This is a genomic window from Bordetella sputigena (assembly GCF_965137885.1).
Lineage (GTDB): Bacteria > Pseudomonadota > Gammaproteobacteria > Burkholderiales > Burkholderiaceae_B > Bordetella_C > Bordetella_C sputigena.
In genome coordinates this window covers 1-56,592 of the sequence record NZ_CBCSCA010000004.1, presented here as the reverse complement: position 1 = coordinate 56,592, position 56,592 = coordinate 1, and the positions used below count along the sequence as shown (strand labels likewise).

The window sequence follows — 56,592 nt, the reverse complement described above, 5'->3', positions numbered from 1 at the left end:
CCCTGGCCGACATTCAGGCCCGTCGCGATGGCGGGAAAAGCGGGCAGATAAAGGTCGATGGAAAACGGCCCGATCGCGGTCAGCGCACCCATCAGGAGAAGCCATCCGGGCAGGCCGCGCGTGGGCAGGAAAGAGGACATTTATTTACGTTTGCCTGAATGGCGGAGGCGTGGAAGGGGAATGCGTCCTCAAAATGTAACATGTGGAGCCGCGGTTCAAATCGGAAACAAATTCCGATAAAGTCCGCAGGTTATTTCTTACGAGGCTGACTGTCGTGAATCCTGTGTTGTCTGCGGTGGGACGCAAACTGGAGTCCGTTTCGATCCCGGTCCAACTGGAAATGCCGGACGGCGCCAAAGTCGGTGCGCCGAATCCCAAGGTCAAGTTCGTCGCGCGCAGCAAGGCCGCGCTGGCGCATCTGGCGGCGGGGGAGGTCGGCATCCTGGGCCAGGACTATGTGGAAGGGCTGGTGGACATACAGGGCAATATGCATGATGTGATGCGCGCGGCCGCCGAACTGCTGCCCAATTCGCCGGTGCAGGCCGAGCGCACCACCTGGCTGCAGGGCCTGATGCGCCGCATGGTTTCGGTGCAGCGGCATTCCGTCGAGCGCGACGCCAGGCAGATCGAATTCCATTACGACCTTTCCGACGATTTCTATGCGCTATGGCTGGATCCGCGCCGCGTGTATTCCTGCGCGTATTACCGCACGCCCGATATGACGCTGGCCCAGGCGCAGGAAGCCAAGCTGGACCATATCTGCCGCAAGCTGCGTTTGAACGCGGGCGAGCGTTTTCTGGATGTGGGCGCGGGCTGGGGCGGCCTGCTGTTGTGGGCGGCGGAAAACTACGGCGTCGACGCCACGGGTATTACCCTGTCGCGCAACCAGCACGCGCATGTGAATCGCCTGATCCAGGAAAAAGGCCTGCAGGGCCGTGTGCGCATGGAATTGCTGGATTACCGCAAACTGGACGAGAGCAAGCCTTACGACAAGATTTCGTCGGTGGGCATGTTCGAGCACGTGGGCCGCGCGCAGTTGCCCGACTACTTCGCCAAACTGCGCCGCCTGGTGCGGCCCGGCGGCCTGATCATGAATCACGGCATCACCGCGGGCGGTGTCCATAATGCCCAGCTGGGCAGCGGCATGGGCGACTTCATCGAAAAGTACATTTTCCCTGGCGGCGAACTGACGCACATCAGTAATGTGATGGCGGCAATGGCCGAAGGCGGTCTGGAGGCGACGGACGTCGAGAATCTGCGCCCACACTATGCGCGCACCTTGTGGGCCTGGAGCGACAGCCTGGAAGCGCAACTGGACGCCGCCGCCCGCATCCTGCCCGGCGAGCAGGGCGCGAAATCGCTGCGCGCCTATCGCTTGTACCTGGCGGGCTGCGCCATGGCCTTCGAGCACGGCTGGATCGCCCTGCATCAGGTATTGGGCCAAAGGCTGGCTACCGGTCGTGCCGATGAGCTCGATCATCCGGCCGATCTTGCCTATCCCTGGCGGCGTGATTACATGTACACGGGTACACCGGCCTGAGAGCGTCGCGCGCGCGGCCCGGCGCCATGCGGGCGACGGACGCCACGCTACGGGGCGCGCACAACCGTATACCATAGCGTAGTGCGTCCGTTGCGGCGTCCGCCGGGCCCGCGCCATCACGGAACGCCGCCCGCGGGGCGGCGTTTTCCTTCCCACAGCGACATCGCGGAATTCCCATGCCCATTCTTCATGTCCATGTTTTGTCCGGCTGGTCCGCCGGCCGGAAATCATCGTTGCTGAACGCGGCCACGCAGGCGGTCGTCGACAGCCTGGGCGCGCCGCTGCGCAGCGTGCGCATCATGCTGCATGAAGTCGCGCCCGAGCACATCATCGTCGGCGGCCAGATCGGCAAGCAGTCGGTGGTGTATCACGTGCATCTGATCAGCGGCCGCACGGAAGACCAGAAGAACGCGCTGTACCAGGCCCTGAACCGCGCCGCGTGCGAAGCGCTGGGCGTATCGGGCGACGATGTGCGCGTGCTGCTGGACGACATACCGAATACCGATATGGGCATGGCCAACGGGGTCAGTGCCAAGGCGGCAGGACGTTAAGGCGCGGACGCAACGGGTGCGCGGGCATCCGCTGCCCGCGCCCCGTATACCGCCGCATCGCGTGCCGCCGCATTGAATGCGGCGGCACGGAAGACCAGCGTTTACAGGAGAGCCATCATGAAAGAAGTCATCATTGCCGCCGGCGCGCGTACCGCGGTGGGAACCTTCGGCGGCGCGCTCAAGGATGTGCCGCCCATCGACCTGGCCAGCACGGTGATCCGCGAGGCCCTGGCCCGTGCCGGCGTCGACGGCGGGGAAGTCGGCCACGTCGCCGTGGGCCACGTCATCAATACCGAACCGCGCGATATGTACCTGTCGCGCGTCGCCGCCCTGAATGCCGGCATCGACAAGGGAACCCCGGCCTTCAACGTCAACCGCCTGTGCGGCTCGGGCCTGCAGGCCATCGTGTCGGCCGCGCAATCCGTGATGCTGGGCGATGCCGACATCGCCGTGGGCGCGGGCGCGGAAAACATGAGCCGCGGGCCGTATATTGCCCCGGCGCAACGCTGGGGCTCGCGCATGGGCGACGCCACGATGCTCGACATGATGGTGGGGGCGCTGACGGATCCCTTCCAGCGCATCCACATGGGCGTCACCGCGGAAAACGTGGCCGCCAAATATGAGATCAGCCGTGCCGACCAGGATGCCCTGGCGGTCGAATCGCACCGCCGCGCCGCCGCCGCCATCGACGCCGGCTACTTCAAGGACCAGATCGTCCCCGTCGTCATCAAGGGCCGCAAGGGCGATGTGACCTTCGACGTCGACGAGCATGTGCGGCGCGATGTCGCCGTCGACACGATGGGCAAGCTCAAGCCGGTATTCCAGAAGGAAAATGGCACGGTCACCGCCGGTAACGCCAGCGGTATCAACGATGGCGCGGGCGCCGTCGTCCTGATGAGCGCCGACGTTGCCGGCAAGCGCGGCGTGCAGCCTTTGGCCCGCCTGGTGGCTTACGGCCATGCGGGCGTCGATCCGGCGTACATGGGCATCGGCCCGGTGCCGGCCTCGCAGGCCGCCTTGAAGCGCGCTGGCCTGACGGTCGATCAGCTGGACGTGATCGAATCCAATGAAGCCTTCGCCGCGCAAGCCTGCGCCGTGACGCGCCAGCTGGGCCTGGATCCGGCCAAGGTGAACCCCAACGGCAGCGGTATCGCGCTGGGACATCCCATCGGCGCGACAGGCGCGATCATCACCATCAAGGCGCTGTACGAACTGCAGCGCGTACGCGGCCGCTATGCGCTGGTCACCATGTGCATCGGCGGCGGCCAGGGTATCGCCGCCATTTTCGAACGTATCTGAAGGACCCCATGCCGCCACGCCCCGCGCCGTCCGCCCTGGACATACCCACGCTTTCTGAGTCGGACGGCGTTCGTTATCTGCACTTCGACAGCCCCTGGATCCAGGGCGCGATGCGCATCGCGGATCCGGCCGAGCTGGTCCTGGAGTACACCGCCCAGATGATGGCCTGGCTGCTGTTCATGGAGCCGCCCAAGGACGGCGCCATAGGCTTGCTGGGCCTGGGCGCCGGCTCGCTGGCACGCTTTTGCGTGAAGCGCACCCGCGGCAGCGTGGTGGCGGTGGAGTGGAATCCGCGCGTCACGGCCATCTGCCACGCTTTCTTCCGCCTGCCGGGACCGCCGCGCCTGATCGTGGAGGAAGCGGATGCCGGCGCCTGGGTGGCCGAGCCCGGCCAGGCCGGACGTTGTCCGATCCTGATGGTCGACCTGTATGACGCGCAGGCGCGCGGCCCGGTGCGCGACTCCGTGCGCTTCTACCGCGATTGCCGCCGCGTGCTGGGCGACACCGGCGTGCTGGCCGTCAACCTGTTCGGCGAGCACGAAAGCTTTCCGCGCAATATCGAGAACCTGTTCACGGCTTTCGACGGCCGCCTGGCCCTATTGCCGGAGATAGATGCCGGAAATCGCATCGTGCTGGCTTTTTCGGGGCCCCCCATCGACATTCCCGTGGAAGCGCTGCTGGACCGCGCGGCCGTGGTCGAGGCCGCCTATGGGCTGCCGGCGCGGCGCTGGGCGCGCGCCCTGGCCGGCCAGGCCCGCGGGGGCAGATTGGTCTATTGACGGGGCGGGGCCCCTCATCCAACGTGGGGCTTGCGGACCGGTACCCCGCGGTGCAAGAATAAGCCAGCCATAATTATGAATTATGCGGGTCGTGCCCCCGAAGTGATGACCCCGGATCCGTGCCCCGGGGGCGATCCCGGGTCGTGATCCGGGCGCGATCCGCAGTGCCGCGCCAGCAGTGCCGTTTTCGCAGTGACGTCTCCCACGCAGGCCCCGGAATCGCCATGACCATCGATACCGCTCTCGGAACGCCTCAGCCTATCGTGCGCCAGGCCCTGTACCTGGAAGCCGCGGAACGGCTGCGTGAAATGATCCGTTCGCGCGCCCTGGCGGCCGGCGAGTGGGTCGACGAACTGCGCGTCGCGGCCCAGCTGGGCATATCGCGGACACCCTTGCGCGAGGCGCTCAAGCTGCTGGCCAGCGAAGGCCTGGTGCGGCTGGAGCCGCGCCGCGGCTGTTTCGTCAACGAGCTGTCCATGCGCGACCTGGACGACATCTTTCCCTTGATGGCGATGCTGGAAGGCCGCTGCGCCTACGAGGCCGCGCGCAAGGCCGGCCCGGAAGACGTCCACCGCCTCGCCGCCCTGCATGACACCCTGCGGGACCACGCCGCGGCTGGCCGTATCGACGCCTATTACGAAGCCAACTATGTCATCCACGAGGCCATCCAGGCCCTGGCGGACAATCGCTGGCTGTCCGACACCATCGGCAATCTGCGCAAGGTCCTGAGCCTGTCGCGCCATAAAAGCCTGACGCTGCCCGGCCGCATCGGCGAGTCCTGCGCCGAGCACATGGCCATTTTCGCGGCCATTCGAGACCGCGATCCGGAGCGTGCCGAAGCCGTGGCGCGCAAGCATCTGCTGCGCCAGCTCGATGCCTTGCACGCCCTGGAGCAGGGCGGCGGCGCGATCGCGGTCGCCAAGGCCGCGCGCAAGCCGGCGGCCGTGAAACCCCCGCGGCCTCGTTCCGCCAAATCGGCGCAATCCCGATCCGCCAAGGCGGCGGCCGATGCCGCCGCCCCCACCGTCAAGGAGCCTGTTCATGACCGTTCCCGAACCGCTCGTACCCGCGCGCGCGGCGCGCTCGCTGGCTAAAACCGTGGCCCATCGCGAGATCGCCGTCACGCGGTCTTCCTCCGATGCCGACGACGACAAGCCCACGACGGAAGCCGGCTTGATGGCGCGGCTGGGCAAGCTGTGGGAACGTGATCCCTTTCCCGATCAGGCGGCGCTGCGCCCCCTGTTCGGCCCGCGCCTGACGGACGTCGCCGCGAACCGGCTGGCGCATGCCTGGTGCCAGGCCTATACGTCCGCCGAAGGCAAGGCGCGCCGCGCCATGCTGGGCCTGCTGGCGGCCGCCGGCGCGGCGCAGGAGCAGCCCGACGAGGCCAATGGCCGCCTGTTCCGCCGCTTCAACAACCAGCCCGACGGTCTGCGTTTCCTGGTGGAACTGCGCGCCGATATGCTGCGGTGGCGCAAGCAGGTCGCGGGCCTGCAGGTCCTGGACAAGACGCTGGAAGGCCTGCTATCCGCCTGGTTCGACGTGGGGCTGCTGGAATTGCGGCGCCTGACCTGGGATACGCCTGCGTCCCTGCTGGAAAAACTGATCGTGTACGAGGCCGTGCACGAAATCCAGTCCTGGGACGACCTGAAGCATCGTGTGGCGGAAGACCGCCGCTGCTATGCCTTCTTCCATCCGCAAATGCCCGACGTGCCGCTGATTTTCGTGGAAGTCGCCTTCGCGCCGCAGATGGCCGACGACGTGCAGACGCTGCTGGATACGGCGCAGCCGCCGCAGAATCTGGACAAGGCGCGCTGGGCGATCTTCTATTCCATCTCGAATACCCAGCCCGGCCTGCGCGGTATCAGCTTCGGCAATTTCCTGCTCAAGCGCGTGATCGACCAGTTGCTCGCGGAACTGCCCAAGCTGAAGTCCTTCGCCACCTTGTCGCCGATACCGGGCTTCGCCGACTGGCTGGGCAAGCTGAACGCGGACGAAGTCGAAGACATCGTGCGCGACAAAACCCGCGAGCGCTCGCGGCGCGGCGTGCCCGACGGCGCACGCTGGCTGGCGCGCTTGCGCAAGGCGGCCACCGCGCGCGCCGGCAATGAGGTCGTGCGACGCGCAGGGATGAAGCTGGTCGCGGCGTATCTGCAATCCATGAAAGGTGGCGCGCCGCTGGATCCCGTCGCGCGTTTCCATCTGGGCAACGGCGCGCGCATCGAGCGCATCAACTGGGGCGCCGACCGTTCTCCCAAAGGCCTGGCGCAGTCGGCCGCGCTCATGGTCAACTATCTGTACGAACTGGACGAGCTCGACGGCAATCTGAGCCGGCTCAATGCCGGCAAGCCCGCCGTCAGCCGATCCATCACGCGCATGGGATAAGCGCCTTTTTCAAGAAGAAGACAAGGGAATATCCAGAAGATGGCGCTCGCCGATCCGCCGCCCGATCTGCCTTCTTCCGCCCCGCACGCCCCGGGACGGGTGCTGTGCCGCCGCGAGGGCGCCGTCGCGCGCGTCTGCCTGTCCCATCCGGGACGCATGAACGCCATGACGGTGGCGATGTGGCGGGAACTGGCGCGCCTGTTCGGCGAACTGTCGGCCGATCGCGCTCTGCGCTGCATCATCGTGCAAGGCGATGAAGGCCATTTCGCCGCGGGCGCGGACATCCGCGAATTCCCGCGCGAACGCGGCGATCTGGCCGGCGTGATGCGCTATCACCGCGACATACTCGCCCCGGCGCTGGCGGCGATCGCGGCCTGCCCGCATCCCGTTGTCGCGCGCATCGATGGCGTGTGCGTGGGTGGAGGCCTGGAAATCGCCTGCCTGTGCGATCTGCGCATCGGCGCGCGCACCGCGCGCCTGGGCGCGCCGATCAATCGCCTGGGGTTCCCGATGGCGCCGGACGAAATGCGCGGACTGCTGGACCTGGTGGGACGCGCCGCGACCTTGGAACTGCTGCTGGAAGGGCGCATCCTGGATGCGCAGGAAGCCTGCGCCAAGGGCCTGTTGACCCGCGTCGTTGCCGATGCCGACCTGGACGGCGAGGTGCGGCGCTGCGTCGATCGCATCCTGGCCGGCGCGCCGCTGGCCGCCCGCCTCAACAAAAGCATGACGGCGCGCCTGTCGCGCGATGAACCGCTCAGCGACGAAGAATACGAACGTTTTTTTTCTTATGCCGAAAGCCGCGACCATCGGGAAGGCGTGCGCGCTTTTCTGGCCGGCGAAACACCGACATTCACTGGAGAGGGGAAAGAGTGAGCAATGCCAATCTGTACGCGGTCCTCGAAACGGGTTTTCCGCAAGACCGCAGCAAGATCGCGATCGAGACGCCGACCCTGCGCTACACCTGGGACGACATCGACAGGGCCAGCGCCTGCCTGGCCAATCTGCTGAAGTCGCTGGACCTGCCCAAGGATGCCAGGGTGGCGGTACAGGTGGAAAAATCGCCCGAGGCCCTGCTGCTTTACCTGGCCACGCTGCGCGCCGGCCTGGTGTATCTGCCCTTGAATACCGCGTATCGCGAAGCCGAGATCGACTATTTCCTGGGTAATGCCGAGCCGTCCGTCGTGGTCTGCGCCAGCGCCAATCTGCCGTGGATACAGCGGTTGGCGGACAAGTCCGGCGTCGCGCATGTCTATACGCTGGACGACGATCGCACCGGCACGCTGCTGGAGGCGGCGGGCGGATTGCCCCAGACCTTCAAGACGGTGACGCGGGGAGCCGACGACCTGGCGGCCATCCTCTACACGTCCGGCACCACGGGTCGCAGCAAGGGCGCCATGCTGTCGCATGGCAACCTGGCGTCCAACGCGCGGGTGCTGCACACCTATTGGGGCTGGCGCGCGGACGATGTGCTGCTGCACATGCTGCCCATCTTCCACGTCCACGGCCTGTTCGTCGCATCCCACGGCGCGCTGCTGGCGGGCGCCCGCATGATCTGGCTGCCCAAGCTGGACGTCGAACAAGCGCTGCGCTATCTGCCCGAAAGTACCGTCATGATGGGCGTGCCCACGTATTACGTGCGGCTGCTGGCGGAGCCGCGCTTCAATCGCGAAGTGTGCGCGCGCATGCGCCTGTTCATTTCGGGTTCGGCGCCGTTGTTGACCGAAACCTTCAACGCCTTCCAGGAACGCACCGGCCATACCATCCTGGAACGCTACGGCATGAGCGAAACCGTCATGCTGACCTCCAATCCCTACGATGCGGTGGAAGGCGCCCGCATCGGCGGAACCGTGGGCAAGGCGCTGCCCGGCGTGGAAGTGCGCGTGGTGGATGACAACGGCAGGAAACTGCCGCCCGGCGAGATCGGCAATGTCCAGGTACGCGGGCCGAACGTGTTTTCCGGCTATTGGCGCATGCCGGAAAAAACCCGCGAGGAGTTCGCCGAAGAAGGCTGGTTCAAGACCGGCGACGTCGGCCGCTGGGGCGGCGAGGCGAACGGCCATCCCATCCCCGTCGATTACCTGAGCATCGTCGGCCGCAGCAAGGATCTGATCATTTCGGGCGGCTATAACGTCTATCCCAAGGAGATCGAGTCGGTCATCGACGACATGCCGGGGGTGGAGGAATCCGCGGTCATCGGCGTGCCGCATCCGGACTTCGGCGAAGCCGTCGTCGCGGTTGTCGTACCGCGTGCCGGCGCCGCTTTGGACCCCGCCGCGATCCAGAACGAGCTCAAGGGCCGCATCGCCAACTTCAAGGTGCCCAAGCGCGTCCATGTGGCGGAACAGCTGCCGCGCAACACCATGGGGAAGGTGCAGAAGAACGTTCTGCGCGAGACCTTCGGGCAGCTGTAGTTCGCGACGGTCGACCAGGGAGCCGGCAGGCAATGAAGTGACGCAGGGCCGAGCCGGCGATGAGGTCGCCGGCGTTCCACCATCGATAAGCCAGGAGGATGACAGCCACAACACCCGTAGCAACGCGCGTAAGGATTCATAAACAGCGGCGCCCGACGTTGGACATCAGTTGGCGCGCCGCATCGATCGATGGGCGCTAACCCATCCTACGCAGCACCCCGGAGGAGAACACCATGGCTTACCGTACCAGGTTCGCGGCGCTGGGCGCCGCATTGCTTGCGCTCACCCTGGCAAACCCGGCGTCGGCCGATTGGCCCGAACGTCCCGTCACCATCATCGTGCCGTTTCCCGCGGGCGGCGGCACCGATACCTTCGCCCGGCCCCTGGCCGAACAGTTGCGCACGCAGCTGGGCCAGACCGTCGTCATCGATAACAAGGGCGGGGCGGGCGGCACCGTGGGCGCCGCCGTCGCGGCCAAGGCGCGTCCCGATGGCTATACCTTCTTCATGGGCGGGGCGCATCACGCGGTGGCGCCGGCGCTGTACAAGCAGCTCAGCTACGACATACAGAAGGACTTCATCCCCGTGGCCCTGCTGGCGCAGCCGCCGCAGGTTGTCGTCATCAATGCGTCCAAGCTGCCCGTCAAGACCTTGCAGGAGTTCATCGCCTACGCCAAGCAGCGGCCCGGCCAGATCAACTACGGCACGGCGGGCAAGGGCAGTACGCATCATCTGGCGGGCGAGTTGTTCGCCATGCAGACCGGCATCAAGCTGGTCGACGTGCCGTACCAGGGCGCGGGACCGATGCTGTCGGCACTGATAGGCGGGCAGGTGGAGCTGGCATTCGACGGGCTGGGTTCGTCGTCGGGGCATATCCGTGCCGGCAGTATCAAGCCCCTGGCGGTGGCGGCGGCGAAACGGTCTCCGTCATTTTCGGACATTCCGACCGCGGCCGAGGCCGGCGTGATGAACTACGAGGTCTCCACCTGGTACGCGCTATGGGCGCCGGCCGGCACGCCGCGCGCGGCCGTCGAGCGCATGATCCGTGAGGTGACCATCGCCTTGAATACGCCCAAGCTCAAGGAGCAATGGGCGTCCAACGGGTCGGCGACGCCCGACCTGACGGGTCCTGCCTTCGGCAAGTTCGTCGATGCCGAAGTGGCGCGCTGGGGCAAGGTGGTGAAGGATTCCGGCGTCACGCTGGAATAGCGACGCCGGTCCCGGTGAAGCACCGGTGCCGGTGGCGGAGGCCTGGCGCGGGACGGCAACGCCGTCCCCGCCATGGCGGCCGTCACGCCATCACACCATCAGCGCCAGGCGCTGGCTTCGTCCAGGCTGCGCATGATCTCCGGCGGTAGCGTCAGATAAGCCGCCTTCACCAGATCGTCCAGCTGAGCCAGCGAGGTCGCGCTGGCGATGGGCGCGGTAATGCCGGGCTGTGCCATGGTCCAGGCCAGCGCCACCTGCGTCGCGGTGGCGCCGGTCGCTTCCGCGGCCTGGTCCAGCGCGGCCAGGATGCGGGTGCCGCGCTCGTTCAGATACGTCTCGACGATCTTCTTGCCGCGCACGCTTTTGCCGGCGTCGGCGGCCGTCCGGTACTTGCCGGACAGAAAGCCGCTGGCCAGCGCGTAGTAATTGATGGTCCCCAGCCCCTGTGCCGTTACCACCGCCTGCAGCCCGCTTTCATAAGGCTCGCGCGCGTACAGGTTGTATTCCGGCTGGATGGATTCATAGCGCGGCAGGCCGTTGCGTTCGCTGAACAGCAAGGCTTCGGACAGGCGCGCCGCCGTGTAATTGGACGCCCCGATGGCGCGGATCTTGCCCTGGTCGCGCAGTTTGCCGTAGGCGGCCAGGGTATCGGTCAGCGGCGTATCCGGGTCGTCGCGGTGGGATTGGTAGAGGTCGATGTAGTCCGTCTGCAGCCGCGCCAGCGAATCTTCCACGGCGCGCGCGATGTAGGCGGGCGACAGCCCCTGCGCCTTGGGGCCCATCTCCATGCCCACCTTGGTGGCGATGATCACTTTGTCCCGTTTGCCGGATTTGGCCAGCCACTTGCCGATGATGACTTCGGACTCTCCGCCCCGGTTGCCGGGCGCCCAGCGTGAATAGACATCCGCGGTGTCGATGAAATTCAAGCCGGCGTCGACCATGGCATCCAGGAGGGAGAATGCCTCCGCTTCGCCGACGGTCCAGCCGAAGACATTGCCGCCGAATGCCAGCGGCGGCACGGTAAGGCCGGAACGGCCCAGTTGACGTTGTTGCATGGTCAGGTCGCTCTCTCGAGGTTGTATTGCCTGTCAGACAAATGCCGGTCAGGACGTCAGAATTTTCTTCTTGTCGTTATGATTCTTTCGGCCAAGTATATCGGTCGAATGGCGGCGCGACGCACTTACCGGAAAGTTCAGGGATTTCCCCCGCGTGGCGGGCCACTACGCCAAGTTAGACTATGCACTTTCAGGGGACGGGCGGCACTTCGAAGCCCGCCACGGGCGGCCCGTCCCAGGCGCATTCCAAGGTCCAGGAGCCTGCTTATATGTCTAAGACTAAGTCCGCCGTATTCGCGATTGCCGCCGCTTTGGGGCTGGCCGCCGCGCTGCATTCCGGCGGAAACGCGCAATCCGCCCCGGCCGGGCAGAAATCGGTGGCCGTCATGGCCATCGTCGAGCATCCCGCGCTGGATGCCGTGCGCGATGGTGTCAAGGATGCGCTCAAGGCGAAAGGCTATGACGCCGGCAAGAACCTGAAATGGCAGTACCAGAGCGCGCAAGGCAACACCGGCACCGCCGCGCAGATCGCCCGCAAGTTCGTCGGCGACCGCCCCGATGCCATCGTCGCCATCGCGACGCCCGCCGCGCAGGCCGTGGTGGCCGCCACCAAGGACATCCCCGTCGTCTATGCCGCGGTGACCGACCCCGTGGGCGCGCAACTGGTGCCTTCGATGGGGCCGTCCGGCACCAACGTCACCGGGATTTCGGACGCGCTGGAACTGGACCGCCAGATCGACCTGATCCGCAAGATCGTGCCCAATGCCAAGCGCGTCGGCATGGTGTACAACCCCGGCGAGGCCAATTCCGTGGTCGTGGTCAAGCAGATGCAGGAACTGTTGCCCAAGATGGGCATGAGCCTGGTCGAAGCCGCCGCCCCGCGTACCGTCGACGTCGCCGCCGCCGCGCGCAGCCTGATCGGCAAGGTGGACGTCATCTATACCAGCACCGACAACAACGTCGTGTCGGCCTACGAGTCGCTGGTCAAGGTGGGCACCGACGCCAAGATCCCGCTGATCGCGGCGGACAACGACAGCGTCAAGCGCGGCGCGATCGCCGCGCAAGGGGTGGACTACTACCAGCTGGGACAGCAGGTCGGCGACGTCGTGGCGCGCATACTCAAGGGTGAAAAGCCGGGGGCGATTCCGTCCGCGACCGTCAACAAGGTGCAGCTGACGCTGAATCCCGCCGCGGCCCAGGCCCAGGGCGTGGCCCTGCCGGAAGCCCTGATCAAGTCGGCCGCAACGGTCATCAAGTAAGCCACGGCCGCGAAGATGTCTTTTTTCTCTTTGCTGGGCGCGCTGGAGGTCGGTCTGGTCTTCAGCCTGGTGGCCCTGGGCGTGTTGATTTCCTTTCGCCTGCTGCGTTTCCCCGACCTTACGGTCGACGGCAGTTTCCCCCTGGGCGCGGCGGTGGCCGCCACCATGATCTCGGCCGGCTTCAATCCCTTCGCCGCCACGGCTTGCGCGATCGTCGCGGGGGCCATGGCGGGCTGGGTGACGGGCTGGCTGAACGTCAAGCTGCGCATCATGGATCTGCTCGCCAGCATCCTGGTCATGATCGCGCTGTATTCGATCAACCTGCGCGTGATGGGGCGGCCCAATGTGCCGCTGATCACCGAACCCACGGTCTACACCCTGCTGCAGCCCAAGTGGCTCAGCGACTACATGGCGCGGCCGCTGATCCTGCTGGTCGTGGTGATCGTCTGCAAGCTGCTGCTGGACTGGTTCCTGTCCACGGAGCTGGGGCTGGCCCTGCGGGCGACCGGCGCCAACCCGCGCATGGCGCGCGCGCAGGGCGTCAACACCGGGCGGCTGGTCCTGGGCGGCATGGCGCTGTCCAACGCCCTGGTGGCGCTGGCCGGCGCCTTGTTCGCGCAGGCGCAGGGCGGCGCGGATATCTCGATGGGCCTGGGCACCATCGTCATCGGCCTGGCGGCCGTTATCGTCGGCGAAAGCCTGCTGCCGGCGCGGCGCATCGCCCTGGCCACGCTGGCGGTCATCCTGGGCGCCATCGTGTATCGCTTCTTCGTCACGCTGGCGCTGAACATCGACTTCATCGGCCTGCAGGCCCAGGACCTGAACCTGGTGACCGCCGTGCTGGTGACGATCGCGCTGGTGATTCCACGGCTGCGCCGGCGCCGGCGTGCGGGACAGGGGGCCTGACATGCTGACCGCCCACGATCTGCACATCACCTTCAATCCCGGCACGCCGATCGAAACCCGCGCGTTGCGCGGCCTGTCGCTGCATATCCCGACGGGCCAGTTCGTCACCGTCATCGGATCGAACGGCGCCGGCAAATCGACCTTCCTGAACGCCGTGTCGGGCGATCAGTCGGTGGATACCGGCCGCATCGAAATCGACGGCATGGACATGACCCGCCAGCCGTCCTGGAGCCGCGCCGAGTACGTCGCCCGCGTGTTCCAGGATCCCATGGCCGGTACTTGCGAGGACCTGACCATCGAGGAAAACATGGCGCTGGCGCAGGCCCGCGGCGCCCGCCGCGGCGTACGGCACGCCGTCAAGGCCGCCATGCGCGACGTTTTCCGCGAACGGCTGGCCACGCTGGGGCTGGGACTGGAAAACCGCCTGGGCGACCGCATCGGACTGCTGTCGGGCGGTCAGCGGCAGGCCGTCAGCCTGCTGATGGCGGCCCTGCGGCCTTCGCGCCTGCTGCTGCTGGACGAACACACCGCCGCGCTTGATCCGCGCACCGCCGATTTCGTGCTGGGCCTGACCGTGCGCATCGTCGCCGAAAGCCGGCTTACCACGCTGATGGTGACGCACAGCATGCGACAGGCGCTGGAAGTCGGGGATCGTACCGTCATGCTGCACCAGGGACAGGTGGTGCTCGACGTTTCCGGCGAGGAACGCAAGGGGCTGACCGTGCCGGACCTGCTGGCCATGTTCGAACGCGTGCGAGGCGAAAAGCTGGCTGACGACGCCCTGCTGCTCGGCTGATCCCATGAGCCGTTCCAGGCGCAATAAATGTGCATACGGCACCGTGGCGCTGGTGCTGCAGGGCGGCGGCGCGCTGGGCTCCTATCAGGCCGGCGTGTACGAGGGCATGCACGAGGACGGCCTGCGGCCCGATTGGGTGGCGGGCATCTCCATCGGCGCCATCAATGCCGCCATCATCGCCGGGTCGCCGGAAGGCGAACGCGTGGAGCGCCTGCGCGGCTTCTGGGAAACCATATGCCGCTCCTACGGCTATGAAGGCTTCCCATGGGGCGAATGGATGAACGGGCGGCTGGCGGCGGCCTCGGCCCTGCTGCATGGCCAGCCGGGCTTCTTCACGCCGCGCTTTCCGCCGCCGTTCTTCCAGCAAGGCATCGCGGCGACCAGCTATTACGACACGACGCCGCTGCTGGAGACGCTACGCACCTACGTCGATTTCGGTCTGCTGAACAGCGGTCCGGTGCGTGTCAGCTTCGGAGCGGTGAACGTGCGCACCGGTAATTTCTCCTATTTCGACAGCACGCAGTGCGAGCTCACGCCGCATCATGTCATGGCGTCGGGCGCCTTGCCGCCAGGTTTTCCGCCGGTGGAAATCGACGGCGAGTACTACTGGGACGGCGGCCTGGTATCGAACACCCCGCTGTATTACGTCCTGACGGGCAATCCCATGCGCGACACGCTGGTTTTCCAGGTCGATCTCTGGCCGGCGCGCGGCCCGCTGCCCGCCGATATGGACCAGGTCGAAGAACGCCGCAAGGACATCCAGTATTCCAGCCGCACCCGGCTGGTCACCGACACGCTGAAGTCGAACATCAAACTGCGCGAAGACTTGCAGCGCGTGCTGGCCCTGCTGCCGGCTGCCCGGCGCAATGCGCCCGACCTGGCCGAGATCCGCCGCGACGCGCAGATTCCGGCGATCAATGTGATCAACCTGATCTACGACAGGAAGAACTACGAGCGGCACTCCAAGGATTACGAATTCGGGACGGCGGCCATGCGCGATCACTGGGCCTCCGGCCTGGCGGATATCCGCTCGACGCTGGCGCTTCCCGGCGTGCTGGACCTGCCGCCGGAAGGCGATCATTTCGTCACGCATGACGTGCATCGTCCGTAAGTCCGCGCCGCACACTGCATGTCGCGCATTACCCGTCGGACCTTACCCTGGAGGATCCGTCCGAATTGGCATCCGATCTGGAAATGCAAGGAAATCAGAATGGTAGCTTTCGCTGCACATCGATCATCCTTCGCAATCTTGTGGAATGTCATGGAATCGTGCACCCCGACTGAAAATACGCCGCTTTCTCTGGCCCTTTGGGAGCCGGACGACGATACCCGCAATCGCACCGTCCATCTGCTCGCCCGGATGGGCTTTCACGTTCACGGCTGCCGCGACGCGGCCGGCCTGTTCCAGTGGCTGGATCTGCGCGATCCGGACCTGGTGCTGGTCGGGGCGAGCGCGCCGGTGGGCCAGGTGGTGGATGCCGTGCTGCCGCGCCTGAGCGCCCAGTACGGCGCGGGCATCCTGCTGCAGGCGCCGGACGCCGCGCAGCAGACGCGCTTGAACGCGCTACAGGCGGGCGCTCATTTGTGTCTGGATCGCCGCTACGAGGCGACCGAACTCGCCGCGCTGCTGCGGGCCCAGGCGCGGCGGGCCATTCGCGAGCGCAGGCGGTCCGTCGGTGCCGCGGGCGTTGCCGCCGCGCTGCCGCCGGCCGCGGCGATGTCCCCCGCGGCCGCCATCCCCGCCGCGCGGCCCGCGCCGACGCCGAACGCCGTGGGCCTGGTGGGTTCCGCCGACATCGCCGGCCTGCTCGGTTCCGCGCCCGGCGGCCGCACCGCGGGCTACGCGCTGCGCGGCATGGCCATGCAGAGTGGCGCGGCGGCCGCCGGCAGTGCGGCCGCGGCCGGGATCTCCCGCGCGATGGCGGCCCGCGAGCCCTGGCGGGTCTTGTACCAGGGCTGGGTGCTGGTCACGCCCGCCGGCAAGCGCATCCATTTGACGGGCACGGAGCGGGCCTGTTTCATATGCCTGCTCGATAATCCCAAGCGCGAGCTCTCGCGTTCCGCCATGAGCGAATTCATGACCGCCACCAATCTGCGTTCAGTCAATGTGGCGATCAGCCGCCTGCGCAAAAAAGTCCAGGAAAGCGGCGAAAGGCTGCCCTTGCATACCGTGCATGGGATGGGCTATGTGTTCGTCGGGGAATTGGCGACGCAGGAATAGCCGGGCGTGGCCGGCGGCGCCGCGCGATAATATTGAGCTGTTCCGTTCCGGCCGCCCTGCATCGATGGGTGGTGCGCCGGAACCCAGACGACACGCGACGCGATGATAGACCTAGGCGTAAATATCGACCACGTAGCTACCCTGCGCCAGCAGCGGCACACCGACTATCCCGACCCCGTCGAAGCGGCGCTGCGCGCCGAGGACGCCGGTGCTGACGTGATTACCCTGCATCTGCGGGAAGATAGACGGCATATCCAGGACGCCGACGTACGGCGCCTGCGGCCGTTGCTGCGCACCCGCATGAACCTGGAATGCGCGGTGACGCGGGAAATGCTGGACATCGCCTGCGACGTACGCCCGCAGGATGTCTGCCTGGTTCCTGAGAAGCGCGCCGAACTGACCACCGAAGGCGGCCTGGACGTGGCGGGTGGGCTGGCGGCCGTCACCGCCGCGGTATCGCAGCTGCACGAGGCCGGCATCCGGGTGTCGTTGTTCATCGATCCCGACGCCGGGCAGATCGCTGCCGCCGCGCGCAGCGGAGCCCGCGTGATCGAGCTGCACACCGGCGCGTACGCGGAAGCCGCCGGCGACGCCGCGCTGCCGGAACTGGAACGCATCCGGCGCGCCGTGGCCGAAGGGCTGCGCCACGGCCTGCAGGTCAACGCGGGTCATGGACTGCACTACGGCAACGTCCAGCCCATTGCCGCGCTGGCCGGCATCGCGGAATTGAACATCGGTCACGCCATCGTGGCGCGCGCGGTCTTCGACGGCTGGGAAAAAGCGGTACGCGATATGAAGGCCCTGATGGTACAGGCCCGCGTACAGGCTCGCGCCTGAGCGGCGGCGAGTCGACAGCGAACGTATCCGGATTCCCGCTGATGCAACCGGCATACCCTACATCCGTCCCTTCGGGCAACCCATCCGGCGCGGCGTCGGCCATCGCCGGCATCGGCCTGGACCTGATCCGCATCGACCGCATCGAACGGGCGCTGCAGCGCCACGGCGACCGTTTCGCCGAAAAGGTGCTGGGCGAACAGGAGCTGGCCAAATTCCATGCACGGCGCGCGCGCGATCCACGCCGCGGCGTGCGTTTTCTGGCCACCCGTTTCGCCGTCAAGGAAGCCTTTTCCAAGGCCATCGGCCTGGGCATGCGCATGCCCATGGCATGGCGGCGGGTGCAGACGCTGAACGCGCCCGGCGGACGTCCCGTTCTGGTACTGTCGCCTGAATTGCTGGCCTGGTACGAGCCCCGCTTCGGCGCGGCACACGTATCGCTGACCGACGAAACCGACATGGCGGCCGCTTATGTGGTCGTCGAGCGGCGGGCGGGGTGATGCATCGTCCCGTCCAGGCCGTCGAATGGCCGCGCGGATGACCCGCCGCGCCCGCGTCGAACGCGCGGCGCCCAAAGGACACACAGGGCGGCGTTTGCCCGGGCGTTTTGCCGGGGTGATCCGTCCCGGCGTTTGCCACCCAAGCCGGCGCGGCGCGCCGGATCCAGACTAGAGATCGACATGCCACGTGAAAAGAACAAATCCAGGAACAAATCGCTGCCGCCCGGCCCCGTCATGGTGGACGTCGCCGGCCCGGTGCTGACCAAGGAAGAAAAAAAGCGCCTGCGCCATCCCCTGGTGGGCGGCGTCATCCTGTTCGCGCGCAACTTCCAGGACAGGGAGACCCTGTGCGAGCTGACCGCCCGCATCCGCAAGGCCCGGGACGAACCGCTGCTGATCGCCGTCGACCATGAGGGCGGACGGGTGCAGCGTTTCCGTTCCGATGGCTTTACGCCTCTGCCGGCGATGCGCGGCCTGGGACGCGTATGGGATCGCGATCCCTTGCTGGCGATGCGCCTGGCCACGGAGACCGGCTACGTGCTGGCGGCTGAGCTGCGCGCCTGCGGCGTGGACCTGAGCTTTACACCGGTGCTGGACCTGGACTATGGCGTCAGCAAGGTCATCGGCGATCGCGCTTTCCATCGCGATTCGCGCGTGGTGGCCATGCTGGCGCGCGCGCTCATCCAGGGGCTGGCCCTGGCCGGAATGGCGGCCTGCGGCAAGCATTTTCCCGGGCATGGTTTCGTCAGCGCGGATTCGCACCACGAAATTCCCGTGGATCCGCGCAGCCTGGAGCGCGTGATGCGCGAAGACTCCGCGCCTTACGGCTGGCTGGGCGACCTGGTGCTGCCGTCCGTCATGCCGGCCCATGTCATCTATCCCAAGGTGGACGACAAGCCCGCCGGTTTTTCGCGGCGCTGGATCCAGGATATCCTGCGCGCCCGCATGGGCTACGATGGCGTGGTGTTCTCCGATGACCTGACCATGGAAGGGGCTTCGGTAGCCGGCGATATCCTGGCGCGGGCCAATGCCGCGCTGGGCGCGGGATGCGATATGGTGCTGGTGTGCAACAGGCCGGACCTGGCCGATGAATTGCTGGCGCGCCTGGACCACCGGTCCGAACCTGAATCCGTCGAACGCATCCGCCGCCTGATGCCGCGCTACCCGTCCGTGTCCTGGGATGATCTCCAGGCCGATCGCCGTTACCAGCATGCCCGAAGTCTTCAATCTCAAATCGTTTCTGGCTGACCTGCCGCATCTGCCGGGCGTGTACCGGCACATCGATGCGAACGGCGAAGTCATGTATGTGGGCAAGGCGCGCGACCTGAAGAAGCGCGTGTCTTCCTATTTCCAGAAAACGCTGACCAGTCCGCGCATCGCGCAGATGGTGGCCAAGGTCGCGCAGGTGGAGGTCACCGTCACGCGGTCCGAAGCCGAGGCCCTGATCCTGGAAAACAACCTGATCAAGAGCCTGCGGCCGCGCTACAACATCCTGTTCCGCGACGACAAGTCCTATCCCTACCTGCTCATTACCGCGCATGACTGGCCGCGCATCGCGTATTACCGCGGGTCGACCAACAAGCCCGGCCAGTTCTTCGGGCCGTTCCCCAATGCCTGGGCGGTGCGCGAGACCATCCAGATCCTGCAGAAGGTGTTCCGGCTGCGTACCTGCGAGGACACCGTCTTCGCCAACCGCTCGCGCCCCTGTCTGCTGCATCAGATCGGCCGCTGTTCGGCGCCCTGCGTGGGCGCCGTGCAGTCGCAGGACTATGCCAACGACGTGGCGCGCGCCGGGCGTTTCCTGAACGGCCAGGCCAAGGAGGTCATGCAGGATATCGAGGCCCGCATGCTGCGCGCGTCCGAGGCCCTGGAGTTCGAAACCGCCGCCGCGCTGCGCGACCAGATGGGCTCGCTGGCGCGGGTGCTGCACCAGCAGACCATGGAGGACATGGGCGGCGAGGATTGCGACATCATCGCCGTGGCCGTCGCCGGCGGCCGCGTTTGCGTGAACCTGGCCATGGTGCGCGGCGGCCGCCATCTGGGCGACAAGCCTTTCTTTCCCACGCATGCGGAAGGCGAATCGGCGCCCGACGTGCTGGAAGCCTTCGTCGGCCAACACTACACGGACAATCCGCTGCCGCCTATCCTGGTCTGTTCGCATCCCTTGCCGGACGATGAGCTGATCGGCCTGCTCGCGGAGCAGGCCAGGACGCGCAGCCGCGTGTTGACGCGGCCGCAGGGGGTGCGCCGTTCCTGGCTGGAGCAGGCCACCCGCAACGCCGAGATGGCCCTGGCGCGGGCCTTGACCGAGTCCGGCGCGCGCGCCGCGCGTACCTTGGCGTTGGCCGAAACCCTGGATCTGGATACCGATGAGGCGGCGCTGGATGGCCTGCGCATCGAGTGCTTCGACATCAGCCACACGGCGGGCGAGGCCACGCAGGCCTCCTGCGTGGTATTCGAACATCACGAGATGCAGCCATCGCTGTACCGGCGCTACAACATCGCCGGCATTACCCCGGGCGACGATTATGCGGCCATGCGCCAGGTATTGACGCGCCGCTTCGCCAAGGTCGCCGATGGCGAAGCGCCCCTGCCGGGATTGGTGCTCATCGACGGCGGCAAGGGCCAGGTCGAGGTCGCCCGCCAGGTTTTCGCCGAGCTGGGCCTGGACGTGCACGTGCTGGTCGGGGTCGCCAAGGGGGAGGGCCGCAAGGTAGGCCTGGAAACCCTGGTCTTCGCCGACGACCGCGCGCCGGTGGCCCTGGGGCCGGAGTCGGCGGCCTTGATGCTGATCGCGCAGATACGCGATGAAGCCCACCGCTTCGCCATCACCGGCATGCGGGCGCGGCGCGCCAAGACCCGCAACGTGTCGCGGCTGGAAGAAATCGAGGGCGTCGGCGCCCGGCGCCGCCAGCGCCTGCTGGCGCGGTTTGGCGGGTTTTCCGGAGTGTCCCGAGCCAGTATCGAGGATCTGGCGTCGGTGGACGGCATTTCCCAGGAGCTGGCGGAGCGTATCTACGACGCCCTGCATTAGCGGATGACAGCCGGGTTGCGCGGGGCTGTTGTAGCATACGCTTCATCATGCCTATTAACGTTCCCATAATCCTGACGTGGCTGCGTATCGCCATGATCCCGCTGGTCGTCGGGCTGTTCTACCTGCCTGCCAGCTGGCTGGCGGAATCCCACCGGGACATGTTCGCGGCCGCGGCATTCATCATCGCGGCGCTGACCGATTGGTTCGATGGCTGGCTGGCCCGCAAATGGAACCAGACCTCGGCCTTCGGCGCCTTCCTGGATCCCGTGGCCGATAAGCTGATGGTCAGCGCGGCGCTGATCGTGCTGCTGTACCTGGGACGGGTGGACGCCTACATATCGCTGATCATCATCGGCCGGGAAATCACCATTTCCGCCCTGCGCGAATGGATGGCGAAAATAGGCGCCAGCGCGAGCGTCGCGGTCCATCGCCTGGGCAAGTTCAAGACGGCGGCGCAGATGGTCGCGATTCCCTGCCTGCTGTACTACCAGCCCATACATGGCATTAGCACCCGGGTGCTGGGCAATATCCTGATCTTCATCGCCGCGATCCTGACGGTGTGGTCGATGCTGTACTACCTGCAGCGCGCCTGGCCGGCCATCCGCGAAAAAAGCCTATGACCATCCGATCCGTTTCCGCGATCCCGCTGTCCATGCCGTTCGACATCGGCGGGCCCAAGCCGATGCTGGCGGGCAAGCCGCGGGAAATGGAGATGCTGCTTATCCGCGTCGAAACGGACCAGGGCCTGGTGGGTTGGGGCGAGGCCTTCGGCTTCGCCGTCTGGCCGGCCACCAAGGCGGCCATCGAGGCGCTGGTCGCGCCCATGGCCGTGGGCCGCGACGAAGCCGATATTGCCGGCCTGATGAACGACCTGTCGCGCAAGTTCCACTTGCTGGGCCGCTCCGGCCCGGTCATGTATGCCTTGTCGGGCCTGGACATCGCTTTGTGGGATCTGGCCGGCAAGACCGCCAGCAAGCCGGTCGCCGAATTGCTGGGCGGACAGCGGCGCGCCAGCGTGCCGGCCTATGCCAGCCTGATGCGCTATACCGATCCCGACCTCGTGGCGCGCAATTCCGCCCGCGCGGTGGCGGAAGGCTATACCACCATCAAGCTGCATGAAATCGGTGTCGAACAGGTTCGCCGCGCGCGCGAAGCCATCGGCGCCGGCATCAGGCTGACGGTGGATACGAACTGTCCGTGGACCGCCGAGCAGGCGATCTCCATGGCGCGCCAGATGAAGGACCTGGACCTGCACTGGCTGGAAGAGCCCGTGTTCCCGCCGGAGGACCATGCGAGCCTGGCGCGCGTGCGCCGCGAGGCGCCCGTGCCGACCGCCGCCGGGGAAAACGCCGCGGGCTATCTGGAATTCAAGGCCATGTTCGAAGCCGGCGCGGTCGATTACGCCCAACCCAGCGCGACCAAGGTCGGCGGGATATCCGAACTGATGCGTATTGCCGCGCTGGCGCGGGAGTACGGCGTCAAGCTGGCGCCGCATTCCCCCTACGTCGGCCCCGGCCTGCTGGCCACCGTCCACGTACTGGCCGCCCTGGAAGAAGAAATCGAGCTGGAATACTGCTACTGCACCATAGACGTGAACCCGCTGGGCGATGCGGTACAGGCGTCGGACGCTCGGGTGGCGGTGCCCACGGGGCCCGGCCTGGGGCGCGATCCGGACATGGCGCTGGTGGAGAAGTGCGCCGTCCGCTGATGTCGCGCGGGCGCTTAGGCCCGTGATGTCGTCACGCGCATCGGCAAGCGGGCAACTGGCATTCGATGACGGCGGGGACGGTGCCTGCCGGCCGTGGCGCGTGCACTGTCCGCCAGCTGGACAGTGCGTCGCCTCGATCTTGCATGCAAGGCCGTAAGCGCCAACACTCGTCGACGACAAATCCAACAAGCCATCAGGAGACATCATGGCATTCACCACCTGGGCCAGGCGTTGCGCGCCGGCCGTCCTGTCCACCCTGGCATTGCTTGCCGTCCCCGTCGGCGCCGCGCTGGCGCAGGGCAGTTACGTGCGTCTGGTCGTGGCATTTCCGGCCGGCGGTCCTTCCGACCTGATGGCGCGGGTGATCAGCGAGCAGTTGGGCAAGGAGTTGAAGCAGAACGTCGTCGTGGAGAACCGTCCCGGCGGCAATGGCGCCGTGGCCGCGCAGTATGTGCTGCATGAGCCCGCGGATGGCAAAACCCTGTGGATCACCACCGCGGGCGCGATCACCATCAATCCCTCGCTGTATCCCAAGCTGGCCTATAACGTAAAGGATTTCGCGCCGGTGTCGCTGGTGGTCAACACGCCGGAAATGCTGGTCGTGAACCCCAAGAACCCGGCCAAGGACGCCAAGGAGTTCGTCGCCAATGCGCGCAAGGGCGGGCAAGTGAATTTCGCCTCGTCCGGCATCGGCAGCATGCCCCACATGGCCATCGCGCTGTTGACGGAAAAGACCAAGGTGCAGTTCCTGCACGTACCCGAAAAAGGCGCCGCGCCGGCGATCTCCGACCTGATGGGCGGCCATGTGGACGCATTCGTGGGCGATGTGCCGGGCATTCAGGCGCTGGTCAAGTCCGGGGGGCTGAAGGGCCTGGCGATCGCGTCACCCAAGCGCAGCCAGCTGTTCCCCAACATTCCGACATTCGAGGAGGAGGGGATACCGGGCATGGACCTGCTGAACAATTGGAGCGGCATCTATGTGTCCGCCAAGACGCCAGCGGCCACGATCGATCAGATCAACCAGGCGATCCGCCGGACGGTGGCGGACCCCACCGTGGCGGCCAAGCTGCGCGAGCTGGGCGTGGAACCCCAGGCCACCAGCCCCGCCGAACTGGCGGCGCTGGCCGAACGGGACAGCGTGCAATGGGCGCGCATCATCAAGGCCAACAATATCCAGCCGGAGTAAGCGGCCCTGGTCGGGATCCTATCGTGAAGCCGCATGGCGGGCGGCGCATGCGCGCACGCCATGCGGCTTCACGTATTTTGGTTCATGATCTCGCGCGCGATCTTGTTTCCCAGCTTCTGGCCCACATACGCGACCGGCGAGAGTGCCAGTTCCACGAACTCGTTCGTCAATGATTTGCTGCCTTCGAGGGCCGCCTTGAGGGCATAGGCGGCGGGCGGCGTGAAGGCGAGCTCCCTGACGGTATTGGCCGCGTACCGCGCGAACTTGGCTGACGCCTTGCAGGCGCCGCTGGGTGGGGCCGGATTCAGCTGCGCGGCATGGTGGATGACGATGTCCTTTGGCACGACATAATGCGCGAAGGCATCCCGGGCCACCCCGGCCGCATCCTGTTTTGCCTTGCACGCCAGGGGCAGCGGGCAATCCGACGAGGGGACAGCGGGCGGGAGACTTCCTATGGTCATCGTTCTGTTCCTATAAGCGGTATGTCGACAAGGATGCGGCATAAGCATCCCGGTCTGAGGAACCCGGGCGATGGAACCGATCCTGCCAATAGCGGTTCATTCGTCCTGGAATCACGACGGTGCGCGTTTTTCGGCCGGCTGCCAAGGAACCGCGCCAGTCTCAAGCCGGCAGGTCGCCGATGCGGGGATGGACAGCGCGACGGCGCCGAGATTCGCGGACGCATTCACCGCTTTTGGCCAAGATCAATTCCAGCGCCCGGTTCCTCAGCCCCCGATGCCTTTCCGAGGCATCTGTTTTGATCTATCACCTGTTGGGACTGAAATGGACATTATCAAATCCGCCGCTTTTGTCATCGGGTTCGGCGCCGTACCTGCGATGGTCGACGCCATCGGCGACGCGATGAGCGGCAAGCCGGAAAACAGCGCCGGGCGCTGCGGAAACGGCAATACGGCAGCCGATGCGTTCGCGAACTACAACGCCACGGAAGATGCCGGTTCGGCCAGCTTCGTCGACCAAGTGGCGAATGGCATGGGAATCGGCGCCAAGATGGTCGCCGACGTCTTCATCCCCGGGGCGACGCTCTTGGCCAAGGACGCCCGCACCGCCATTGACGCGCTCGTGCCAGGGGACAGCTCCACGGCAACCAAGGGGCTGGCCATCGCCGCCTTCGGGCCAGGCACGGCGAACCTGATTGCCCGCCTCGATGCCGTACGGGCCTGATACGGGCGGCCAGTAACGCCATTCTGGGGAAGCTGGCCGTCCTTGCGCACCGCCTTGCCACCTTATTTATTACTGCGTGGCGGTGCGCATATCCCCCGGGGGAGCAGGCCAGGGCGCGTATCGCTATCCTCGAATGCTATGCGCGCTGGTTGACCCGCTGCCTGACGTCCAGTATTTCCCGATACAGCTTGGCTTCCCGTGCCGATATCCAGTCAGCCAGTGGGTGGCCCCTGTCCGCACGCCGCGCCGGGCTCTGCTGCCGCGCGTCGACCTGCACGGGGTTCAGCCCCGTTGGCCGCCGGGGCCTTCCGGTGGATAACGCGACAGGGTCCGCCGCCGTATTGTTCGCAGGCTTGGTGCCGGGTGGCCCGGCAATGCCTTCCTTGATGCTCTGATAGAGGCATTTTGCCCTGTCGTATAGCCCGCTCATGGGCAAGGCCAGGTCGAGCGCGCGGTTCAGCGTGAAGTCGAATATCTGTTCCGCCGCGCCGAGCTTTTCCGAGGGTGGCGCCACCGGCGGGTTATAGCCGGCAAATGCCGCGGCGGCCGTGTTGTCCTTGGACTGTTCCATCGACCCGCCGGCATGCCGGCGCCCGCGGCCGTAAGCGTCCGCATTCGTCTCTGGCTGGTGTGCCGGGACAGTGAAGTCCATCGGCGCATAGGCCGCGGACGCGGTGTTTTCGATACTCATTGTGTAGTTCCTTTCAGCAAGCTTTGTAAGAAATGACGCCCTGGCGGGCGCCAGCTTGCTGGGGAACTTCGCCGTGCGAACCGATCCTGCTCGTCCCGGTTAATCGGTTCGCGACTGGCAATGGAACGGGGCGGGACAGCGCGCTATTGCCGGGCGCTGCGTACGCCAGTGGCGGGGCCGGCCCAGCCTGGCGTGGCGCGCCACGGGTTGATGTCCAGGCCGCCGCGGCGCGTATAGCGCGCATATACCGACAGTCGTGATGGGCGGCAGGCCGCCATCAGGTCGGTGAAGATGCGCTCCACGCAGTGTTCATGGAATTCCGCGTGCTGGCGAAAGGACACGATGTAGGCGAGCAGGGCGGCGCGGTCCAGCTTGGGACCCTGATAGCGGATCTGCACGCTACCCCAGTCAGGCTGGCTGGTGACGGGGCAGTTCGACTTCAGCAGGTCGGAAGTCAAGGTTTCTTCGACGACCGGCGCGCCAGATTCGCAGCGCAATAGATCCGGCGCCGGCGTATAGGCTTCGATGGCGATATCCAGGTCATCCAGCGTTTCGCCAGGCAGCTCGGTGATGCTTTCGTCGCGGAACTCGTGGGGCGCGATCAAGGCCAGGCGCACCGGGCCCCCGGCCGCGTTGCTTACATCGCGCTGGACGCGCTCCATGTACGCTTGCGCGTCGGGCAAGCGGGTCTGGTTCAGCGAATTCAGGTACAGCTTGAACGACTTCGATTCGATGATGCGCGGCGTATCGGCCGGCACAGTGAATCGGCCGATGGCGACCTGCGGCTTGCCCTTGGCGTTCAGCCACGACAGTTCATACGCATTCCATATGTCGGCGCCATGGAAAGGCAGCGGCGCGGCCACGCCGATCGCCGCGCGATTGGCGGAACGTTCGATGGGAAACAACAGGCTGGCGTCGTACTGGCTGGGGTAGGGCGTGTCGTGTCCCAGCGGGGCATGGTCTAGGTTCATGGAGGGGAAATGCGGCAAGGCGTCGAAACACGGCTATTTTAGGCCGGCGCGGCGCCAGGCGCCGCGCCCGCGCGCGACACATTCGCGGACCGGTATCAACGCCTGGCGTGCCCGCTGCCGTCTAGGCAGGCCGGGGGTCGGCCCCATCGGCTATCGCGCGTGCGTTGATGATCCGGTCCAGGACCCTGGTGTTGTCCCTGGGCGTGTCGTCCTTCCAGCTGAACAGCTCTTGCACCAACTGGTGATCGAGTCGCCACCGGGGGATCCCCGGATTCTCCGCCACGCGGTTATCCAGCATGAGCTGCCACCTTTGCGTGCCGCGCAGGCGTTTGATCGCCTGCGCGCGCAACGTGGAAAATTCGCCCGTGCGCTGGAGATCCTCGCCCAGTTTTACCAGGGCGGGGAGCCCCTCGAAACGCGCCATCTGCCAGATGTCCGGGCTGCGGATGAGCTGGATCCAGGCGGGGTCCACGCCGTCTTTTTCCCACTGCCTGGCGATTCTTTCCACCGCTGCCATGGCGTCGATCTCGGCGGGCCGGCCAGGGATTCGGCCAGCCTCCGGCGCCGGTTCGGGCGCTGCCGTCTCTGCCTGCATATGGCCGGCGAATACTTCGGCCGCCGCGTGGTCCGGCCGTGTTGCCGCTACCGGCTCGCGCGCCGGCGCGTCCGTCTTGCCAGGCGCGATGGCCCCCTGTTCTGGTGATTGGACAGGCTGGGGCGCGGAAAATAGCGTGGTGGGGCTGATGACGCTCATTGGCAGATCTCCTTGGGTGATAGTCCGAAGCAGGACGTCGCGATGCAAAGCGACGGTTCGTGTGGCGTCGCGAGCCCGTGAACGTTCCCCTGCCGTGCCGGTTAATGCGTCTGTGAATGGCCCACCCCCGGCTCGCGGGGACGATGCCGCCGCGGCCGGGATCGCGCCCTGGGCGAAAAGCGCGCCGACCGGCATCTCGCCGGCGGCGTCAATAGCGGCGTGCGACCCGGGCGCGAAGGGGCTGTTCAGCGCGGGCTCGTTCGCGATCGACGGCGTGTATCGGGTAAAGCCTTCCGCCGCTCCGGTCGCGCCATCCGGTCCCAGGCTCGGGAGGAATGGCTCAGGCGCGGGATCGAAAGCCGTGTCCAGGTCGTATGACGGCGCCGTCACGGGATGCGCGATCATTGTTTGGTTTCCTTGAAGTGATATGTCGGTAAAGTCGACGCTTGAGAAAAGCGACAGCTCCTGAGGGCGGCCGGACGGTAAACCGTTCCGCGTCGATTTGCCCGGATACTCGGGGGAAATTCCCTGTTTTGCGCCTGCTTTTGCGTATATCCGCGCGTTTGGCGCAATTCGGCCGACATGGCGTGGCGGCGATTCCGATGGCCGATGGGCCCGCGCATGAGCCGCCCCCGACCTTGCCGTCCCGACCGCGGCGCGCCGCGTTGTCACGCGGCGCGGGTAGAATCCCCGCATCGAATGTGGCGAGGAACGGCGTGGATCCGATCATTTCCGTCAGGGGCCTGTCCAAGACATACAAGTCCGGATTGCAAGCATTGAAGAATGTCGATCTGGATATCCGGCGTGGCGAGATCTTCGCGCTGCTGGGGCCGAACGGCGCGGGCAAGACGACGTTGATCAGCATCATCTGCGGCATCGTGAATCCCAGCCAGGGCACGGTCCTGGCGGATGGGCACGACATCGTCCGCGACTATCGGGCCGCGCGCGCCAGCATCGGCCTGGTGCCGCAGGAGCTGAACACCGATGCGTTCGAAAGCGTGTGGAGCACGGTCAGCTTCAGTCGTGGGCTGTTCGGCAAGCCGGCGAATCCGGCGCACATCGAACGCGTGCTGCGCGACCTGTCCCTGTGGGACAAGAAAGACACCCGCATCATGGCCCTGTCCGGCGGCATGAAGCGACGCGTCATGATCGCCAAGGCCTTGTCCCATGAGCCGCGTATCCTGTTTCTGGACGAGCCCACCGCGGGCGTCGACGTCGAATTGCGACGCGGTATGTGGGAAATGGTGCGGCGCCTGCGCGACCAGGGCGTCACCATCATCCTGACCACGCACTATATCGAGGAAGCCCAGGAAATGGCCGACCGCGTGGGCGTCATCCGCAGCGGGGAAATCATCCTGGTCGAAGAGAAAAACGCCTTGATGAAGAAGCTGGGCAAGCGCCAGCTGACCCTGACGCTGAAGGCCGCGCTGTCAGCGCTGCCGGCGGCGCTGGACGGCTACACGCTGGACCTGGCCGGCGAGGGCCATGAACTGGTCTATACCTACGACAACCAGGCCGGCGCCGCCGACATCGCGACGCTGCTGCGCAAGCTGGAAGAGGCGGGCATCGAATTCACCGACCTGCGCTCGTCGGAAAGCTCGCTGGAAGAAATCTTTGTCAGCCTGGTCCAGGCCCGATCATGAACATCTACGCCATACGCGCCATCTACCTTTTCGAAATGCACCGCATGTGGCGCACCATGATGCAAAGCGTGGCGTCGCCCGTCATTTCCACGTCGCTGTACTTCGTGGTCTTCGGGTCCGCCATCGGGTCGCACATGGTGAACATCGACGGCGTCAGCTACGGGGCCTTCATCGTGCCCGGCATGATCATGCTGGCCCTGCTGACGCAAAGCATCGCCAACGCATCGTTCGGCATCTACATGCCGCGCTTCACCGGCACGATCTACGAGATCCACTCGGCGCCGATCTCCTATGTGGAGATCGTCATCGGCTATGTCGGCGCCGCCGCCTCGAAGTCCATCATCCTGGGCACGATCATGCTGGTCACGGCACGCCTCTTCGTGCCCTTCAGCGTCGCGCATCCGCTGTGGATGGTCGGCTTCCTGGTGCTGACGTCGGTGACCTTCAGCCTGTTCGGCTTCATCATCGGCATCTGGGCCGACGGCTTTGAAAAGCTGCAGGTGATTCCCCTGATGGTGGTGACGCCGCTGACGTTCCTGGGCGGCAGCTTCTATTCCATCAATATGCTGCCGGACTTCTGGCGCGCGGTGACGCTGTTCAATCCGGTGGTTTATCTGGTCAGCGGTTTCCGCTGGAGCTTTTTCGGCGTGGCGGACGTGCACGTCGGCGTCAGCCTGGGCATGACCTTGGTGTTCCTGGTGGTCTGTATGGTCGCGGTGCGCTGGATCTTCAAGACGGGGTATCGGCTGAAAACCTGACGACGCCCTGGCGCGGCGGTTAAAAAAAGGCCCCGGAGCGATCCGGGGCCTTCTTGCATGGCGGTCGCGCAAGTCGCCTAAGCCGCGGGTACGGCTTCCTTCTCCAGCGCGACCTCCAGGGCGTCCTCGACGCGATCGAGGAGCACGAACCGCAGTTTGTCGCGGGCTTCCTTCGGCACGTCGTCCAGGTCCTTCTCGTTGCGGCGCGGCAGCATCACCGTGGTGATGCCGGCGCGCAGCGCGGCCAGGGTTTTTTCCTTTACCCCGCCGATCGGCAGCACCAGGCCGCGCAGGCTGACCTCGCCGGTCATGGCCACGTCGGAACGCACCGGCGTGCCCTTCAGCAGGGACGCCAAGGCCACGAACATGGCCACGCCCGCGCTGGGCCCGTCCTTGGGCGTGGCGCCAGCCGGCACGTGGACGTGGATGTCCACTTTGTCCAGCGGGTCGCCGCTCCAGGTCTTGGCCAGCGTCAGCGCGGCCTGGGCCGACTCCTTCATCACGTCGCCCAGCTGACCGGTCAGGATCAGCCTGCCGCCGCCCGGCACCTTGCTGGCTTCGATGAACAGAATGTCGCCGCCCACCGGCGTCCACGCCAGGCCGGTCGCCACGCCCGGCACGCTGGTACGCAGCGCCACTTCGTTTTCGAAGCGACGAGGTCCCAGCGGATCGCTCAGGTCGCCCGCATCGATGCGCACGCTTTGCTGGCGGCCTTCGGCGATCTGCATGGCGGCATGCCGCAACACGGAGCCGATCTCGCGCTCCAGGTTCCGCACGCCCGCCTCGCGGGTGTAGTCCTCGACGATGGCCTTCAGGGCGTCGTCGGTGATTTCCGCCTGCTCGGGCTTCAGGCCGTTCGCTTCGAGCTGGCGACGGACTAGGTAGCGGCGGGCGATCTGGATCTTTTCTTCTTCCGTATAACCGGGCAGCTGGATGATCTCCATCCGGTCGCGCAGCGGCCCGGGAATGGTGTCCAGGACGTTCGCCGTGCAGATGAACATGACGTGCGACAGATCGAAATCCACGCCCAGGTAGTTGTCGCGGAACTTGTGGTTCTGCTCCGGATCCAGGACCTCCAGCAGCGCGCTGCCGGGATCGCCATGGAAGCCGCCGGCGCCCAGCTTGTCGATCTCGTCCAGCATCAGCACGACGTTATTCGTGCCGGCCCGGCGCATCGCCTGGATGATATTGCCCGGCAGCGCGCCCAGATAGGTGCGCCGATGCCCGCGGATTTCCGCTTCGTCATGCACCCCGCCCAGCGCCACGCGCTGGAACGCGCGTCCCGTGGCACGTGCGATGGACTGCCCCAGCGACGTCTTGCCCACGCCCGGAGGGCCGGAGAAGCACAGCACCGGGCTCTTGCCCTGCGGATTCAGCTTGCGCACGGCCAGGTATTCCAGGATGCGCCGCTTGATCTTTTCCAGGCCGAAGTGGTCTTCGTCCAGGATGCGGCGGGCCTCGGCGATATCGATGGGCGGCTGCGGCTCCTGCTTCCACGGCAGTTCGGTCAGCCATTCCAGGTAGGTACGCAGCATGGCGTACTCGCCGCCGCCTTCGCTCATCCTTTGCAGGCGCTTGAGTTCCTTGCGCGCGTGGGCAAGGATGTCCTCGGGCATGCCGGCGTTGTCGATGGCGTTCTTGAGCTCTTCGACTTCCGCGGCCGTATCGTCGCCTTCGCCCAGTTCCTTCTGGATCTGGCGCAGCTGTTCGCGCAGCACGTGTTCGCGCTGGCGCTCATCGAACTGCGCGCGCGTCTTTTCGCCGATCTCGCGGCTGAGCTTCAGGACGTTGACGCGCGCCGACAGCAGCTCGATCACTTTGTCGAGCCGGCGGCCCAGGTCGAAGGTTTCCAGGATGTCCTGCTTTTCCTCGACCTTCACGTCGATCAGGTTGGCGACCATGTCGGCCAGCACCGCGGGCGAAGTCACGCCCTGGACCACGCCGGCGAGTTCGTCGGGTACGTGCGGCAGCAGGCCGATCGCGGTCACCGCCTGTTCCTTCAATTGCAGGAAGCGCGCTTCGATCTGCGGATCGGTGGTTTCGGACGGCTCGACCATGGCGACGCGCGCCACCATGTACGGCCAGCCTTCCAGGAATTCCAGCACGCGGAAGCGCGACTGGCCCTGCACGACGATGTGGTGGCTATCGTCCTGCCCGGTGATGTAGCGCACGATCGGCCCTTGCGTGCCGACCCAGTACAGGTCGGATGGGCCGACCTCGGTTTTGCTGGCGTCGCGCTGCAGCAGGAAGCCGACGGGCGTTTCGTTCTTGACGGCTTCCTGCGCCGCGGCGACCGAAGCGGGGCGGCGCACGGTCACCGGCGACAGCACGCCGGGAAACAGCACCGCGTCGCGCAGCGGGATCAGGATCATCGCATCCTGCGGCAGGGGTTTGGTGGTGCGCTGCTCCTGGACGCCGGCAGGCGCGCTGGAGCCGCCCGCGCTGACGCGGTCATCGTCGGTCCGCACTTGCATGGTGGGCCAAAGCTTCATGGCGTTTCCTTTCTTTTCCTGAACGTCAATACAAGGCAACCATCCGACATCTCGGGTGTATCGGGTTCGAGTGCGGCCAGCGGCAGGGCGATCCGGCGTTCGAATCGCCCATAGGGGATTTCGACGCGGTGGATATGCGCGGCCTGCGACGCCGGCAGGCGGCGCATGCCCGATACCGTCACGCCATCGGATTGATAGCGCACGGTAATCGCCGACGACGGCACACCGGGTAGCGCGATGTGCACGATGACGGCCTCGGCCGTCTCGATGACATCGATGGGGGGCTCCCAGACATGCGGGTCCGCCGTGCAGGCGCGAAAGAATTGCCGTTGCAGGCGCTCCGCCTGTTCCAGCATGGAGAGGGCGTCGCCCCACATCCAGGACGTCAAATCGCGTGATCTCATGGTTCTTGCCTACGAGGTATGCCGTGTAAATGGCGACGCCCGGCAACGTTTCAAGGGCGGCCACGCGGACGGAAAAGCAGGTCGCAGCATGTAGCGTTCCGCTGGACGGAGCTATGCCGCCGGGGACGCATCCGCGTCCCGGCTTTCAGCGCTCGGGAGGCAAAAACCAGGGGCGATCGGCTAGCCGGCGCCGCCGGTGCGGGGCCGGCGGCGCAGCGTGTAGAAAAGAATCACGCCGACTGGCGCCGCCAGGGCGGCCCAGGAGGCCCAGTGCCAGATATCAGAGCCCAGTAGCGCGGCCAGCAGGCCGAAGGCGGTCAGCGCCACCAGGATCAGGGGCGCGCGCCATACGAACCAGAATTTGTGCGAACCGGGCATGCTGGGATGTCCTTCTAGGCGGGATGGGCGTTGGAATGGCGTGATTTTATAATAAGAATCGTTCTTGTTATGTGCCTTGCCAGCCAGCCTTGCCAACTAGTCTTCCGGCCGGCGGCGCCAGAAGAACCAGGCCAGCGCCAGGACGGCCCCCGCGCCCAGCAGCACGGCCGCCGTCAGGTAGACCGGCCGCGCGCGCGGCGCCATGTCATGGTACAGGCGCGTCGCGGCGGCGGTGGCGTCGGGCGGCAGGGACAGCGGGTAGACGCCATAGGCGAAAGCCAGCACGGCGCTGCCCAGCAGCAGCAGGAAGAGGGCGCTCCATCCCAGTTGTGGAATGCGCGGCCCGCGCACCGGCGCGCTCGCCTTGGCGCGGGAAGAGGATGCCGCGCGCGTTTTGCGGGCCGGAGCCTCCGCGCTGCCTTTCGCGCGGCGTTCGGCCTTGGCCGCCGCCTTTTCCTTGGCCGCCTTTTCCCGGGCTTTTTCCTTGGCCGCGGCTTCGGCGGGATCGCGGGGCGGGCGGTTCATCCAGCCGCGCAGGCCCGCCAGGCACCCGAAACCCGCCAGCGCGCCGAAAATGGCCGCGGGCGAGAGCGTGTTGCCGCCCGCCAGCCAATGCGACGTGCCGCCCACCAGGGCCGACGCGCCCAGCACGTCGTAAAGGCGGTGACCCAGCCAGGCGATCGCGGCCAGCGCGCCGACCACGGTTGCGGCGACGCACGCCGCCCCGGCGATATTGCCCTTGTGTTCTTCTTCGAAGGCCACCACGGCGATGCCGACCAGCCGGATACAGAGCAGCGTGGCGGCGATAAGCACCGCCGCGACGATCCAGGACAGCGAGAAACCGTAGATGAAGCGAGCCAGAACCAGGGCCATGGAAAACAAAAGAGTAGTTAGCGCGCCGGCAGCGCGCGGGCCGGATCGACAGGCTTGCCGCTCTGGCGCAGTTCGAAATACAGCCCCACCTGTTTGCTATCGCTATCGCCCATTTCGGCGATCCGCTGGCCCTGCGTGACTTGTTGGCCCTGCTTGACCAGCAGTTTGCGGTTGTGCGCGTAGATAGTCAGGTATCCGGACGTATGGCGCAGGATGACGAGATTGCCGTAGCCGCGCAGCCCGTTGCTGGCATAGGCCACGGAGCCGGCCGCGGCCGCGACGACCGGCGTGCCCGCCGTGTTGACGATGCGCAGGCCTTGCGACGAAGAACCGTTGAACCGCTGGGCCAGCGTGCCCTGTGCGGGCCAGACCAGCGTGATGCCGCGCAGCGGCGTCGTGTCGGCGGGCTTGGCCGGCTCCGTCTTCGCCGGCTTCGCATTGCCGGAGGAGCCCGCCGAGGAAGAACGGGTACCGCTACGGGACGAAGCGTCCGTGCCGCCGGCGGGCGGCGCCACCCGCAGCACCTGCCCGACATCAAGGCGATTCGCGCTTTCCAGTTTGTTCCAGCGCATCAGATCGCCGATGCTCTGGTTGTTGTCACGCGCGATCTGCGTCAGCGTGTCGCCTGATTTGACGCGATAGTAGCCGGGGCCGACTGGCGTCGATGCGCAGGCGGCCAGCAACAGCGCCAGGACCGCGGCGCAAGCCAGGCGCCGCGCTCGGCCGGCGTAACCGATCCCGGCATGGCCGGGGAAAGACGGATGGGAGTGAAATGACGATAGGACGGGCACTGGCGAAACAGGTTTCCGGATCTTCTGCGATGGGCGCCACGATGGCGCCCCCGCGAAGGGTACCAAGAAACCGGCCAGTGCGCCCGGATCAGCCGATCTGCACCGGCACGAACAGCTTGCCGTCGCCGCGCTGGACCAGCAGGGCGGCGGTCTTGCCGGCCTTGGCGACGGCGCTGCGCACTTCGTTGACGCTGCGCGTCGGCACCCCGTTCACGGACAGGATGATGTCGCCGGCCTGGATGCCCGCCTTGGCGGCGGCGCCTTCGGCCTGTTCCACCAGCAGGCCCTGCGTGCCGGCCTGTTCCTGTTCGTCCGGCGTCAAGGGCCGCAGCGCCAGGCCGAGCTTGGCATGCTGCCCGCCTTGCGACGCATCGGACGCGACGGCGTCCGCCTTGCCGTAGGTGCCCAGCGTGGCCGTGACTTCGATGGGCTTGCCGTTGCGCCATACATCCAGCTTCACGCGCTGGCCGGGGTCCTGCAGCGTGATGACCGACGACAGATCGCCGGACGAGACGATCGGACGCCCGTCGATCGCGCGGATGACGTCGCCGGACTTCAAGCCCGCCTTGTCGGCCGCGCTGCCTTTTTCGACGCTGGCCACCAGCGCCCCGGTGGGGCTGTCCAGCTTGAAGGAGTTCGCCAGCTCCTGGTTGACCTCCTGCACGGTCACGCCCAGCATGGCGTGCCGCACCTTGCCGTGGGCCACGATCTCATCCTTGATCTTGGTGGCCACGTTGATGGGGATGGCGAACGACAAGCCCTGGAAGCCGCCGGTGCGCGTATAGATCTGCGAATTGATGCCGACCACTTCGCCGCGCGTATTGAACAGCGGACCGCCGGAGTTACCGGGGTTGACCGCGACGTCCGTCTGGATGAAAGGCACCGACGTATCGTCGGGCAGCGACCGGCCCTTGGCGCTGACGATGCCGGCGGTCGCGGTATTTTCCAGGCCGTAGGGCGAACCGATGGCCAATACCCAGTCGCCGACGTTCACGTCGTCGACGTTGCCCAGCTTCACCACGGGCAGATGGGAGGCATCGATCTTGATCACGGCCACATCGGTGACTGGATCGCTGCCCAGGACCTTGGCGCGGTATTCGCGGCGATCCGTCAGCTTGACGGTGACTTCGTTGGCATCCTGCACGACGTGGGCATTGGTCAGGATCAGACCGTCGGGGCTGATGATGAAGCCCGAGCCTTCGCCGCGGATCGGCACTTCGCGCGTGCCGCCGGGGCCCATCTGGCCGGGCATGCCGGGAAAGCCGGGCATGCCGCCGAAGAACTGGGCGAAGGGATCCTGCTGCAGGGCGACCTTCTTGGTGCCCGATACGCTGATGTTCACCACCGCGGGGCCATACTGGCGCGTGATCTGCGCGAAGTTCGGCAGCGACATGGTGCCGGCGGCCGGTTGCACCTGCTGGGTCAGCGCGGGCGGCGCGTTCTCCGCGTGGGATGCGGTGCCCATGATGCCGGCGGCCGCGGTGGCGCCGATGACGCCGGCCGCAACCAGCGACATCGTCAAACGGGTGGGGGAGAAGGTTTTGAATTTCATGTCGGGTCCTCGAGCGCTAGTCCTGTGGGCATTTGTTCCAGTCGCTCGTTTCAGCGAGCGCCTCCTGGAACACGGCGCTATCTTCGAACCCGATCCTTAGGCGAAACTTAAGCGGAAAAACCAAGCGGAAAAATCGAGCGGGAACCCTGGCCGGAATTCACGCGGGGGCGCCCGCCGGAAAACGCACCCGCACGCGCAGGCCGCCCAGGCGCGGCGCGTCTTCCAGGAAGACGGCGGCCTCATGGCGGCGCGCCACGGCTTCGACGATGGACAGTCCCAGGCCGCTGCCTACCGCGTCATGGTTCTGCGCCCGATAGAAGCGATCGAACACCCGCTCGCGTTCGGCCGGAGGAATGCCGGGGCCGCTGTCGTCGACGGTCAGCGTCACGGCGTCGCCATGGACGTCGACGCCGACGTCGATACGGCCTTCCGCCGGTGTGTATTTGATGGCGTTATCCAGCAGATTGCGCGCCAGCAGCGCCAGGGAATCGGGATCGCCGCGCACCCATGCCTGCGGCACGCCGTCCATGCCGATATCCATGGCCTTGGCATTGGCCTCCGGCAGAATGTCGGAGATGGATTGCCGCATAAGCTGCACGAGCTCCACGGGCCTGGCCGCGCTCTGCGTGGCCGCGGCATCATGGCGGGCCATCGATAGCAGTTGTTCGATCAGCCGCGATGCGCGGTCTATGCCCGTGGCGAGGCGGTCCACCGCAATGCGCCGAGCGGCTTCGTCGCCGGGGCGCTGCAAGGCCTGCAACTGCAGGCGCAGCGCGGCCAGCGGCGAGCGCAATTCATGGGCGGCGTCGCCGACGAAGCGCTTCTGCGTCGCGAAGGCCTGTCGCGTGCGCTCAAGCAGCAGGTTCAGTTCATGCACCAGCGGGCGGATCTCATCGGGCAGGCCGGCTTCGCCCACCGGCGATAGGGCTTCGGGCTGGCGCTTGGCCAGCTCGTCGCGCGTGCGTCGCACCGGCCGCAACGATGCGCCCACCACCCACCACACGACGATCATCAGCAGCGGCGCCGCGGCCGCGATGGGGCCGACGCTGCGCAAGGCCAGCGCACGCGCGGTCTTCTGCCGCACGTCCATGTCCTGTGCCACCTGCGTCACCTGGAATGGCGTGGCCATCGCATAGACGCGATAGGTCGACGCGCCCGCGCGCACGGTCGAAAAACCCAGCACCACCGGATCCGGCAGCAGTTTGCCGGACGCGGACTTGAACAGCCGCGCGCCATCGGCGGTCCAGATCTGGATGATCAGGTTGTCGGCGGGCGCCGGGCCGGCCGGCGCGGACGGCGTGGCGCTGAGCAGGCCGTCGCCCGCGGTCAGCGAGGCGGCGGTGCGCTGCAATTGCGCATCAAAGATTTCGTCGGTCTGCTGGAGAATGTTGCGGTAGGCCACGATGCCCTGCACCAGGGCGGCCAGCAGGATGGATGCGAACAGGAAAAAAATCAGGCGGCCCCTGAGCGAGGACCCGAGCGGAATTTTCATGTCTGGGGAGTGGACCCGTACGGGCGCCTCATGCTTGCGGGAGCAGCGACGGGATCAGCGCGATTCATGTTTTCGGAATGACGTAGCCAACGCCGCGCACGTTCTGGATGAAGCGCTGGCCGAGTTTCTTGCGCAGCCCGTGTATATAGACTTCGACGGCGTTGCTGCTGATTTCTTCCTGCCAGCTGTAGAGTTTTTCTTCCAGCTGCGCCCGCGACAATATCATGCCGGGACGGGCGATCAGCGGTTCCAGCACGGCCCATTCGCGCGCCGTCAGCGTGACGGGTTCGCCGTTGACGCGCGCGGAGCGATCCTGCGGATCGATGCTGACGCCGGCATGTTCGAAGACGGGCTCGGCGCGTCCGGCGCTGCGCCGTATCAGCGCACGCATGCGCGCCAGCAATTCTTCCATGTCGTAAGGCTTGATGACGTAGTCGTCCGCGCCCGCATCCAGGCCGGCGATGCGGTCGGCCACCGCATCGCGCGCGGTGGCGATCAACACCGGCGTGCGGTTGCGGCGCGTGCGCAGATCGCGCAACAGGTTCAGCCCATCCCCATCCGGCAGGCCAAGGTCCAGCAGCACCAGATCGTAGGGGCCGGTACGCAAGGCCAGGTCCGCGCCCTTGGCATTCTTTTCCCAGTCCACCGCATAGTTTTCCGCGCGCAGGCCGTCGAATACGCTTTCGCCGATCATCCGATCGTCTTCCACCAAAAGAATGCGCATGCGTTTCTCCTTCAGCGAGGCCGGTCCAGCATCACAAGCTTTGGCGTTGGAGCCTGACACCGATCTTAAGTTCCTGGCGCGCAAGTCGCGCCGTACAACAAGCGTGTATGCGGTCTGCTCTCGTTTTGTAACTTCCCGAAGCGGCTTCTGGTTACACCCCTGGGCTATAAGGTAACTGTCATACCCCGCCGCATGCGGGCGAGAGTAGAAAAACGTGCAAAGCCCATCCATACCCGTCACGAGCGAGAACGTCGGCAAGCATGCGTTGCTGTTCGACCTGGACGGAACGTTGGCGCCCATCGCGGCGACGCCGCAGCAGGCGCACGTTCCCACTGAAACATTGGACGTCCTGGCGCGCCTGGAAAAGCTGACCGGCGGCGCCATCGCGATTGTATCGGGCAGGCCGCTATCGCAGATAGACGCGCTGGTCCAGCCGCTGGTGCTGACCGGCGCCGGCCTGCACGGCGCGCAATGGCGCGGGCCCGACGGCACGCTGCATGAACTGCCGGTCGATACGGCGGCGGTCGCGCGCATGGTCGAAAGCCTGGCGCCGCTGGTCGATCGCTGGTCCGGCACGCAACTGGAGCACAAGGGCTTGTCCCTGGCCTTTCACTATCGTAATGCGCCTGACCGCGAACATGATGCGCGCATCGCCGCCGAATTGGCGATCCAGCCGCATGCCGATCGCTTCGTGCTGCAGCCCGGCAAGATGGTGGTCGAGATCAAGCCGCGGCAAGCGAGCAAGGCGGCGGCCATCAACCGCCTGATGGGTATGCCACCCTTTGCGGGGCGCATACCCTTATTCGCTGGCGACGACCTGACAGATGAGGCCGGTTTCCAGGCGGTGAGGGCCCTGGGGGGCGTCACCATCAAGATCGGGGAAGGGGACAGCGTCGCCGACTGGCGCTTTCCCACGCCCGCCGCGCTGGCGGCCTGGCTCGCCTTGCTTTGAGCTCCCCGCAAACACTAGAAGAAGGAGGTCGGCCATGAGCAGGCTAGTCGTTGTATCGAATCGGGTCGCGCCCATCGCGGAAGGAAAACCCACCGCCGGCGGGCTGGCGGTGGGCGTCTTCGATGCCCTGAAGCAGACTGGCGGCATATGGTTCGGATGGAATGGCGATATCGCCGATGGGTCCACGCCGCCGGATACCGTACACAAGGACACGCGCGACAACATCACCTATGCCACCGTCGCCCTGTCGCGCACCGATTACGACCAGTACTACCGGGGTTTTTCCAACGGCATGCTATGGCCGGTATTTCACTACCGGCCAGATCTGGCCCGCTACGATCGCCGTGAATATGCCGGCTATTGCCGTGTCAATCGATGGCTGGTGGAACGGCTCAAGCCCTTGCTCGAGCCCGACGACATCCTGTGGGTGCACGACTACCATCTGCTGCCTTTCGCGCGCGCCTGCCGCCAGGCCGGCATACGCAACCGCATCGGTTTCTTCCTGCATATTCCGTTTCCCGCCGAACCCGTCATGGCGACGGTGCCGCCGCACCGCGAATTGATGGAAGCGATGTGCGCCTACGATCTGGTGGGCTTCCAGACCGATTCGGACCGTCGCGCTTTCGTCGATTATGTCTGCCGCCGCCTGGGGGCGGCGCGCCGCGGCGACCGCTATGTCGAAATCGGCGGACACCGCATCGGCGCCGGGGTGTACCCGATCGGCATCTATCCCGATGAAATCCAGGAGCTATCGCTCAAGCACAACCGTTCGCGCCAGATCACCAATCTGAAGCAGGGCCTGCAGCAGCGCAGGCTGATGGTCAGCGTGGACAGGCTGGACTACAGCAAGGGAATGGTCGAGCGCTTCACGGCGTTCGAGCGGCTGCTGGAGATGACGCCGGCGCATCGCGGCCAGGTGACCTTCGTGCAGATCGCGCCGCCGTCGCGTTCCGACGTGGAGCAGTACCGCAGGATCCGGCGGCAGCTGGAAAGCGCCGCCGGCAGCATCAATGGGCGCTGGTCGGACCTGGCGTGGACGCCGCTGCGCTATATCAATAAATCCTACGATCGGGCGTTGCTGATGTCGCTGTTCCGCGCCTCGCAGGTCGGCTATGTGACGCCGCTGCGCGATGGGATGAACCTGGTGGCCAAGGAGTACGTCGCCGCCCAGTCGCCGGACGATCCCGGCGTGCTGGTGCTGTCGGAATTCGCCGGCGCGGCGGAAGAGCTGGGCGAGGGCGCGCTATTGGTCAATCCCTACGACGCGGACGGCATGGCGGAAACGCTGGATCGCGCCCTGACCATGGCCTTGCCGGAGCGCATGGCGCGCCACCGCAATATGCTGGCAAGGCTGACCGAGAACAATCTTTCGCGCTGGCGCGATCGCTTCCTGAACGATCTGCAGAGCGAGACGGTCACGCCCGAAGTCGTCGCCTGAATCAGCGGCGGTGCGCCGAAATGGTGTAGCGTTCGGTGCGGGCGCGCGCCATCGCCTTGCGGACCTCATCGACGGAATCGGCGAATTCGTCGATGAAGTTGAACACGCCTTCCACGGAATCGAATAGGAAATTGGCGGCCGGCACCGCCACGCGGCGCTGGGCGAAGCGAGCGGTCGCGCGGGCGCCGCGCTTGAGCGCGGCAGTGTCGGAAGGGGTGAGGGTGAGAAAGGAAAGGCGGCGCGAACCCATGGTGCTGCTCCTGTCGGGGATAAAAACGAGCTTCAGTGCAATCATGATAAACACCTATTTTGATGCGCCGCAACAAGCGTTTCGGCAGAAGCTCAATCCCGTTACGAATAAGCATATACGTGCCTTTTCATGGTGCGTATGCCCCGGGAAATCCTCCGTAATGGTGCGCCGCAATGTCGCATGAGCGCAACAACGCTGAAGGCTTCGGCGGCATCCGGGCGGAGGCGGCGGCCGCGGCGGACACGAGGCGGGGGCTTGCGCGGGATACGGATGAGCGCGACGAGTGGCTGGAGGCCGATGGTCGCGGCGGCTACGCCAGCGGCACGGTCGGCGGCCTGCGTACGCGCCGCTATCACGCGCTGCTCCTGTGCGCGACGCGTCCGCCCACCGGGCGCAAGGTACTGGTGAACGGCGTGGAGGCCTGGGTGCAGTGCGCCGGCGGCCGCCAGGCCCTGACCCGGCAGCGCTACGCGCCGGACCTCGTCGTGCCGGACGATGCCGCCGAGATGCTGTCCTTCGACCTGCATCCCTGGCCCACCTGGCGGCTGGGCCTGCGGGATGGACGGGTGGTGAGCTTTGCCTGTTTCGTCGACAAGGCGAGCGCCCGCACGGTGTTGCGTTGGGAGTTGGAGGGCGTGCCTGCCCGCGCGGCAGGCGCCGGGGCGCCGGCGCAAGCCGACGGCGCCCCGGCGGACGGCCACGCCCCGGGGGATGGCGGCGGCCCGCTTATGCTCAGGGTGCGGCCTTTGCTGTCCGGCCGCGACTACCACGCGCTGCACCGGGAAAATCCCGCCTTCGATTTCTCCGCCACGGTCGATGGCCAAGGCGTGCAATGGCAGCCGTATGGCGACGTGCCGGCGGTTGCCGCGCACACCAATGGCCGTTATGCCCATGAGCCGGATTGGTACCGCAACTTCTGCTACGTACGCGAACGCGAACGCGGCCTGGACGACATCGAGGACCTGGCCACGCCGGGCGTATTTTCCTTCGACCTGGACGCCGGACCGGCGGTCATCATCCTGTCCGCGGTCGGGCTGGCTACCCCCGGCGGCGTATCGCCTGGCGCCGCGCGGGCCGACGTACAAGGCGGCGATCCGGATGTCGGCACCGGCCGGGGCGCCGCGCGCCCGTCCATGGCCGCGCGGGCGGACGATGCGCCGTCAGCGGATCAAACGGGCGACGCCATCGTCATGGCCGCGCGCATGGCCGCGCGCGAGGCCGCGCGCCGCGCCGCATATCCCGACCGCCTGCAACGCGCCGCCGACGCCTATGTGGTTTCCCGCGCGCAAGGCCTGACGCTGGTCGCGGGCTACCCCTGGTTCACCGACTGGGGCCGCGATACCTTCATCGCCATGCGCGGCCTGCTGCTGGCCACGGGCCGCCTGGCCGAGGCCCGCGTCATCCTGCTGGAATGGACCCGCTATATTTCCCGCGGCATGCTGCCGAATACCTTTCCGGACGAAGGCAGCGAACCCGCCTACAACTCGGTGGATGCCTCGCTGTGGTTCGTCATCGCGGCGCATGACTACCTGCGGACCGACCATGCCGATGACGCGGCGCGCGCCAGTCTGCGCGCGGCCATCGATGCCATCGTGGCCGGCTATGCCGCCGGCACCCGCCACGGCATCGCGGCCGACGCCGACGGGTTGCTGCGCGCGGGTTGCCCCGGCCTGCAGTTGACCTGGATGGATGCCAAGGTCGGCGATTGGGTGGTGACCCCGCGCATCGGCAAGCCGGTGGAAGTCCAGGCGCTGTGGATCAACGCGCTGCGCATCGCTTCCGCCTGGAATCCCGGCTGCCGCGATCTGGAAAAGCAGGCCACGGCGTCGTTCCTGCGGCGCTTCCCCAAGCCGGATGGCAGCGGGCTCTACGATGTGGTGGATGACGGCCACGAAGCCGGCCGCCTGGATGGCAGCATACGGCCGAACCAGCTTTTCGCCGTCGGCGGCCTGCCCCATGCCGTGCTGGACGGACCGCTGGCGCGGGCCGTGGTGGCGCAGGTCGAAGGCAAACTGCTGACGCCCATGGGGCCGCGCACGCTGGCGCCGGACGACGCGGCCTATATCGGCCATTACCAGGGTGGTCCCAGGCAGCGGGATGCGGCCTACCACCAGGGCACGGCCTGGCCCTGGCTGATCGGCGCGTTCGTGCAGGCCTGGCTGCGCACCCGCGCCGCGGCGGGCAGCCTGGACCCGGCGGCGGTGGCGCAATTGCGCGCGCGCTGGCTGGCGCCCCTGTATCGCCATCTGGATGAAGGCGGATTGGACCATGTATCGGAGATCGCCGATGGCGATGCCCCGCACCGCTGCGCGGGCGCGCCTTTCCAGGCCTGGTCGCTGGGCGAGCTGCTCCGCGCGGAAAGCATGTTGCGCGATGCCGTGCCGGCCGTCGCGCGGACGCGGTAAATTCATCGTTTCGCCTGTTGCAAGGACGCGCCATGCCTACGCCGCGTGCCACCTCGTTGTTCCATACCATCGAAGGCCAGCGCCTGGCGCAGGCCGAGTCCGTTCCATGGCGGCGCTGGGGGCCCTATCTGAGCGAGCGGCAGTGGGGCACCGTGCGCGAGGACTACAGCGAATACGGCACCGCCTGGGATTACTTTCCGCACGACCACGCGCGCAGCCGCGCCTACCGCTGGGGCGAGGACGGCCTGGCCGGTTTTGGCGATGACCGGCTGCGCTGGTGCCTGGGACTGGCGTTATGGAACGGCCACGATCCCATCATCAAGGAACGCCTGTTCGGCTTGACGAACGCCGAAGGCAACCACGGCGAGGACGTCAAGGAACTGTATTTCTATCTGGACGCCACGCCCACGCATTCCTATATGCGCATGATGTATCGCTATCCCATGTCGGCGTTTCCCTATGCCGATCTGGTGGCCGAGAATGCGCGGCGCGGCACCGATCAGCCGGAGTACGAAATCCTGGATACCGGGGTGTTCGACGATCACCGCTATTTCGATGTGACGGTCGAGTACGCCAAGCATGCGCATGACGACATCGTCATGCGGATCACCGTGGAAAATCCCAGCGCCGAGCCGGCCACGCTGCACGTGCTGCCGCAGTTGTGGGCGCGCAATACGTGGTCGTGGGACGGCGTGTCGCCCAAGCCATCCCTGCAGTCCATTCGCGACAAGGATGGCGATGGCGAGACCGTCCTGGCGCGCCACGCGGCGTATGAGCCCATGGTGGCGACCGCGGCCGCGCCGGGACCGGTGCAATGGCTGTTCTGCGAAAACGAAACCAATGTCCGCAAGCTGTTCGGCAGCGAAGGCGCGGGCCCGTTCAAGGATGGCATCAACGACTACATCGTGCATGGCGACAAGGATGCCGTGCGCGCGGACGGCGGCACCAAGGTCGCCGCGCATTGGGTGGCGCATCTGCCGCCGGGCGCGCGCAGCGCCATGGTGTTCCGCCTGCGGCCGCAGGCCCGGCACGACGCGCAGGCGCTGGACGTCGACGCGCTGATCGCGCGGCGCCGCGCCGAGGCCGACGAGTTCTACGATTGCCTGCAGCAGGGGATCGCCGACGACGATGCGCGGCTGGTGCAGCGCCAGGCGTTGGCGGGACTGCTCTGGTCCAAGCAGTATTACGAATTCGACGTCACGCGCTGGCTGGATGGCGATGCCGCGCAGCCCAAGCCGCCCGCGCGCCGCCGCCGCGGCCGCAACGCCGATTGGCGGCATCTGTGCAATGGCGAAATCGTGTCCATGCCGGATAAATGGGAATATCCCTGGTACGCCTCCTGGGACCTGGCCTTCCAGGCCACGGCGCTGGCGCTGGTCGATCCCGTCTTCGCCAAGAACCAGCTGCTGCTGCTGGTCAAGGACCGCTACCAGCATCCCAACGGGCAACTGCCCGCTTACGAGTGGGCCTTCGGCGACGGCAATCCGCCCGTCCATGCCTGGGCCACCTGGCGCGTGTATGAAATCGATCGCGCCTGGCACGGCGAACCCGATCACGTGTTCCTCGAGCTGGTGTTCCACAAGCTGCTGCTGAACTTCGGCTGGTGGGTCAACCGCCGCGATGCCGATGGGCGCAACATCTTCCAGGGTGGTTTCCTGGGGCTGGACAATATCGGCATCTTCGACCGGTCACAGCCCCTGCCCACGGGCGGCCACATCGACCAGGCGGACGGCACGGCCTGGATGGCCGCCTATGCGCTGGACATGATGCGCATCGCGCTGGAGCTGGCGACCGTCAACAAGGCCTTTGTCGACATCGGCGTGAAGTTCTTCGAGCACTTCCTGTACATCGCCGAAGCGGTCAATAGCGGCGATGAATGCGAAACCGGCTTGTGGGACGAGCAGGACGAATTCTTCTACGATGCGCTGCATCTGCCCGACCAGGACAGCATGCCGATGCGCGTGCGTTCCATCGTCGGGCTGATCCCGCTGTTCGCCGTGCAGGTGCTGGAAGAGAACATGCATGGGCGGCTGCCCGGTTTCAAGGAGCGGCTGCGCTGGTTCCTGCGGCATCGCCCGGATCTGGCCAGGCTGGTGTCGCGATGGACCGAACCCGGCAAGGGAAATTCCGCGCTGCTATCCCTGCTGCGCGGACATCGCGTGAAGGCGCTGCTGCGGCGGGCGCTGGATGAAAGCGAGTTCCTCTCGGATTACGGGGTGCGCGGGCTTTCGCGGCATCATCGCGATACGCCGTACGAATTCAGGCATAACGGGCAGAGCTTCTGCATCCGCTATTTGCCTGGCGAGTCCGATTCACGGGTGTTCGGCGGCAACTCGAATTGGCGCGGGCCGATATGGCTGCCGGTGAACTACCTGCTGATCGAATCCCTGTATGAGTTCCATCGCTATTACGGCGACGATTTTCGCGTGGAATATCCTACCGGTTCCGGCCGCAAGTATTCGCTGCGCGAAATCGCCGACCAGCTGGCCAGCCGTATTACGCGGCTGTTCCTGAAGAATTCCGACGGTGAGCGGCCGTCCATGATGGGTTATCCGCTGTTGCAGGCCGACCCGGCATCACGCGACCTGGTGTTGTTCCACGAGTTCTTCCATGGCGATAACGGACGTGGCCTGGGAGCTTCGCACCAGACCGGATGGACGGCGCTGGTGGCATTGCTGCTGCAGCCGCGCGAAACCGCCGCCAGCGGCATCCTGCCCGCGGTGGAAAGCGCCGACGACGAAGCCCGGGCGGAAGCCGCCGAAGCGGTCGCGCGCGCCAGCGGGCAGGTGGTGAAGTAGGGTTCAGTCCGCGCCGGGCGGCAGCAATCCGCGCGCGTCCAGCAGCTCGTGCACTTGCGCCAGGCGCAGTTCGGGGTCCGTGGCCAGCAGCAGTTCCTGCCTGATCGCCGGCGGCAGGGGCAGGATCTCGCCCCAGCGGTCCGCCACCCAGCCGCATTCGTCCAGGCGGAAGGGCGGGGCGATGGGCATCAAGGCCGCCGGGGTGCCGCGGCGCTGCAGGTCGGCGATCAGTGCGCCCAGCGCGTTCGCGCAGGGCTGCAGTTCCCGCGGGATGGGGCGTGGCGGGTCGTCCGCAAGGATGTCGATCTCCCCGCTCCACAAGCCGAACCTGCCTTGCTCCGCCGACAACAGGCGGAAGCGGCTGGTGCCGGTGCAAACGATCTGCAGCAGGCCCGGCATAGGCGCGGAATGTTCGACGATGCGCGCCAGCGTGCCGGCGCCGGCCAGTACTTCCTTGCCCTCCGGCGTGCGGACCTCCCTGCCTTCCAGCAGCGGTACGACGCCGAAGCTTCCACCATCGGCGATGCACTTGCCTATCATGTCCAGGTAGCGGACCTCGAAGATGCGCAGGTGCGTGACCCCGTCGGGGAACAAGGCATTGCCCAGGGGGAATAAGGGAGTGGCGGCCATGCGGCATGATGGCACAATTGGCCCTTGCCCGTTACTCTCCGTACCCGCCCCATAGCCGCCGCCCCCATACCGCCCATACGGATGATCCCGCCCATATCGTTTTTGCCGGCGCGCCTTGCCCGGTTTGTTTCCGGGTTCCGCCTGCCCGCGATGCTGGCGCTTTTATTGCTGGTGGCCGCCCCTGGCGTCGCGGCGGCGCAGACCAGTCAAACGACGCAGGGGCAGGCCGCCGGCGCGGATGGCCAGGCGCGGACCTTGGCCGCCAAGGGGGCATCGCCGGCGCCCGACCTGCGCATCGGCTCCAAGCGTTTCACGGAGTCCTACATCCTTGCCGAGCTGCTGGCGCAACAGGTGACGGCCCGTACGGGGCAGACGCCGGCCGTGTCGCAGGGGCTGGGCAATACGGCCATCGTCTACCAGGCCCTGCAAAGCGGCAGCATCGGGCTGTACCCCGAATATACGGGGACCATCGCGATGGAAATCCTCAAGAGCGACAAGCCCTTGTCGCTGGAGGAGATCCGCGGCAGATTGGCGCCGCTGGGGCTGGGCGTGGATATTCCGTTCGGCTTCAACGACGGCTATGCGCTGGCGATGCGCGCGGCGGACGCCGACAGGCTGGGGATACGCTCGCTGAGCGACCTGGCGCGACATCCGGACCAGCGCCTGGGACTGTCGCAGGAATTCATCGGCCGTGTCGACGGCTGGCGTGGCCTGGCGCAACGCTATGGCCTGCGGCAGTCGCCCACCGGCTTGGACCATGGCCTGGCCTATGACGCGATCCAGAAGAAACAAGTGGATGTCATCGACATCTACACCACGGATGCCAAGATCGACGCGCTGGGCTTGCGCGTGCTGGATGACGATCTCAAATATTTCCCGCGCTATGACGCCGTGGTGCTCTACCGCTTGGACGTGCCGCGGCGCTATCCGGCGGCCTGGGCCGCCATGCGCGAACTGGCCGGAACCATCGATGAACACACGATGATCGCCATGAATGCGCGTGCCGAACTGGACGGCGTGCCGTTTGCCGTCATCGCGCGCGATCGCCTGGCGGCGGGCGGCGGCGCGGGCGTCGCGCTCCCGGCGGGACAGGGGGATGAACCTTATGGTTTCTGGCGCAAGCTGCTGGGCCCCGATCTCGGCCGCCTGGCCGCGCAACACCTTATGCTGGTCCTTCTGTCGGTCGCCATCGCGGTGCTGGTCGCCGTGCCGGCCGGGGTCTTCGTCTACCCACGCTATCGCTTGCGCGCGCTGGTGCTGGGCATGACGGGGCTGCTGCAAACCATTCCATCGCTGGCCATGCTGGCCATCCTGATCACGGTGACCGGCCGTATCGGCGCGGTGCCGGCGCTGGCGGCGTTGACGCTGTATGCCTTGCTGCCGGTCATGCGCAATACGGTGGCCGGGCTGGACGAGATTTCTTCCGGTATGCGCTTGGCCGCGACGGCGCTGGGCATGACGCCGCGCCAGCGCATCACGCTGATCGAGTTGCCGCTGGCCCGGCCCACTATCCTGGCCGGCGTGCGTACGGCCACGTCGATCTCCATCGGTACGGCGACGATCGCGGCCTTTATCGGCGCGGGCGGTTTCGGTGAACGCATCGTCACCGGCTTGGCCTTGAACGACAGCCAGTTGCTGCTGGCGGGCGCCTTGCCCGCCGCCGCGATGGCGTTGGCCAGCGAACTGGCATTCGAGCTGGTGGACCGCCGCCTGCGCCGGCAAACCGGTAGATACACGACCGCCTGACTGAAGCAAGGCGTGTGTCCCGGCCGGACGCCGTGCGCACGGTGCCTGGCCCGCGCCGGTGCGCCGCGGTACGCGGCGCGGCGCCATGCGCGCTTATTCGGCCTTGGTGCCCATCTGCTTGACCAGGGCGCTCCACTTCGCCTGTTCCTTGCGCGTGAATTCGCCGAAGGCCTGCGCGCTGCCCCCGACCGGATCGGCGCCCTCCGCCGTCATTTTGTCCTTCAGGCCGGGCAGGGCCGCGTTGACGGCCTTGTTCAAGGTCGCCACGACCTCGGGCGGCGTGCCCTTGGGCGCGAACATACCGAACCAGGAGCCGGCCTCGAAACCCGGAAAGCCGTTTTCGGCAATGGTCGGTATGTCGGGCATGGAAGCCGACCGGCGGATGCTGCTGACGGCGATCGGCCGCAACTTGCCCGCCTTGATCTGGCCGATCACCGACGGGATGGTGGCGAACATGAATTGCACGCGGCCGCTCAACAAATCGTTCAGCGCGTCGGCGCCCTTGTAGGGTATGTGCGTCGCCTGCACCCCGATTTTCTGCATGAGCATGTAGCTGGCCAGGTGGGAGGAGGTGCCGATGCCGGTGGAGCTGTAGTTCAGCTTGCCGGAATGCTGCCTGGCGTAGGCGACGAATTCGGCGACGGTGTGCACGGGGACGTCGGGCGGCACGACCAGTACGTTGGGCACGTCGGCGAATTGCACGACAGGCACCAGGTCGGTCAAGGGATCGTAATCCAGCTTGTTCAAACTGGAGTTCACCGCGATGGGGCCGACCGACGCGGCCAGCAGCGTATAGCCATCCGGCGCCGCGCGCGCGACGTACTCGCTGCCGATATTGCCGCCCGCGCCGGGACGCGCTTCGACGATGAAGGTCTGCTTGAGCGATTCGCTGATCTTGTTGCCGATGGCGCGCGTCAGGATGTCGGTGGTGCCGCCCGCCGTAAAGGGCACCACGATCTTGACCGGCCGGTCGGGGTAATCGGCGTGCGCGGCCGGCGCCGCGATACATGCGCCGGCGATCGTGGCGGCCGCGAACGCGCGCGCGAGGGTCTTTATGGACATGGTTGCTCCTCCTTATATGTTTTTTGCGGGATCGCCGGACGCCAAGCCGTCCGCGACATCCGCATCTTCTCATAGGTATTCGGATCGACATGCCGGGAAACCGGCCACGGCCCGCCGCGGTTGTCGTACCCGACCGCGTAGGGGACATCCTTTTTTCCTGGCATAGTGTGAGAATGTCCGGCGGCCGCCGGGACACGCCGCGACAACTGCTAAAGTTGGGCACTGTCTTTGCTGCATATGCCTCTTTTCGCCGGCACCCCGGTGCCGCGCCTCCCCAAGCTCCGGATGGAATCAGTGGATACGAACGACGACGCCCACCTCGTGGAAAAACCCCTGAAGCAGGAATCCTTGTTCGAAGGCAGTTTCCTGCGCGCGCGCCGCGATACGGTGCTGCTGCCCAATGGCCATAGCTCGACGCGCGAGTACATCGTGCATCCCGGCGCCGTGGTGGTGGTGCCGATGCTGGACGATGGACGCGTATTGACGGTGCGCCAGTACCGTTATCCGGTGGGCCGCGTCATGATCGAGTTTCCCGCCGGCAAACTGGATCCGGGCGAAGATCCGCTGGAATGCGGGCGCCGCGAATTGCTGGAAGAAACCGGCTACAGCGGCGGCGAATGGTCGACCGCCGGCGCCATGCACGTGGCCATCGCCTATTCCACCGAGATCATCCATATCTTCTTCGCGCGCGGTTTGCGGGCCGGACAGGCGCAGACCGACGCCGACGAATTCGTCGATATCCACCCGATGGCGGTCGATGAACTGTTCGCGGCCTGCCGCAACGGCGAGATCACCGATTCCAAGACGCTCACCTGCGCCCTGTGGCTGCAGAACGTGCTGAGCGGCGCATGGGAGCTGACATGGAAACCCGCGAGCTGAACGACTCATACGGGCTGCAGCGTTTCGTCGCGGCGCAGGATCCGGTGTTCGACACCGTGTGCGAGGAGCTCGCGCAGGGACGCAAGCGCAGTCATTGGATGTGGTTCGTGTTTCCCCAGATCCGGGGCCTGGGCCGCAGCGAAATGGCGCAGCGCTACGGCATATCCTGCCTGGACGAAGCGCGCGCCTATGTGGCCCACCCAGTGCTGGGGCAACGGCTCAAGCATGCCTGCGAACTGGTGGCCCGCGCGCCGGAAGGCTCGGCGGCCGAGATCTTCGGCCCGCTGGACGCCGTCAAGTTTCGTTCTTCGCTGACGCTGTTCACCTGGGCCGCGCCGGAAGAACCGATTTTTCGCGCCTGCCTGGATCGCTTTTTCGGCGGCCAGGCCGATCCGCTGACGCTCTCCCGGCTCTGATAGCCTCCGATCGCCCCTGACCGCCCGCATAACGGCGGCACGCCACCTGCGTGCGCGCGCCGCCGTGGCTTCGGCGCCGATGTGGCACACTTGCCCGGCTTATCCGCGCGGGCCCGGCTTGCCGCCAGGCCCGCGCCACCGGATCCCACAATAATCACAGAGACGCATGCGCATGAAAAAGCTTGGTTTGACGCTCCCCTTGCTGATCGCGCTGGCGGGCGCCCCGGCGTTCGGCCAAACGGGCACGCACCCGGCAAGCAACCCGCCTTCGATGATGCGCGAGCAGGCGGCCCGCGAGGCCTTCATCGACAAGCTGATGAGCCGTATGACGGTGGATGAAAAGATCGGCCAGCTGCGCCTGATCAGCCTGCCGGCCGGTTCCAATCCGGACAAGCCGAAGTTCATGGCCGACATCACGGCCGGCAGGGCCGGCGCCGTCTTCAATACCGTGACGCCCAAGGACATCCGCGTGCTGCAGGACGCGGCCATGCAAAGCAGGCTGAAGATCCCGCTGTTCTTCGCCTACGATGTGATTCATGGCCAGCGCACGATATTCCCGATCGGGCTGGGCCTGGCGTCCACCTGGAACCTGGACGCCATCCGCCAGACCGGCCGTATTTCCGCCATCGAGGCCAGCGCCGACGGCCTGGACGTGACCTGGTCGCCCATGGTGGACATTTCGCGCGATCCACGCTGGGGCCGCAATTCCGAAGGCTTCGGCGAGGACACCTACCTGACCTCGCAAATCGGCGCGGCGCTGGTCAAGGCCTACCAGGGCGACGACCCCGCCGCGAAAGACAGCATCCTGGCGATGGTCAAGCATTTTGCCGCCTACGGCGCGGTGGAAGGCGGCCGCGACTACAACACCGTGGACATGAGTCCGCAGCGCCTGTTCCAGGAGTACCTGCCGCCGTACAAGGCGGCGCTGGACGCCGGCGCGGCCGGCGTGATGATCGCGCTGAACTCGCTGAACGGCGTGCCGGCCACCGGCGACAAATGGCTGCTGCAGGACGTGCTGCGCAAGCAGTGGGGCTTCAAGGGCATCACCATCAGCGATCACGGCGCGATCATGGAAATGATCAAGCATGGCGTGGCGGCCGATGGCCGCGACGCCGCCAGGCTGGCGATCACCGCGGGCGCCGACATGAGCATGAGCGACACCATGTACGGCGACAATCTCAAGCCGCTGCTGGACAGCGGACGCGTCAGCATGGCCGATCTGGATCGCGCGACGCGCGACGTGCTGCGCGTCAAATACGATCTGGGCCTGTTCCAGGATCCGTATCGCCGTATCGGGCGGCCGGAGAACGATCCGCCCGACGTCAATGCCGAAAGCCGCCTGCACCGCGACGCCGCGCGCCAGGTGGCGCGCGAAAGCCTGGTGCTGCTCAAGAACCAGGGTGGCGTGCTGCCCCTGCGCAAGCAGGGTACGATCGCCGTGGTGGGTCCGCTGGCCAAAAGCCAGCGCGACATGATGGGCAATTGGTCGGCCGCCGGCCGCCCGGAGCAAACGGTGTCGGCTTACCAGGGCATCGCCAACGCCGTCGGCGACCGGGCGAAGCTGCTGTATGCCAAGGGCGCCAACGTGATCGACGATCCGGAGATCGTCAAATACCTGAACCTGTACGAGCAGGACGTGGACGTCGATGCGCGCACGCCGGCGCAGCTGATAGACGAGGCCGTGGCCGCCGCCCGGCAGGCCGACGTGGTGGTGGCCGTGGTCGGCGAGTCGCAAGGCATGGCGCACGAAGCCTCCAGCCGCAGCGATATTGTTATCCCCGACAGCCAGGTACGTTTGCTGAAGGCCTTGAAGGCCAGCGGCAAGCCGCTGGTCATCGTTCTGATGAACGGGCGTCCCCTGGCGCTGACCTGGGAGAACGACAACGCCGACGCCATGCTCGAAACCTGGTTTGCCGGGACCGAAGGCGGCAATGCCGTCGCCGATGTGCTGTTCGGCGACTACAACCCGTCGGGCAAGCTGCCGATGACCTTTCCGCGCTCGGTGGGACAGATCCCGATCTACTACAGCCATCTGAACACCGGCCGTCCCTTCGACCCCGCGCATCCCGACAAGTACACGTCGCGCTATTTCGACGCGCCCAACGGCCCGCTGTTCCCGTTCGGCTACGGCTTGAGCTACACCAGCTTCGAGGTGTCGCCGGTGACGCTCTCCAGTACGCAAATGGCGCGCGGCGGGACGGTGCGGGCCAGCGTCAAGGTGACCAATACCGGCAGCCGCGACGGCGCGACGGTGGTGCAGCTGTATATCCAGGATCCGGTCGCGTCCATCAGTCGGCCGGTGAAGGAACTGAAGCACTTCCAGAAGGTCATGCTGAAGGCCGGCGAAACGCGCGAGGTATCGTTCACGATAGACGAGGACGATTTGAGTTTCTACAACGCGCAGCTGCACTACGGCGCGGAGCCGGGTGCGTTCAATGTCTATGTCGGGCTGGATTCGCAGGACGTGAGGGAGGCGGGCTTCACGCTGCAATAAGCGGGCGCCGCGCCCGCCGCAACGGCCCGTGGCAGTCCGCCTAGGGGAGCCGCGGACAGCTCGGCTGACAGCTCAGCGGATCAGGTTCAAGAACTCCGCCCGCGTGGCGGCGTTGTCGTGGAATTCGCCCAGCATGACGGATGTCACCATGGACGAATTCTGCTTTTCGACGCCGCGCATCATCATGCACATGTGCTGGGCTTCGATGACCACCGCCACGCCGGCGGCGCCGGTGACCTGCAGCACCGCTTCCGCGATCTGGCGGCTGAGGTTTTCCTGGATCTGCAGGCGCCGCGCATACATGTCGACAATGCGCGCGACCTTGGACAGGCCCAGCACCTTGCCGTTGGGCAGGTAGCCCACGTGAGCCTTGCCGATGAAGGGGAGCATGTGATGTTCGCACAGCGAGTACAACTCGATGTTCTTGACCAGCACGATTTCCTTCGTGTCGGAAGAGAACAGCGCGCCGTTGACCACCTCATCCAGGTCCTGGCCATAGCCGCGGCATAGATACTGCATGGCCTTGGCCGCGCGCAGCGGCGTGTCGCGCAGGCCCTCGCGGGAGGGATCCTCGCCGAGCTGTTGCAGGATGGCGGTGTAGTGTTCTTCGAGCGACATGGTGTGGAGGCCAGCGTTGGGCGTGTAGTGGGTGTATCGGCGACGTTGCAGCCGCTACGATACCAGCCGCGATGCGGGCCAGGTATCGTGCGCCGCGGTCCGGCGGTTCATTCTTCGGCTGGTTCTATCGGGCGGCCGGCGCCCGGCCCGGGGTGGCCGACGGGCCGGCGAGCGCCTTGCAGGCGGCGGCCTCCGGCCCGGCCTGGGCATCAGCCCCCAGCAGGGCGCGCGCGCCGCATTGCGAGCCGAACATGCCGCGCTGGTCATGGCCGATGCCGGCGACTTCATAAGCCTTGTGCACGTTCTGCTTCAGCGCCGGCAGCCAGGCTTCGTAGCGCAGATAGGCGCGGCCGCGCGCCAGGCGGGTGGCACCCTGGGCCTCCGCGCCGCAGCGCTTGTCCAGCAGCCGGTGTTCCGGGTTGTTGTCCGCGCCGCCCAGCAGATAGGTCACGCTGCGCTGGGCGTAGCGCGAGGGCAGCCGCTTGATGTCGGAAACGCGCAGATCCTGCGGCAAATGGTCCAGGCCATAGCGGAAGTCGTTGAAGTCCGGACACAGGCCGCGGTTGTAGGGTCCGAAGCCGCCATCCGCGCGGGGCCGGTCGGTCGTCAGATACAGATAGGAAGACGGGTTGGCGACGACGTAGCTCAGGGCGACGCCGCGCTTGCGGACGGTTTCGTCGATATTGTTCAGCACGGCGTAGCGCTGCAGCATCTGCGCCCCCGCCGAATGGCCCGCCAGCACGACGTCGCGCAGCGCGGGCAGCGCATGGCGGTCGGCCAGCCATTCGACCAGATCGTCCAGCACGTCGAAGGAGCCGATCGGCGCCGGGCGGCCATTGGCCTTGACGCTGTCGCCGCCGGCGATCCAGCGCTGTCGATGCCAGGCCGGCATGTGCTCGAAACCCCGGTCTATGGTGCCCACGAATTTCGGCGCGATCACCAGCGTGTCGTCCGCCGCGGCGGGGTTCGCCGCCAACAGGCCGGCGGCGGTCGCGTAGTAGTGGTCGGCGTCCCGCTTGATGCCGTGCAGGATGACGACGACGTGGGCGACGCGAGCCAGATTGCCGGCGGTCAGCGGGCGGCTGGCGTAGACGGGGAAGGGGTAGCGGTGCCCGCGCGCGCCCAGTTGCACCGTCTGCCACGCGGGCGCGCTGGCCGTGGGGGGCGCCTGATCCTGGGCCCGGGCGGACGCCATCGTGCACAGTGCAAGCAGAAAGCAAAATACCAGGCGCATGGGCAGTACCCGCGAATACGGTGGACGGGTCCCGCGGCGGCGCCGGCGAGAACGGCGCGGCCGCGGGAATATGCGGCGCATTGTAGGCGCGCGCGCGTGGCAAAACCCTGAACACGTGATCAGGGCGCCGCGGGCAGGCCGACAACCGTCATCCCGACCGGGTCATGCCGACCGGTCATCCTGGCCGGGTCGTCCTGACCGGGTCGTCCTGACCGGGGCATCCCGACACCGGATCATCCCGACGCGGGTGCGCCCCAATAGGCGGGATCGGCGTAGGCCTCCCGCAACATGGCCACGAAGGCGCGTACCCGGGCCGGCATGTGCTTGCGTTCGGGGAACATCGCATAAATGCCGTTGGCGGGGGCGCAGTAATCGTCAAGCACGGTCTTCAGCCGCCCGCTGGCCAGGTCCTGCTGCACCTCCCACATCGAGCGCCAGGCCAGGCCGCAGCCGGCCAGCGTCCATTGGTGCAGCACGCTGCCGTCGCTGCACTCCAGCCGCCCGCCGACGCGGAACGCGGTCACCTGGCCGTTGACGCGGAACAGCCAGCCGCGCGACTGATTGCCCTGGTTACCGAACGACAGGCAGTGGTGGGCGGACAGGTCGGCCGGGGTGCGCGGCGTGCCGTGCCGTTCCAGGTAGGAAGGGGCGGCGACGACGACGCGCCGGTTGTCGGCCAGGCGGATGGCCACCATGTCGGAATCGTCCAGGTCGCCGATGCGCACCGCGCAGTCGAAGCGCTCCTCGATCAGGTCGACCAGGCGGTCGCTCAGGTCCAGGACAACGCTGACGTCGGGGTATTGCTCGGCAAAGCCGGGCAGCAGCGGGGCCACGTGGCGGCGGCCGAAGCCGGCCGGGGCGGTGATGCGCAGCAGTCCGGTGGGCCGGACGCTGCCTTGCGCCACCAGGCTTTCCGATTCGTTCAGATCGCGCAGGATGCGCTGGGCGTCCTCCAGCAGCGTGCCCCCTTCGGCGGTCAGCGAGATGCGGCGGGTCGAGCGCACCAGCAGCTTGACGCCCAGGCGGGCTTCCAGGGCATCGATGCGCCGCCCGATCATGGCCGGCGCGACGCCTTCGGCCCGCGCGGCGGCCGACAGGCTGCCCAGGGCGGCTACATCGACGAAGGTTTGCAGTTGCTTGAAGCGGTCCATGGCGTATAGGTGGCGGCATCGACGGCGTCGGCCGGCACGGGTACCGGCCCAGGCCCGCGGTCCAAGCCGGGTCGGGCCGGTCCAGTTGGACCCAGCCCAGCGGCCCAGCCCNGNCCGGCCCGNNNNACCCGGCTTGGAC

Annotated in this window: 51 protein-coding genes and 1 pseudogene (1 of these 52 only partly in view); 32 read left to right on the top strand and 20 right to left on the bottom strand. The window is 66.6% G+C overall.

Annotated elements, in window-relative coordinates; translation table 11 throughout:
* Positions 1–92: the beginning of a multidrug effflux MFS transporter gene (locus ACNA0R_RS08895; RefSeq protein ID WP_415826053.1), read on the bottom strand. It extends 1,084 nt beyond the left edge of the window; 92 of the gene's 1,176 nt are visible here — the first part of the coding sequence; its start codon is at positions 90–92; the stop codon falls past the left edge of the window.
* 182 nt (positions 93–274) lie between these two features.
* Here ACNA0R_RS08895 and ACNA0R_RS08890 point away from each other — a divergent pair, with 182 nt between their 5' ends.
* The 9 genes and pseudogenes from ACNA0R_RS08890 to ACNA0R_RS08850 all read left to right on the top strand — a co-directional run bounded on the left by ACNA0R_RS08890 (position 275) and on the right by ACNA0R_RS08850 (position 10,176).
* Positions 275–1,540 (top strand): class I SAM-dependent methyltransferase, encoded by a 1,266-nt coding sequence (locus ACNA0R_RS08890; RefSeq protein ID WP_415825614.1) that lies wholly within the window; start codon positions 275–277, stop codon positions 1,538–1,540.
* 176 nt (positions 1,541–1,716) lie between these two features.
* Positions 1,717–2,091: a tautomerase family protein gene (locus tag ACNA0R_RS08885; RefSeq protein ID WP_415825613.1), complete on the top strand. Its 375-nt coding sequence runs from the start codon at positions 1,717–1,719 to the stop codon at positions 2,089–2,091.
* A 117-nt stretch (positions 2,092–2,208) separates the two neighbouring features.
* Positions 2,209–3,390 carry an acetyl-CoA C-acyltransferase family protein gene (locus ACNA0R_RS08880; protein WP_415825612.1) on the top strand — a complete coding sequence of 394 codons (1,182 nt, stop codon included), beginning with the start codon at positions 2,209–2,211 and terminating at the stop codon, positions 3,388–3,390.
* A gap of 8 nt (positions 3,391–3,398) precedes the next feature.
* Entirely contained in the window at positions 3,399–4,169 is a 771-nt protein-coding gene (locus tag ACNA0R_RS08875; protein ID WP_415825611.1) for a class I SAM-dependent methyltransferase, read from the top strand.
* 224 nt (positions 4,170–4,393) lie between these two features.
* A pseudogene (locus tag ACNA0R_RS08870) lies at positions 4,394–5,098 on the top strand (GntR family transcriptional regulator); the annotation flags it as partial.
* A gap of 112 nt (positions 5,099–5,210) precedes the next feature.
* Positions 5,211–6,554: a malonyl-CoA decarboxylase domain-containing protein gene (locus ACNA0R_RS08865; RefSeq protein ID WP_415825610.1), complete on the top strand. Its 1,344-nt coding sequence runs from the start codon at positions 5,211–5,213 to the stop codon at positions 6,552–6,554.
* Between the two features lie 39 nt (positions 6,555–6,593).
* Positions 6,594–7,430 carry an enoyl-CoA hydratase/isomerase family protein gene (locus ACNA0R_RS08860; protein ID WP_415825609.1) on the top strand — a complete coding sequence of 279 codons (837 nt, stop codon included), beginning with the start codon at positions 6,594–6,596 and terminating at the stop codon, positions 7,428–7,430.
* Positions 7,427–8,968: a malonate--CoA ligase gene (locus ACNA0R_RS08855; protein WP_415825608.1), complete on the top strand. Its 1,542-nt coding sequence runs from the start codon at positions 7,427–7,429 to the stop codon at positions 8,966–8,968. The genes ACNA0R_RS08860 and ACNA0R_RS08855 overlap by 4 nt, the downstream gene beginning before the upstream one ends.
* Before the next feature lie 233 nt (positions 8,969–9,201).
* Positions 9,202–10,176 (top strand): Bug family tripartite tricarboxylate transporter substrate binding protein, encoded by a 975-nt coding sequence (locus tag ACNA0R_RS08850; RefSeq protein ID WP_415825607.1) that lies wholly within the window; start codon positions 9,202–9,204, stop codon positions 10,174–10,176.
* 98 nt (positions 10,177–10,274) lie between these two features.
* Here ACNA0R_RS08850 and ACNA0R_RS08845 read toward each other — a convergent pair whose 3' ends face one another.
* Positions 10,275–11,231: an aldo/keto reductase gene (locus ACNA0R_RS08845; protein ID WP_415825606.1), complete on the bottom strand. Its 957-nt coding sequence runs from the start codon at positions 11,229–11,231 to the stop codon at positions 10,275–10,277.
* A 269-nt stretch (positions 11,232–11,500) separates the two neighbouring features.
* Here ACNA0R_RS08845 and ACNA0R_RS08840 point away from each other — a divergent pair, with 269 nt between their 5' ends.
* The 12 genes from ACNA0R_RS08840 (at position 11,501) to ACNA0R_RS08785 (ending at position 23,675) form a co-directional block, all read left to right on the top strand.
* Entirely contained in the window at positions 11,501–12,490 is a 990-nt protein-coding gene (locus ACNA0R_RS08840) for an ABC transporter substrate-binding protein (protein WP_415825605.1), read from the top strand.
* 15 nt (positions 12,491–12,505) lie between these two features.
* Positions 12,506–13,396 (top strand): ABC transporter permease, encoded by an 891-nt coding sequence (locus tag ACNA0R_RS08835; protein ID WP_415825604.1) that lies wholly within the window; start codon positions 12,506–12,508, stop codon positions 13,394–13,396.
* Between the two features lies 1 nt (position 13,397).
* A complete protein-coding gene (locus tag ACNA0R_RS08830; protein WP_415825603.1) occupies positions 13,398–14,192 on the top strand; it encodes an ABC transporter ATP-binding protein in 795 nt (264 codons plus the stop codon).
* Positions 14,193–14,196: 4 nt separating this feature from the next.
* Positions 14,197–15,303: a patatin-like phospholipase family protein gene (locus ACNA0R_RS08825; RefSeq protein WP_415825602.1), complete on the top strand. Its 1,107-nt coding sequence runs from the start codon at positions 14,197–14,199 to the stop codon at positions 15,301–15,303.
* A gap of 150 nt (positions 15,304–15,453) precedes the next feature.
* The gene (locus ACNA0R_RS08820) at positions 15,454–16,413 is read left to right on the top strand and encodes a winged helix-turn-helix domain-containing protein (RefSeq protein WP_415825601.1); all 960 of its coding nucleotides are present in this window, start codon (positions 15,454–15,456) and stop codon (positions 16,411–16,413) included.
* A gap of 102 nt (positions 16,414–16,515) precedes the next feature.
* Positions 16,516–17,250 carry a pyridoxine 5'-phosphate synthase gene (locus tag ACNA0R_RS08815; protein WP_415825600.1) on the top strand — a complete coding sequence of 245 codons (735 nt, stop codon included), beginning with the start codon at positions 16,516–16,518 and terminating at the stop codon, positions 17,248–17,250.
* Between the two features lie 41 nt (positions 17,251–17,291).
* Positions 17,292–17,747 (top strand): holo-ACP synthase, encoded by a 456-nt coding sequence (gene acpS / locus ACNA0R_RS08810; RefSeq protein WP_415825599.1) that lies wholly within the window; start codon positions 17,292–17,294, stop codon positions 17,745–17,747.
* Positions 17,748–17,927: 180 nt separating this feature from the next.
* Positions 17,928–18,995: a beta-N-acetylhexosaminidase gene (nagZ, locus tag ACNA0R_RS08805; RefSeq protein WP_415825598.1), complete on the top strand. Its 1,068-nt coding sequence runs from the start codon at positions 17,928–17,930 to the stop codon at positions 18,993–18,995.
* A complete protein-coding gene (gene uvrC, locus ACNA0R_RS08800) occupies positions 18,958–20,781 on the top strand; it encodes an excinuclease ABC subunit UvrC (RefSeq protein ID WP_415825597.1) in 1,824 nt (607 codons plus the stop codon). Before nagZ ends, uvrC begins: the two co-directional genes overlap by 38 nt.
* Positions 20,782–20,828: 47 nt before the next feature.
* Positions 20,829–21,401: a CDP-diacylglycerol--glycerol-3-phosphate 3-phosphatidyltransferase gene (pgsA, locus tag ACNA0R_RS08795; RefSeq protein ID WP_415825596.1), complete on the top strand. Its 573-nt coding sequence runs from the start codon at positions 20,829–20,831 to the stop codon at positions 21,399–21,401.
* Positions 21,398–22,489 carry a mandelate racemase/muconate lactonizing enzyme family protein gene (locus ACNA0R_RS08790; protein ID WP_415825595.1) on the top strand — a complete coding sequence of 364 codons (1,092 nt, stop codon included), beginning with the start codon at positions 21,398–21,400 and terminating at the stop codon, positions 22,487–22,489. The genes pgsA and ACNA0R_RS08790 overlap by 4 nt, the downstream gene beginning before the upstream one ends.
* A 205-nt stretch (positions 22,490–22,694) precedes the next feature.
* Positions 22,695–23,675, top strand: coding sequence for a Bug family tripartite tricarboxylate transporter substrate binding protein (locus tag ACNA0R_RS08785; protein WP_415825594.1), 981 nt, complete (start codon positions 22,695–22,697; stop codon positions 23,673–23,675).
* A gap of 68 nt (positions 23,676–23,743) precedes the next feature.
* Here ACNA0R_RS08785 and ACNA0R_RS08780 read toward each other — a convergent pair whose 3' ends face one another.
* Complete coding sequence (locus tag ACNA0R_RS08780) at positions 23,744–24,136, bottom strand: hypothetical protein (RefSeq protein WP_415825593.1); 393 nt, start codon at positions 24,134–24,136, stop codon at positions 23,744–23,746.
* Between the two features lie 70 nt (positions 24,137–24,206).
* Here ACNA0R_RS08780 and ACNA0R_RS08775 point away from each other — a divergent pair, with 70 nt between their 5' ends.
* Positions 24,207–24,857 (top strand): hypothetical protein, encoded by a 651-nt coding sequence (locus ACNA0R_RS08775; protein WP_415825592.1) that lies wholly within the window; start codon positions 24,207–24,209, stop codon positions 24,855–24,857.
* A 136-nt stretch (positions 24,858–24,993) separates the two neighbouring features.
* On the opposite strand, the gene ACNA0R_RS08770 is transcribed toward ACNA0R_RS08775, so the two are convergent.
* The 3 genes from ACNA0R_RS08770 to ACNA0R_RS08760 all read right to left on the bottom strand — a co-directional run bounded on the left by ACNA0R_RS08770 (position 24,994) and on the right by ACNA0R_RS08760 (position 27,678).
* Complete coding sequence (locus tag ACNA0R_RS08770; RefSeq protein WP_415825591.1) at positions 24,994–25,548, bottom strand: hypothetical protein; 555 nt, start codon at positions 25,546–25,548, stop codon at positions 24,994–24,996.
* 143 nt (positions 25,549–25,691) lie between these two features.
* Positions 25,692–26,519 carry an NADPH-dependent 7-cyano-7-deazaguanine reductase QueF gene (gene queF, locus ACNA0R_RS08765; protein ID WP_415825590.1) on the bottom strand — a complete coding sequence of 276 codons (828 nt, stop codon included), beginning with the start codon at positions 26,517–26,519 and terminating at the stop codon, positions 25,692–25,694.
* Positions 26,520–26,640: 121 nt separating this feature from the next.
* Entirely contained in the window at positions 26,641–27,678 is a 1,038-nt protein-coding gene (locus tag ACNA0R_RS08760; RefSeq protein ID WP_415825589.1) for a hypothetical protein, read from the bottom strand.
* Positions 27,679–27,989: 311 nt separating this feature from the next.
* On the opposite strand from ACNA0R_RS08760, the gene ACNA0R_RS08755 reads away from it, so the two are divergent.
* A complete protein-coding gene (locus ACNA0R_RS08755) occupies positions 27,990–28,916 on the top strand; it encodes an ABC transporter ATP-binding protein (RefSeq protein ID WP_415825588.1) in 927 nt (308 codons plus the stop codon).
* A complete protein-coding gene (locus ACNA0R_RS08750; RefSeq protein ID WP_415825587.1) occupies positions 28,913–29,674 on the top strand; it encodes an ABC transporter permease in 762 nt (253 codons plus the stop codon). The genes ACNA0R_RS08755 and ACNA0R_RS08750 overlap by 4 nt, the downstream gene beginning before the upstream one ends.
* Positions 29,675–29,751: 77 nt before the next feature.
* Here ACNA0R_RS08750 and lon read toward each other — a convergent pair whose 3' ends face one another.
* From lon to ACNA0R_RS08710, 8 genes are all read right to left on the bottom strand, one after another.
* The gene (lon, locus tag ACNA0R_RS08745; protein ID WP_415826052.1) at positions 29,752–32,046 is read right to left on the bottom strand and encodes an endopeptidase La; all 2,295 of its coding nucleotides are present in this window, start codon (positions 32,044–32,046) and stop codon (positions 29,752–29,754) included.
* A 116-nt stretch (positions 32,047–32,162) separates the two neighbouring features.
* Positions 32,163–32,570 (bottom strand): Hsp20/alpha crystallin family protein, encoded by a 408-nt coding sequence (locus tag ACNA0R_RS08740; RefSeq protein WP_415825586.1) that lies wholly within the window; start codon positions 32,568–32,570, stop codon positions 32,163–32,165.
* Positions 32,571–32,750: 180 nt separating this feature from the next.
* Entirely contained in the window at positions 32,751–32,948 is a 198-nt protein-coding gene (locus ACNA0R_RS08735; RefSeq protein ID WP_415825585.1) for a hypothetical protein, read from the bottom strand.
* A 96-nt stretch (positions 32,949–33,044) separates the two neighbouring features.
* Positions 33,045–33,821 carry a hypothetical protein gene (locus tag ACNA0R_RS08730; protein WP_415825584.1) on the bottom strand — a complete coding sequence of 259 codons (777 nt, stop codon included), beginning with the start codon at positions 33,819–33,821 and terminating at the stop codon, positions 33,045–33,047.
* A 17-nt stretch (positions 33,822–33,838) separates the two neighbouring features.
* Positions 33,839–34,558 (bottom strand): peptidoglycan DD-metalloendopeptidase family protein, encoded by a 720-nt coding sequence (locus ACNA0R_RS08725; protein WP_415826051.1) that lies wholly within the window; start codon positions 34,556–34,558, stop codon positions 33,839–33,841.
* A 142-nt stretch (positions 34,559–34,700) separates the two neighbouring features.
* A complete protein-coding gene (locus ACNA0R_RS08720; protein WP_415825583.1) occupies positions 34,701–36,164 on the bottom strand; it encodes a DegQ family serine endoprotease in 1,464 nt (487 codons plus the stop codon).
* Between the two features lie 157 nt (positions 36,165–36,321).
* Positions 36,322–37,656, bottom strand: coding sequence for an ATP-binding protein (locus tag ACNA0R_RS08715; protein WP_415825582.1), 1,335 nt, complete (start codon positions 37,654–37,656; stop codon positions 36,322–36,324).
* 64 nt (positions 37,657–37,720) lie between these two features.
* Entirely contained in the window at positions 37,721–38,380 is a 660-nt protein-coding gene (locus tag ACNA0R_RS08710) for a response regulator (RefSeq protein WP_415825581.1), read from the bottom strand.
* A 214-nt stretch (positions 38,381–38,594) separates the two neighbouring features.
* Between ACNA0R_RS08710 and otsB the strand changes: the two genes are divergently transcribed.
* Together otsB and otsA are read left to right on the top strand one after the other, a co-directional pair.
* Positions 38,595–39,332 (top strand): trehalose-phosphatase, encoded by a 738-nt coding sequence (gene otsB, locus ACNA0R_RS08705; RefSeq protein ID WP_415825580.1) that lies wholly within the window; start codon positions 38,595–38,597, stop codon positions 39,330–39,332.
* A 34-nt stretch (positions 39,333–39,366) separates the two neighbouring features.
* Positions 39,367–40,770: an alpha,alpha-trehalose-phosphate synthase (UDP-forming) gene (otsA, locus tag ACNA0R_RS08700; protein WP_415825579.1), complete on the top strand. Its 1,404-nt coding sequence runs from the start codon at positions 39,367–39,369 to the stop codon at positions 40,768–40,770.
* 1 nt (position 40,771) lies between these two features.
* Here otsA and ACNA0R_RS08695 read toward each other — a convergent pair whose 3' ends face one another.
* Complete coding sequence (locus tag ACNA0R_RS08695; RefSeq protein ID WP_415825578.1) at positions 40,772–41,065, bottom strand: hypothetical protein; 294 nt, start codon at positions 41,063–41,065, stop codon at positions 40,772–40,774.
* Between the two features lie 128 nt (positions 41,066–41,193).
* Here ACNA0R_RS08695 and ACNA0R_RS08690 point away from each other — a divergent pair, with 128 nt between their 5' ends.
* Together ACNA0R_RS08690 and ACNA0R_RS08685 are read left to right on the top strand one after the other, a co-directional pair.
* Positions 41,194–43,425, top strand: coding sequence for an amylo-alpha-1,6-glucosidase (locus ACNA0R_RS08690; RefSeq protein WP_415825577.1), 2,232 nt, complete (start codon positions 41,194–41,196; stop codon positions 43,423–43,425).
* A 32-nt stretch (positions 43,426–43,457) separates the two neighbouring features.
* Positions 43,458–46,223 (top strand): MGH1-like glycoside hydrolase domain-containing protein, encoded by a 2,766-nt coding sequence (locus tag ACNA0R_RS08685; RefSeq protein ID WP_415825576.1) that lies wholly within the window; start codon positions 43,458–43,460, stop codon positions 46,221–46,223.
* A gap of 3 nt (positions 46,224–46,226) precedes the next feature.
* Here the strand turns inward: ACNA0R_RS08685 and ACNA0R_RS08680 are convergent, their stop codons facing one another.
* The gene (locus ACNA0R_RS08680; protein ID WP_415825575.1) at positions 46,227–46,853 is read right to left on the bottom strand and encodes an LON peptidase substrate-binding domain-containing protein; all 627 of its coding nucleotides are present in this window, start codon (positions 46,851–46,853) and stop codon (positions 46,227–46,229) included.
* A 150-nt stretch (positions 46,854–47,003) separates the two neighbouring features.
* On the opposite strand from ACNA0R_RS08680, the gene ACNA0R_RS08675 reads away from it, so the two are divergent.
* Positions 47,004–48,599 (top strand): glycine betaine ABC transporter substrate-binding protein, encoded by a 1,596-nt coding sequence (locus ACNA0R_RS08675; RefSeq protein ID WP_415825574.1) that lies wholly within the window; start codon positions 47,004–47,006, stop codon positions 48,597–48,599.
* Positions 48,600–48,692: 93 nt separating this feature from the next.
* Here ACNA0R_RS08675 and ACNA0R_RS08670 read toward each other — a convergent pair whose 3' ends face one another.
* Entirely contained in the window at positions 48,693–49,661 is a 969-nt protein-coding gene (locus ACNA0R_RS08670; RefSeq protein ID WP_415825573.1) for a Bug family tripartite tricarboxylate transporter substrate binding protein, read from the bottom strand.
* A gap of 285 nt (positions 49,662–49,946) precedes the next feature.
* Here ACNA0R_RS08670 and ACNA0R_RS08665 point away from each other — a divergent pair, with 285 nt between their 5' ends.
* From ACNA0R_RS08665 to bglX, 3 genes are all read left to right on the top strand, one after another.
* Complete coding sequence (locus ACNA0R_RS08665; protein ID WP_415825572.1) at positions 49,947–50,540, top strand: NUDIX domain-containing protein; 594 nt, start codon at positions 49,947–49,949, stop codon at positions 50,538–50,540.
* Positions 50,522–50,956, top strand: a complete 435-nt coding sequence (locus ACNA0R_RS08660) for a DUF1810 domain-containing protein (protein WP_415825571.1) — start codon at positions 50,522–50,524, stop codon at positions 50,954–50,956. Before ACNA0R_RS08665 ends, ACNA0R_RS08660 begins: the two co-directional genes overlap by 19 nt.
* Positions 50,957–51,128: 172 nt before the next feature.
* Complete coding sequence (bglX, locus tag ACNA0R_RS08655) at positions 51,129–53,450, top strand: beta-glucosidase BglX (protein WP_415825570.1); 2,322 nt, start codon at positions 51,129–51,131, stop codon at positions 53,448–53,450.
* A gap of 72 nt (positions 53,451–53,522) precedes the next feature.
* Here the strand turns inward: bglX and folE are convergent, their stop codons facing one another.
* From folE to ACNA0R_RS08640, 3 genes are all read right to left on the bottom strand, one after another.
* Entirely contained in the window at positions 53,523–54,068 is a 546-nt protein-coding gene (gene folE, locus ACNA0R_RS08650; RefSeq protein ID WP_415825569.1) for a GTP cyclohydrolase I FolE, read from the bottom strand.
* Positions 54,069–54,192: 124 nt separating this feature from the next.
* The gene (locus ACNA0R_RS08645) at positions 54,193–55,302 is read right to left on the bottom strand and encodes an alpha/beta hydrolase family protein (protein ID WP_415825568.1); all 1,110 of its coding nucleotides are present in this window, start codon (positions 55,300–55,302) and stop codon (positions 54,193–54,195) included.
* 233 nt (positions 55,303–55,535) lie between these two features.
* Entirely contained in the window at positions 55,536–56,453 is a 918-nt protein-coding gene (locus ACNA0R_RS08640) for a LysR family transcriptional regulator (protein WP_415826050.1), read from the bottom strand.
* Positions 56,454–56,592 lie beyond the last annotated feature (139 nt).

Excerpts from the sequence above, each read along its gene's own strand:
- ACNA0R_RS08735 (WP_415825585.1), bottom strand. The coding sequence starts at position 32,948 with ATGCCCGGTTCGCACAAATTCTGGTTCGTATGGCGCGCGCCCCTGATC.
- ACNA0R_RS08825 (WP_415825602.1), top strand. The coding sequence starts at position 14,197 with ATGAGCCGTTCCAGGCGCAATAAATGTGCATACGGCACCGTGGCGCTG.
- ACNA0R_RS08675 (WP_415825574.1), top strand. The coding sequence starts at position 47,004 with ATGCTGGCGCTTTTATTGCTGGTGGCCGCCCCTGGCGTCGCGGCGGCG.
- ACNA0R_RS08820 (WP_415825601.1), top strand. The coding sequence starts at position 15,454 with ATGGAATCGTGCACCCCGACTGAAAATACGCCGCTTTCTCTGGCCCTT.
- acpS (WP_415825599.1), top strand. The coding sequence starts at position 17,292 with ATGCAACCGGCATACCCTACATCCGTCCCTTCGGGCAACCCATCCGGC.
- ACNA0R_RS08850 (WP_415825607.1), top strand. The coding sequence starts at position 9,202 with ATGGCTTACCGTACCAGGTTCGCGGCGCTGGGCGCCGCATTGCTTGCG.
- ACNA0R_RS08835 (WP_415825604.1), top strand. The coding sequence starts at position 12,506 with ATGTCTTTTTTCTCTTTGCTGGGCGCGCTGGAGGTCGGTCTGGTCTTC.
- folE (WP_415825569.1), bottom strand. The coding sequence starts at position 54,068 with ATGTCGCTCGAAGAACACTACACCGCCATCCTGCAACAGCTCGGCGAG.
- ACNA0R_RS08645 (WP_415825568.1), bottom strand. The coding sequence starts at position 55,302 with ATGCGCCTGGTATTTTGCTTTCTGCTTGCACTGTGCACGATGGCGTCC.
- bglX (WP_415825570.1), top strand. The coding sequence starts at position 51,129 with ATGAAAAAGCTTGGTTTGACGCTCCCCTTGCTGATCGCGCTGGCGGGC.
- ACNA0R_RS08885 (WP_415825613.1), top strand. The coding sequence starts at position 1,717 with ATGCCCATTCTTCATGTCCATGTTTTGTCCGGCTGGTCCGCCGGCCGG.
- ACNA0R_RS08710 (WP_415825581.1), bottom strand. The coding sequence starts at position 38,380 with ATGCGCATTCTTTTGGTGGAAGACGATCGGATGATCGGCGAAAGCGTA.
- ACNA0R_RS08785 (WP_415825594.1), top strand. The coding sequence starts at position 22,695 with ATGGCATTCACCACCTGGGCCAGGCGTTGCGCGCCGGCCGTCCTGTCC.
- ACNA0R_RS08865 (WP_415825610.1), top strand. The coding sequence starts at position 5,211 with ATGACCGTTCCCGAACCGCTCGTACCCGCGCGCGCGGCGCGCTCGCTG.
- ACNA0R_RS08720 (WP_415825583.1), bottom strand. The coding sequence starts at position 36,164 with ATGAAATTCAAAACCTTCTCCCCCACCCGTTTGACGATGTCGCTGGTT.
- ACNA0R_RS08845 (WP_415825606.1), bottom strand. The coding sequence starts at position 11,231 with ATGCAACAACGTCAACTGGGCCGTTCCGGCCTTACCGTGCCGCCGCTG.
- ACNA0R_RS08830 (WP_415825603.1), top strand. The coding sequence starts at position 13,398 with ATGCTGACCGCCCACGATCTGCACATCACCTTCAATCCCGGCACGCCG.
- ACNA0R_RS08665 (WP_415825572.1), top strand. The coding sequence starts at position 49,947 with ATGGAATCAGTGGATACGAACGACGACGCCCACCTCGTGGAAAAACCC.
- lon (WP_415826052.1), bottom strand. The coding sequence starts at position 32,046 with ATGATCCTGATCCCGCTGCGCGACGCGGTGCTGTTTCCCGGCGTGCTG.
- ACNA0R_RS08760 (WP_415825589.1), bottom strand. The coding sequence starts at position 27,678 with ATGATCGCGCATCCCGTGACGGCGCCGTCATACGACCTGGACACGGCT.
- queF (WP_415825590.1), bottom strand. The coding sequence starts at position 26,519 with ATGAACCTAGACCATGCCCCGCTGGGACACGACACGCCCTACCCCAGC.
- ACNA0R_RS08685 (WP_415825576.1), top strand. The coding sequence starts at position 43,458 with ATGCCTACGCCGCGTGCCACCTCGTTGTTCCATACCATCGAAGGCCAG.
- ACNA0R_RS08640 (WP_415826050.1), bottom strand. The coding sequence starts at position 56,453 with ATGGACCGCTTCAAGCAACTGCAAACCTTCGTCGATGTAGCCGCCCTG.
- ACNA0R_RS08740 (WP_415825586.1), bottom strand. The coding sequence starts at position 32,570 with ATGAGATCACGCGATTTGACGTCCTGGATGTGGGGCGACGCCCTCTCC.
- uvrC (WP_415825597.1), top strand. The coding sequence starts at position 18,958 with ATGCCCGAAGTCTTCAATCTCAAATCGTTTCTGGCTGACCTGCCGCAT.
- ACNA0R_RS08750 (WP_415825587.1), top strand. The coding sequence starts at position 28,913 with ATGAACATCTACGCCATACGCGCCATCTACCTTTTCGAAATGCACCGC.
- ACNA0R_RS08670 (WP_415825573.1), bottom strand. The coding sequence starts at position 49,661 with ATGTCCATAAAGACCCTCGCGCGCGCGTTCGCGGCCGCCACGATCGCC.
- ACNA0R_RS08815 (WP_415825600.1), top strand. The coding sequence starts at position 16,516 with ATGATAGACCTAGGCGTAAATATCGACCACGTAGCTACCCTGCGCCAG.
- ACNA0R_RS08875 (WP_415825611.1), top strand. The coding sequence starts at position 3,399 with ATGCCGCCACGCCCCGCGCCGTCCGCCCTGGACATACCCACGCTTTCT.
- otsA (WP_415825579.1), top strand. The coding sequence starts at position 39,367 with ATGAGCAGGCTAGTCGTTGTATCGAATCGGGTCGCGCCCATCGCGGAA.
- nagZ (WP_415825598.1), top strand. The coding sequence starts at position 17,928 with ATGCCACGTGAAAAGAACAAATCCAGGAACAAATCGCTGCCGCCCGGC.
- ACNA0R_RS08690 (WP_415825577.1), top strand. The coding sequence starts at position 41,194 with ATGTCGCATGAGCGCAACAACGCTGAAGGCTTCGGCGGCATCCGGGCG.
- ACNA0R_RS08770 (WP_415825591.1), bottom strand. The coding sequence starts at position 25,548 with ATGAGTATCGAAAACACCGCGTCCGCGGCCTATGCGCCGATGGACTTC.
- ACNA0R_RS08790 (WP_415825595.1), top strand. The coding sequence starts at position 21,398 with ATGACCATCCGATCCGTTTCCGCGATCCCGCTGTCCATGCCGTTCGAC.
- ACNA0R_RS08780 (WP_415825593.1), bottom strand. The coding sequence starts at position 24,136 with ATGACCATAGGAAGTCTCCCGCCCGCTGTCCCCTCGTCGGATTGCCCG.
- ACNA0R_RS08660 (WP_415825571.1), top strand. The coding sequence starts at position 50,522 with ATGGAAACCCGCGAGCTGAACGACTCATACGGGCTGCAGCGTTTCGTC.
- ACNA0R_RS08715 (WP_415825582.1), bottom strand. The coding sequence starts at position 37,656 with ATGAAAATTCCGCTCGGGTCCTCGCTCAGGGGCCGCCTGATTTTTTTC.
- ACNA0R_RS08680 (WP_415825575.1), bottom strand. The coding sequence starts at position 46,853 with ATGGCCGCCACTCCCTTATTCCCCCTGGGCAATGCCTTGTTCCCCGAC.
- ACNA0R_RS08880 (WP_415825612.1), top strand. The coding sequence starts at position 2,209 with ATGAAAGAAGTCATCATTGCCGCCGGCGCGCGTACCGCGGTGGGAACC.
- ACNA0R_RS08695 (WP_415825578.1), bottom strand. The coding sequence starts at position 41,065 with ATGATTGCACTGAAGCTCGTTTTTATCCCCGACAGGAGCAGCACCATG.
- pgsA (WP_415825596.1), top strand. The coding sequence starts at position 20,829 with ATGCCTATTAACGTTCCCATAATCCTGACGTGGCTGCGTATCGCCATG.
- ACNA0R_RS08775 (WP_415825592.1), top strand. The coding sequence starts at position 24,207 with ATGGAACCGATCCTGCCAATAGCGGTTCATTCGTCCTGGAATCACGAC.
- ACNA0R_RS08730 (WP_415825584.1), bottom strand. The coding sequence starts at position 33,821 with ATGGCCCTGGTTCTGGCTCGCTTCATCTACGGTTTCTCGCTGTCCTGG.
- ACNA0R_RS08860 (WP_415825609.1), top strand. The coding sequence starts at position 6,594 with ATGGCGCTCGCCGATCCGCCGCCCGATCTGCCTTCTTCCGCCCCGCAC.
- ACNA0R_RS08840 (WP_415825605.1), top strand. The coding sequence starts at position 11,501 with ATGTCTAAGACTAAGTCCGCCGTATTCGCGATTGCCGCCGCTTTGGGG.